At 71.3% G+C, this 55,031-nt stretch carries 46 protein-coding genes; 16 read left to right on the forward strand and 30 right to left on the reverse strand.

What is annotated here, in order from left to right:
- On the reverse strand, positions 1-1,377 hold a 1,377-nt coding region (locus EAO72_RS42135; RefSeq protein ID WP_459112833.1), incomplete at its 3' end, for an MSCRAMM family adhesin.
- 164 nt (positions 1,378-1,541) lie between these two features.
- Between EAO72_RS42135 and EAO72_RS23260 the strand changes: the two genes are divergently transcribed.
- From EAO72_RS23260 to EAO72_RS23270, 3 genes are all read left to right on the forward strand, one after another.
- Positions 1,542-2,264: a GOLPH3/VPS74 family protein gene (locus EAO72_RS23260; protein ID WP_148019213.1), complete on the forward strand. Its 723-nt coding sequence runs from the start codon at positions 1,542-1,544 to the stop codon at positions 2,262-2,264.
- Between the two features lie 277 nt (positions 2,265-2,541).
- Positions 2,542-3,411: a helix-turn-helix domain-containing protein gene (locus EAO72_RS23265; RefSeq protein ID WP_148019214.1), complete on the forward strand. Its 870-nt coding sequence runs from the start codon at positions 2,542-2,544 to the stop codon at positions 3,409-3,411.
- A gap of 242 nt (positions 3,412-3,653) precedes the next feature.
- Positions 3,654-3,860, forward strand: coding sequence for a DUF397 domain-containing protein (locus tag EAO72_RS23270; protein ID WP_148019215.1), 207 nt, complete (start codon positions 3,654-3,656; stop codon positions 3,858-3,860).
- Between the two features lie 176 nt (positions 3,861-4,036).
- Here the strand turns inward: EAO72_RS23270 and EAO72_RS23275 are convergent, their stop codons facing one another.
- Complete coding sequence (locus EAO72_RS23275; protein ID WP_187285184.1) at positions 4,037-4,906, reverse strand: hypothetical protein; 870 nt, start codon at positions 4,904-4,906, stop codon at positions 4,037-4,039.
- A gap of 79 nt (positions 4,907-4,985) precedes the next feature.
- On the opposite strand from EAO72_RS23275, the gene EAO72_RS23280 reads away from it, so the two are divergent.
- Entirely contained in the window at positions 4,986-5,768 is a 783-nt protein-coding gene (locus EAO72_RS23280; RefSeq protein WP_148019216.1) for an SDR family oxidoreductase, read from the forward strand.
- A gap of 388 nt (positions 5,769-6,156) precedes the next feature.
- Positions 6,157-7,740, forward strand: a complete 1,584-nt coding sequence (locus EAO72_RS23285) for a sodium:solute symporter family protein (protein ID WP_148019217.1) — start codon at positions 6,157-6,159, stop codon at positions 7,738-7,740.
- Positions 7,741-7,868: 128 nt separating this feature from the next.
- Here the strand turns inward: EAO72_RS23285 and EAO72_RS23290 are convergent, their stop codons facing one another.
- The gene (locus tag EAO72_RS23290; protein ID WP_148019218.1) at positions 7,869-8,984 is read right to left on the reverse strand and encodes an ADP-ribosylglycohydrolase family protein; all 1,116 of its coding nucleotides are present in this window, start codon (positions 8,982-8,984) and stop codon (positions 7,869-7,871) included.
- Between the two features lie 225 nt (positions 8,985-9,209).
- On the opposite strand from EAO72_RS23290, the gene EAO72_RS43235 reads away from it, so the two are divergent.
- Complete coding sequence (locus tag EAO72_RS43235; protein WP_261991609.1) at positions 9,210-9,362, forward strand: DUF397 domain-containing protein; 153 nt, start codon at positions 9,210-9,212, stop codon at positions 9,360-9,362.
- Between the two features lie 27 nt (positions 9,363-9,389).
- On the opposite strand, the gene EAO72_RS23300 is transcribed toward EAO72_RS43235, so the two are convergent.
- On the reverse strand, positions 9,390-10,418 hold the full coding sequence (locus EAO72_RS23300) for a S66 family peptidase (protein ID WP_148019220.1): 1,029 nt from the start codon (positions 10,416-10,418) through the stop codon (positions 9,390-9,392).
- Between the two features lie 210 nt (positions 10,419-10,628).
- Between EAO72_RS23300 and EAO72_RS23305 the strand changes: the two genes are divergently transcribed.
- The 3 genes from EAO72_RS23305 to EAO72_RS23315 all read left to right on the forward strand — a co-directional run bounded on the left by EAO72_RS23305 (position 10,629) and on the right by EAO72_RS23315 (position 13,704).
- On the forward strand, positions 10,629-11,135 hold the full coding sequence (locus EAO72_RS23305) for a carboxymuconolactone decarboxylase family protein (RefSeq protein ID WP_148019221.1): 507 nt from the start codon (positions 10,629-10,631) through the stop codon (positions 11,133-11,135).
- Between the two features lie 320 nt (positions 11,136-11,455).
- On the forward strand, positions 11,456-12,547 hold the full coding sequence (locus EAO72_RS23310; protein WP_148019222.1) for a tyrosine-protein phosphatase: 1,092 nt from the start codon (positions 11,456-11,458) through the stop codon (positions 12,545-12,547).
- A 206-nt stretch (positions 12,548-12,753) separates the two neighbouring features.
- Positions 12,754-13,704, forward strand: coding sequence for an SDR family oxidoreductase (locus EAO72_RS23315; protein ID WP_148019223.1), 951 nt, complete (start codon positions 12,754-12,756; stop codon positions 13,702-13,704).
- Between the two features lie 21 nt (positions 13,705-13,725).
- Here the strand turns inward: EAO72_RS23315 and EAO72_RS23320 are convergent, their stop codons facing one another.
- Entirely contained in the window at positions 13,726-14,193 is a 468-nt protein-coding gene (locus EAO72_RS23320; RefSeq protein WP_148019224.1) for a hypothetical protein, read from the reverse strand.
- Positions 14,194-14,244: 51 nt separating this feature from the next.
- Entirely contained in the window at positions 14,245-16,827 is a 2,583-nt protein-coding gene (locus EAO72_RS23325) for a bifunctional FO biosynthesis protein CofGH (RefSeq protein WP_148019225.1), read from the reverse strand.
- 116 nt (positions 16,828-16,943) lie between these two features.
- Here EAO72_RS23325 and EAO72_RS23330 point away from each other — a divergent pair, with 116 nt between their 5' ends.
- The gene (locus EAO72_RS23330) at positions 16,944-17,630 is read left to right on the forward strand and encodes an HAD family hydrolase (RefSeq protein ID WP_148021983.1); all 687 of its coding nucleotides are present in this window, start codon (positions 16,944-16,946) and stop codon (positions 17,628-17,630) included.
- Between the two features lie 142 nt (positions 17,631-17,772).
- Here EAO72_RS23330 and iolD read toward each other — a convergent pair whose 3' ends face one another.
- Genes iolD through EAO72_RS23360 form a run of 6 tightly spaced genes read right to left on the reverse strand, consistent with a single transcriptional unit; the run spans position 17,773 to position 24,201 of the window.
- The gene (gene iolD, locus EAO72_RS23335) at positions 17,773-19,629 is read right to left on the reverse strand and encodes a 3D-(3,5/4)-trihydroxycyclohexane-1,2-dione acylhydrolase (decyclizing) (protein WP_148019226.1); all 1,857 of its coding nucleotides are present in this window, start codon (positions 19,627-19,629) and stop codon (positions 17,773-17,775) included.
- Entirely contained in the window at positions 19,626-20,456 is an 831-nt protein-coding gene (iolB, locus tag EAO72_RS23340; RefSeq protein WP_148019227.1) for a 5-deoxy-glucuronate isomerase, read from the reverse strand. Before iolB ends, iolD begins: the two co-directional genes overlap by 4 nt.
- A gap of 11 nt (positions 20,457-20,467) precedes the next feature.
- A complete protein-coding gene (locus EAO72_RS23345; protein ID WP_148019228.1) occupies positions 20,468-21,343 on the reverse strand; it encodes a Cgl0159 family (beta/alpha)8-fold protein in 876 nt (291 codons plus the stop codon).
- Complete coding sequence (iolC, locus tag EAO72_RS23350; RefSeq protein ID WP_148019229.1) at positions 21,336-22,349, reverse strand: 5-dehydro-2-deoxygluconokinase; 1,014 nt, start codon at positions 22,347-22,349, stop codon at positions 21,336-21,338. Before iolC ends, EAO72_RS23345 begins: the two co-directional genes overlap by 8 nt.
- Entirely contained in the window at positions 22,346-23,206 is an 861-nt protein-coding gene (locus EAO72_RS23355; protein ID WP_148019230.1) for a TIM barrel protein, read from the reverse strand. Before EAO72_RS23355 ends, iolC begins: the two co-directional genes overlap by 4 nt.
- On the reverse strand, positions 23,203-24,201 hold the full coding sequence (locus EAO72_RS23360; protein ID WP_148019231.1) for a Gfo/Idh/MocA family protein: 999 nt from the start codon (positions 24,199-24,201) through the stop codon (positions 23,203-23,205). Before EAO72_RS23360 ends, EAO72_RS23355 begins: the two co-directional genes overlap by 4 nt.
- 173 nt (positions 24,202-24,374) lie before the next feature.
- On the opposite strand from EAO72_RS23360, the gene EAO72_RS23365 reads away from it, so the two are divergent.
- Positions 24,375-25,118, forward strand: coding sequence for a GntR family transcriptional regulator (locus tag EAO72_RS23365; RefSeq protein ID WP_148019232.1), 744 nt, complete (start codon positions 24,375-24,377; stop codon positions 25,116-25,118).
- Positions 25,119-25,254: 136 nt separating this feature from the next.
- Here EAO72_RS23365 and EAO72_RS23370 read toward each other — a convergent pair whose 3' ends face one another.
- From EAO72_RS23370 to EAO72_RS23380, 3 genes are all read right to left on the reverse strand, one after another.
- Entirely contained in the window at positions 25,255-25,890 is a 636-nt protein-coding gene (locus EAO72_RS23370) for a DUF47 domain-containing protein (RefSeq protein WP_148019233.1), read from the reverse strand.
- Positions 25,891-25,924: 34 nt separating this feature from the next.
- Positions 25,925-26,902, reverse strand: coding sequence for an inorganic phosphate transporter (locus EAO72_RS23375; RefSeq protein WP_148019234.1), 978 nt, complete (start codon positions 26,900-26,902; stop codon positions 25,925-25,927).
- A 72-nt stretch (positions 26,903-26,974) separates the two neighbouring features.
- Complete coding sequence (locus tag EAO72_RS23380) at positions 26,975-28,282, reverse strand: phytase (protein ID WP_148019235.1); 1,308 nt, start codon at positions 28,280-28,282, stop codon at positions 26,975-26,977.
- Positions 28,283-28,542: 260 nt separating this feature from the next.
- Between EAO72_RS23380 and EAO72_RS23385 the strand changes: the two genes are divergently transcribed.
- From EAO72_RS23385 to EAO72_RS23395, 3 genes are all read left to right on the forward strand, one after another.
- Entirely contained in the window at positions 28,543-29,757 is a 1,215-nt protein-coding gene (locus EAO72_RS23385; protein ID WP_187285185.1) for an ABC transporter substrate-binding protein, read from the forward strand.
- 324 nt (positions 29,758-30,081) lie between these two features.
- Complete coding sequence (locus EAO72_RS23390; protein ID WP_148019236.1) at positions 30,082-30,459, forward strand: hypothetical protein; 378 nt, start codon at positions 30,082-30,084, stop codon at positions 30,457-30,459.
- A 14-nt stretch (positions 30,460-30,473) separates the two neighbouring features.
- Entirely contained in the window at positions 30,474-31,049 is a 576-nt protein-coding gene (locus EAO72_RS23395) for a hypothetical protein (RefSeq protein ID WP_148019237.1), read from the forward strand.
- Positions 31,050-31,059: 10 nt separating this feature from the next.
- On the opposite strand, the gene EAO72_RS23400 is transcribed toward EAO72_RS23395, so the two are convergent.
- Together EAO72_RS23400 and EAO72_RS23405 are read right to left on the reverse strand one after the other, a co-directional pair.
- On the reverse strand, positions 31,060-31,737 hold the full coding sequence (locus tag EAO72_RS23400) for a hypothetical protein (protein WP_148019238.1): 678 nt from the start codon (positions 31,735-31,737) through the stop codon (positions 31,060-31,062).
- Between the two features lie 116 nt (positions 31,738-31,853).
- Positions 31,854-32,300, reverse strand: coding sequence for a hypothetical protein (locus EAO72_RS23405; protein WP_148019239.1), 447 nt, complete (start codon positions 32,298-32,300; stop codon positions 31,854-31,856).
- Between the two features lie 130 nt (positions 32,301-32,430).
- Between EAO72_RS23405 and EAO72_RS23410 the strand changes: the two genes are divergently transcribed.
- The gene (locus EAO72_RS23410; RefSeq protein WP_148019240.1) at positions 32,431-33,108 is read left to right on the forward strand and encodes a hypothetical protein; all 678 of its coding nucleotides are present in this window, start codon (positions 32,431-32,433) and stop codon (positions 33,106-33,108) included.
- A gap of 222 nt (positions 33,109-33,330) precedes the next feature.
- Here the strand turns inward: EAO72_RS23410 and EAO72_RS23415 are convergent, their stop codons facing one another.
- From EAO72_RS23415 to EAO72_RS23435, 5 genes are all read right to left on the reverse strand, one after another.
- A complete protein-coding gene (locus EAO72_RS23415; RefSeq protein ID WP_148019241.1) occupies positions 33,331-36,297 on the reverse strand; it encodes a hypothetical protein in 2,967 nt (988 codons plus the stop codon).
- Positions 36,297-38,903 (reverse strand): S8 family serine peptidase, encoded by a 2,607-nt coding sequence (locus EAO72_RS23420; protein ID WP_148019242.1) that lies wholly within the window; start codon positions 38,901-38,903, stop codon positions 36,297-36,299. Before EAO72_RS23420 ends, EAO72_RS23415 begins: the two co-directional genes overlap by 1 nt.
- 152 nt (positions 38,904-39,055) lie before the next feature.
- The gene (locus EAO72_RS23425) at positions 39,056-39,817 is read right to left on the reverse strand and encodes a MerR family transcriptional regulator (RefSeq protein WP_148021985.1); all 762 of its coding nucleotides are present in this window, start codon (positions 39,815-39,817) and stop codon (positions 39,056-39,058) included.
- Between the two features lie 267 nt (positions 39,818-40,084).
- Positions 40,085-43,564, reverse strand: a complete 3,480-nt coding sequence (locus tag EAO72_RS23430; RefSeq protein ID WP_148019243.1) for a hypothetical protein — start codon at positions 43,562-43,564, stop codon at positions 40,085-40,087.
- A 204-nt stretch (positions 43,565-43,768) separates the two neighbouring features.
- Entirely contained in the window at positions 43,769-44,614 is an 846-nt protein-coding gene (locus tag EAO72_RS23435) for an LLM class F420-dependent oxidoreductase (protein ID WP_148019244.1), read from the reverse strand.
- A 98-nt stretch (positions 44,615-44,712) separates the two neighbouring features.
- On the opposite strand from EAO72_RS23435, the gene EAO72_RS23440 reads away from it, so the two are divergent.
- Positions 44,713-45,066 (forward strand): hypothetical protein, encoded by a 354-nt coding sequence (locus EAO72_RS23440; protein ID WP_148019245.1) that lies wholly within the window; start codon positions 44,713-44,715, stop codon positions 45,064-45,066.
- 92 nt (positions 45,067-45,158) lie between these two features.
- On the opposite strand, the gene EAO72_RS23445 is transcribed toward EAO72_RS23440, so the two are convergent.
- From EAO72_RS23445 to EAO72_RS23480, 8 genes are all read right to left on the reverse strand, one after another.
- Positions 45,159-45,998 carry a hypothetical protein gene (locus EAO72_RS23445; RefSeq protein WP_261991610.1) on the reverse strand — a complete coding sequence of 280 codons (840 nt, stop codon included), beginning with the start codon at positions 45,996-45,998 and terminating at the stop codon, positions 45,159-45,161.
- Positions 45,999-46,106: 108 nt separating this feature from the next.
- Positions 46,107-47,570, reverse strand: coding sequence for an aldehyde dehydrogenase family protein (locus EAO72_RS23450; protein ID WP_148019246.1), 1,464 nt, complete (start codon positions 47,568-47,570; stop codon positions 46,107-46,109).
- A complete protein-coding gene (locus tag EAO72_RS23455) occupies positions 47,567-49,306 on the reverse strand; it encodes an N-acyl-D-amino-acid deacylase family protein (RefSeq protein WP_148019247.1) in 1,740 nt (579 codons plus the stop codon). Before EAO72_RS23455 ends, EAO72_RS23450 begins: the two co-directional genes overlap by 4 nt.
- A 167-nt stretch (positions 49,307-49,473) precedes the next feature.
- The gene (locus EAO72_RS23460) at positions 49,474-50,595 is read right to left on the reverse strand and encodes an LLM class flavin-dependent oxidoreductase (protein WP_148021987.1); all 1,122 of its coding nucleotides are present in this window, start codon (positions 50,593-50,595) and stop codon (positions 49,474-49,476) included.
- Between the two features lie 124 nt (positions 50,596-50,719).
- The gene (locus EAO72_RS23465; RefSeq protein ID WP_148019248.1) at positions 50,720-51,505 is read right to left on the reverse strand and encodes an SDR family NAD(P)-dependent oxidoreductase; all 786 of its coding nucleotides are present in this window, start codon (positions 51,503-51,505) and stop codon (positions 50,720-50,722) included.
- A 10-nt stretch (positions 51,506-51,515) separates the two neighbouring features.
- The gene (locus EAO72_RS23470; protein ID WP_148019249.1) at positions 51,516-52,469 is read right to left on the reverse strand and encodes an LLM class F420-dependent oxidoreductase; all 954 of its coding nucleotides are present in this window, start codon (positions 52,467-52,469) and stop codon (positions 51,516-51,518) included.
- 277 nt (positions 52,470-52,746) lie between these two features.
- A complete protein-coding gene (locus EAO72_RS23475; protein ID WP_148019250.1) occupies positions 52,747-53,319 on the reverse strand; it encodes a hypothetical protein in 573 nt (190 codons plus the stop codon).
- Positions 53,320-53,417: 98 nt separating this feature from the next.
- On the reverse strand, positions 53,418-55,031 hold a 1,614-nt coding region (locus EAO72_RS23480), incomplete at its 5' end, for an AMP-dependent synthetase/ligase (protein WP_148021988.1).

Below are 55,031 nucleotides of genomic sequence, written 5' to 3' on the forward strand. Positions count from 1 at the left end.
GGGATGTCCCCGCGCCGCATGGAGGAGGCATCGGTGGCGGGCGAGTCCCCCGACAAGTCGGAGCAGCAGAAGTCGTCGGGAACGACTCGGAGCGAGACCGATCCGCGTCTTGCCGTGTTCCGTGAACCCGCCTCCCCGGTGGAGTCCGGAGGCGGTACGGACACGGCGACGGCTGTTTTCCGCACGCAGCTTCACGAACTTGCTGGTCCGCTCGGCAGGGGCCTCCGGCCTCGACCCGGTCTCGGGGCCGGGCTTCGGCTTCTGCTCCGCCGGCGGCGGGGTGATCTTCAGCGCGGTCGTCGGCTGGTCGACGCGGGGCAGCCTCGGCGCCTTGAAGACGGCCGTCGCCTGATCGATTCCTCGCGTGTCCGCGGCGGGCTGCGCCTCTTCGTCCGACTCCTCGCGGGTCCGGGGAACGCGCACGTCGGAGGCGGGGGTGCCGGGGGCGTCGTCGGTGTCGGTTTCGGCGGCGCCGGTGTCTGCGCCGGAATCGGAGGTGTCGGCGTTGTCGGCCGGCGCCGTTCCGTCTTCGGACGCCGCGTCTTCAGCGTCCGGCGCCGAAGGCTCCCCGGGCTCCTCAGGCACCTCGGACTCGTCCGGCTCCGCGGCGGCATCGGCGGCCGCGTCCTCGTCCTTGGACACCCACGCGGCCACGGCGGCACGCAGCCGCGCATCGCCCTCCTCGGGCTCGACGGCCTCGGCCGAGGCTTCGTCCGGCTCGCCCTTCGCGGCTTCCGCGGGCCCGACGGACTGGCCCTTCGCGGACTCCTCGGACTCCTCCTCGGACTCGGAAGGCTCCACAGCCTCCACAGGCTCCTCGGACTCCGCCCGCGCCTCCGCAGCGTCCGTACCCGCCTCGGGGGCCTCCACCGGGCTCTCAGCGCCTTCCGCGGCCTCCGTGGCCCCTTCGGCGCCCTCGCCGGCCTCGGACTCCTGCGCAGTCACCGCATCCGACTCCTCGGAGCCGTCCGAAGCGGAGTCGTCCCCGGCGGAGTCGTCCCCGGCGGAGTCGTCCGAACCCGACGCGCCATCGGACGTGTCAGCGGACTCGTCGTCGGCGGTGGCATCACCATCGACGACACCGGCCCCCTCCACATCACCGGCATCACTGACATCACCGGCATCACTGACATCGGCGCCCTCAGCGCCCTCGACGGCACCCGCGCCGTCCCGCTCCTCCGGCTCGGACCGCTGCGTGCGGAAAACAGCCGTCGCCGTGTCCGTACCGCCTCCGGACTCCACCGGGGAGGCGGGTTCACGGAACACGGCAAGACGCGGATCGGTCTCGCTCCGAGTCGTTCCCGACGACTTCTGCTGCTCCGACTTGTCGGGGGACTCGCCCGCCACCGATGCCTCCTCCATGCGGCGCGGGGACATCCCCGCGCTGTCCGAACCATCTACCAGTGTCCCGTGTGAACCCTTGGCCGGGCTGCTAGACGAGAACGACATACCTACTGGTTCCCGTGTAAAGCACCCAGGCACCCTCGACAGACAGATGTGAGAGGGGTCACCCTGTCACTCATCCACGCGGGGAGGCATGGATGGGCAGGAGCCGCAGAACAATTCCGGAGGAGCTTCTGCTGCTCGCTCTGGACCCGACCACGGGTACCACAGCGCAGCCGCAGTCGCTCGACCTCGGCCTGGCCGGGGCACAGCTAGTAGAGCTGGCTCTGGCAGGACGGATAGCCCCTGATGGGGATCGTATCGCCGTGGTGATGCCACGGCCGACAGGAGATCCGACTCTGGACTCCGCACTGGAACTGCTGCGCAGACGCGGCAGCCCGGTCCGGGCCGTCCACTGGATCGGCGGACCCCGGCTGGGGCTCCGCCAGATTTACCTCGCTCATCTGGAGCGGTGCGGCATGGTGCATGCCGTGGCGGGCCAGATGTGCGGAGTGCTGCCGACGACTCGCTACCAGGCGACGGACACGGCGATCAGCCGGGACATCAGAGCCCGGCTGGACAGTGCGATCCGCACCGGCGTACCGCCGGACCCGCGGACCGCGGCGCTCGCCGCACTGGCCCACGCGGTCGGACTCGGCAAGCACCTGTACCCCGGGAACGAGGGGCGCTCGTCGCGCTCCCGGCTCCGGGACCTGATCAGACACGACCCCATGGGCGGTCTCGTGGCGCACGCCGTCATGGACGTCCAGAACGGGGCCGTCGCACAACCGCGCCGCAACCAGGCGGCCGGCGTTCCGTTGCAACAGCAAGTGCAGTCGCAGTCACGCCGCGACAGCATGGCGCACACCGTGGCCCACTAGGGCCGCCCGGGGCGTCGAGGCAGCACCCGCACCACCCGGCGGTACCTGTACCGCCGAGCACCGCCACGCACCACAACGCACGACCGCAACAACCGAATACCGCCGCGCCGTCGTCCCCACAGACCCGGTTCGGGAGCCGCACCAAGCGCGGGGCAGCCGGTACCACCGGCTGCCCCGCGTTGCTGCGTGTGGCCGTTTTCCAGCGCGGCCGGGCCCGCGGGTGGCAATCTGCTGAGCAGTAGATACGCACAGCTACATAGCCGGAGGTGCCGTTTCCGTGCCGTCCAACGTCAATCCCACCGTCAGGCGACGCCGGTTGGGTCAGGAATTGCGCCGACTGCGCGAGATCAAGGGCATGACGGCCGAGGAGGTGGCGGAGCGGCTGCTGGTCTCGCAGTCGAAGATCAGCCGCCTGGAGAACGGCCGCCGCTCCATCAGCCAGCGCGACGTACGCGACCTCTGCGGGGTGTACGAGGTCGAGGACGTCCGGATCGTCGACTCGCTCATGCAGATGGCGAAGGACTCCCGCCAGCAGGGCTGGTGGCATGCCTTCGGCGACATCCCGTACAGCGTCTACATCGGCCTGGAGACCGACGCCGAGTCGCTGCGGGTGTACGAACCCCAGGTGGTCCCCGGCCTGTTGCAGACGCGGCAGTACGCCGAGGCGCTGATCAACGGTGCGTTGCCGGAGGCCCCGCCGTCGGACATCGACAAGCGCGTCAGCGTCCGTTCGCGCCGCCAGGACCGGATCACCGCAGCCGAGCACCCGCTGCGGCTCTGGGCCGTCATCGACGAGTCCGCGCTGCGCCGGCTGGTCGGCGGCAAGCAGGTGATGATCGAGCAGCTGGAGCGACTGGTGGAGCTGTCGCACCTGCCGCATGTGACCGTCCAGGTACTGCCGTTCGACATGGGGGCGCACCCGGGCATCAACGGGCAGTACGCCATTCTGGAATTCCCGGACGCCGCGGATTCCAGCGTCGTCTATATCGAGGGCGTCACCAGCGACCTCTACCTGGAGAAGGCGAACGACGTGCAGCGGTACAGCGTCATGTACGAGCACCTGAGGGCGCAGGCGCTGAACGTGGAGCAGACCCGGGATTTCATCGACCGGATCGCGAAGGAGTACACCCGCGAGAACGCGGGGTGAACTCCGACTGGACGGGCAGGTAAACCAGCCAGCCCACAAAGTCCGCTATGAGAGAAATAAGTGATGTTACGAGTGAGGCGACGGCACGGTACACCGTCGCCACCTCACAGCGGAAGACCTGCATGGTATATACCATCCGGTCGAGTGAACGGCCCCTTCACTCGGGGAGCTTGGCGAGTAGCGTCGATCACGCCACCGGGTAATCCGCTGGCGCTCACACAACTCTCTGAACCGGAGTGAACATGGCCATTCGTCAGGGTGCTACGGAAAACTGGACGAAGTCTTCGTATTCCGGGGGCAACGGCGCCTGCGTCGAAGTCAAGTCCCCTCTCGTGCAGGCGATTGCGGTACGTGACTCGAAGGCCCCCGAGGGCCCTTCACTCACCTTCGTCCCCGGCGCCTGGAACACGTTCGTGCGTGATGTCGCCAAGGGCTCCGTCACCGCCTGACCGATGTTTCCTCACGCCGTACCGTCGCACCGATTCAGGTGCAGCCGGTAGCCCTCTCGTCCGGTTCGCCGTCCTGGCCGAGAGGGCTCCTCGCACGACTGCGGGGAGCCCGGTCTCCGCACGGCACGACCCGCCACACACAGCACCACGACCCGCCGGCGCCGCCCGCCGCCGATTCAGCGCAGCTGATCGACGTACCGGTCCGTTCCCGGCACGGTCGGGATGAACGGCGCCACCAGCTCCACCCGCCCCAGGCCCGACTCCGCAACCGTCGCGTCGAGCCCGGCGAAGTGCTCCGCCCAGCAGGCACGCGGATCCTCCTGGAGGAACCAGAGCAGGGTCAGCCGGGTATCGACGCCCTCGACCTGCTTCACATAGGTCATCCGGTCGCCCGGCAACGGCGTGGGGCGGAACACGGTCACCATCGCCGCGGGCGACCCGCTCAGCCGCTTCGGCAGGTGCCGGGAGCGCAGCCATTCCAGCAACTCCGCCCGCTGCTCCGGCCCTTCGGCGTCGATGACCTCCAGGACCAGTCCGCGGTAGGGGTGGTCCAGGGCGTGGAAGTCCCGGGGCCCCGCGGCCCCGTCCCGGTAGACCGTCGCCTCGTGGTCCTGGAACGCCGTGAAGACGTGGGTGCGGTCCTGGTAGACCCGGCCGTCGCGGTTCAGCCGCTTGTTGATGCCGACGGTCCACTTCATGTGGTCGTCGTAGCGCCCGTCCGTCACCCAGTACGTGGACAGATAGCAGCCGGCGCCGACCGGCTGCGCGATCGCGGACGTGTCCGGGTAGCGCAGCTCCTGGAGCTCCCGGGTGGCCACCCAGCGCCGCCCGGAGAACATCCAGGGCATCGCCATCGCGCCGGCGTAATAATGGTCGTCCTCGTACCATCGGTTGTACGCGAACTCATGGCCCGGGTGCGGTTCCACCATGGTGATCAGCGCGTGGCCGGGATGGACTCCGTACGGCCCCAGCGCGGCCAGTTCGGCGTACGTGTCACTTCGCGTGCCGCCGCCCCGCACTTCCTCGGGCCTCGTTCCCTCACCCATGCCGTTCCCCTTCCGTACTCCGCCGGAGGGACCTACTCTGACGCCCCGTCAGAAGAAGTTCCAGAGTCGGGAGGCGCCGATGTTGCTCGCGGGGAAGACCGTCATCGTGTCCGGGGTGGGCGCCGGGCTGGGGCATCAAATCGCGGCCACGGTCGTGCGCGACGGAGGCAACGCCGTCCTCGGGGCGCGGACCGCGGCCAATCTCGCCAAGTCGGCGGCGGAGATCGATCCGGAGGGTCTGCACACCGCACACCTGGCCACCGACATCACCGACGAGGCGCAGTGCGAGGCGCTCGCGGCGCTGGCCGTCGAGCGGTTCGGGCGGATCGACGCGGTGGTCCATGTCGCCGCCTGGGACAGCTACTTCGGCGGCGTCGAGGACGCCGACCTGGACACCTGGAAGGCGGTCGTCGACGTCAACCTGCTCGGCACCCTGCGGATGACGCGCGCCTGCCTGCCCGCGCTCAAGGAGCGCGGCGGCTCGGTCGTCGTCATCGGCACGCAGTCCGCGGTGGCGGCGCCGTCCCAGGTGCGGCAGGCGGCGTACGCGGCCTCCAAGGGCGCGCTGACCTCGGCGATGTACTCCATGGCCTGGGAGTTCGGACCGCACCGGATCCGGGTGAACACCGTGCTGCCCGGCTGGATGTGGGGGCCGCCGGTGCAGGCCTACGTACAGTTCACGGCGCACACCGAGGCGGTGCCCGAGTCCGAGGTGCTGGGGAGGCTCTCGGAGCGCATGGCGCTGCCCGAGCTGGCGACGGACGGCGATGTGGCGGAGGCCGCGGTCTTCCTGGCCTCCGACCGGGCGCGGGCGATCACCGGGCAGTCCCTGCTCGTCAACGCGGGTGAGCTGATGCGCTGACGGGCGGGCGCGGCCCGCACGCTTCGCAGGAAGTTCGGCAAGGTCAGTTCTCCTCCTTCTCGGCCGCACGGGACCCGCATCCCGTGCGGTCTTTCTGTGCTCTTCGGCGCTCCTGGACCGTTCCTTGTTTCTCTGCACAGCCTGACGAAGTGCCCGCTCATCGTGTGGCCGTCGTCACGTGCACGACAACGCTTTCGTTGGTCAAGAACAAGTAAAATCGTTCGCCTTGCTGATTTGCGTTCACATCTCTGACCGCTGAAGACCTTGACCGAGGTACCGAACAGGCGGTTCAATCCCCGAAGTCCCCGTTCCCGCACGGGGGCGCCGCTGAACGGCCGTACTGACGAAGTGCTACCCCGTTCACAAGGCGGACCCCAGGAGGGGGCACATGAACAGTCTCGACTGGGTCGTGCTCATCGGCTACTTCGGCGTGATGATCGCGATCGGGCTCTGGTCCCACAAGCGTGTCGACAACGTCAGCGACTTCTTCACGGCCGGCGGCAAGATGCCGTGGTGGCTCTCCGGCATCTCGCACCACATGTCCGGCTACAGCGCGGTGATGTTCACCGGCTACGCCGGCATCGCGTACCAGTACGGCGTCACGTCCTTCGTGACGTGGTCGCTTCCCATCGCCATCGGCATCGGGATCGGCGCCAAGCTCTTCGCTCCCCGGCTCAACCGGCTGCGCTCGCGGCTGCACGTCGCCTCGCCGCTCGAATACCTGAAGAACCGCTACAACATCCAGACCCAGCAGGCGCTCGCCTGGTCCGGTCTGCTGCTGAAGATCGTGGACGTCGGCGCCAAGTGGGCGGCCATCGCCACCCTGCTGTCCGTCTTCACCGGCATCACGCTCACCCAGGGCATCTTCATCACCGGCATCATCACCGCCATCTACTGCACGGTCGGCGGCCTGTGGGCCGACGCGCTCACCGAGCTGGGGCAGTTCGTCATCCAGCTGTTCGCCGGTATCGCGATGCTCGTCGCCGCGATGAGCAAGCTCGACGGCATCAGCACCCTGTGGACGGTCTGGGACAAGCTGCCCGAGGGCCACGCCGAGCCGACGGCCGGCCCGTACACCGTGACCTTCCTCCTGGCGTACCTGTTCATCAAGACCTTCGAGTACAACGGCGGCATGTGGAACCAGGCCCAGCGTTACATGGCCACGGACTCCGCCGCCTCCGCGACCCGCTCGGCACGGCTCTCCGCCGTCCTGTGGCTGGTCTGGCCGACGGTCCTGTTCTTCCCGATGTGGTGCGCCCCGCTGCTCGTGGACGCGCAGAAGCCCGACGCCTCGGACAGCTACGCCCTCATGACCGAGCAGCTGCTGCCGCACGGCCTGCTGGGCCTCGTGATCGTGGGCTTCTTCTCGCACACGATGGCGATGTGCTCCTCGGACGCCAACGCCATCGCGGCGGTCTTCACCCGTGACATCGCGCCGGTCTTCTCCAAGGCCGCCCGCAACTGGTCCGACCGGGCGGGGCTGATGGCCGCGCGCCTGTCCACGCTCGGCTTCCTGGGCCTGTCCATGGCGCTGGCGACCCAGATCAACTCGCCTACGTTCAAGGACATCATCTCGGTCGTCATCAAGTGGGTCGCCGGTCTGATGGGTCCGATCGCGATCCCGTTCATGCTGGGTCTGCTGCGCCGGTTCCGTAAGTCGGGACCCACGGCGGCACTCACCAGCTGGGCGGCGGGCCTGCTGGCGTTCTACTTCACCAACTACAACTTCGACGGCTCGGTGAAGACGGACGTCGCCCTCCAGTACCAGGTGGCACTGCCGCTGGCGATCTCGCTGGTGCTCTACATCGTCATCGGCTTCATCAAGCCGGAGGACACCCCGGAGCGCGACGCGATCATCGAGCAGATCAACTCGGACGACGGCGACGGCTCCCTGGCCGGTGCGACCGTGCCCGCCCAGGGCGGCCCCGAGGGCGTGGCAGCCGTTGACGGCGTCAAGGGCGTGAAGGACTGACGCCTGCGGCTGTACGGGGCAGGGGCGGGTGGTACGTACGGACGCGGCGGTTTCCGTACGGACGGCCCGCCCCCTTCCTGTCCGGGGGGCCTGTACGGGAGAGGTCTCGGCCTCCCGTCCCCGCAGGCTCAGCCGCGCGGGTAGCGGGCCAGCCAGCCCGGGGCTGCGGCGGCCGGGCTGTGGAGGGCGGGCCCCTGCGTCATCTCCATGGCGAAGTCGTCGGCGAGTTCGAGGAGCGTGGCGCGCCCCTCCAGCTCGGCCAGCCAGGCGGGCGGCAGCGCGGTCTCGCCGTGCAGCGCGCCGAGCAGCGCCCCGCACAGGGCCCCGGCGGCGGCGGAGGGCCCGCCGTGGTTCACGGCCAGCCGCAGCCCGTGCCGGATGTCCTCGCCGACCAGGGCGCAGTACACGGCCACGGCGAGGACCTCCTCGGCCGAGTCCGTCGCGCCCAGCGACTCGATGAGGGCGGGGCCCGGGATGCCCTGGCGCACGGTGCCGAGGGCCTGCTGGAGCGCCTCGGTGACGGGTTCGTGACCCGGCCGCTCCGCGAGGAGGGCCAGCCCGTGCTGCACTGAGCCGTCCAGCGTCTCGCCGCGCGCCAGCCCGTGCACGATGACGGCGAGGGCGCCGGCGGAGAGCAGGGCGATGGGATGGCCGTGCGTCTGGGCGGCGCACTCGACCGCCAACTGGAACACGAGCTGCGGCTCCCAGCCCACGAGCAGCCCGAACGGGGCGGAGCGGGTGAGCGCGGCCGAGTCGTGCGCGGTGGGGTACTTGGGCCGGTCGAGGGTCCCCATGACGGTGTCGCCGAACCCGCCGAGGCACTCCCGGGTGGGGGCGCGGCGGCTGTAGAGCCACTCCTGCGCGGCGAGCCAGCCGTTATCCTTGCGCCGCTCGTCGGGCCCCCAGTCGTGCTGGGTGGCGGCCCAGCGCAGATGCGCCTGGTGCACATCGGTGGGCGGGTGCCAGGCGCCGGTGTCGCGTCGGACCTGGGCGCGGATCAGCCCGTCGACGGTGAACAGGGTGAGCTGGGTGACGGCGGTGACACAGCCGCGCCCGCCGTGCGCGGCGACGAAGTCGGTGACGCCGTCGACCCCGTGGGCCTCCCGGATCTCCTCCAGCGTGAGCCCGCCGACGCCCGCGCCGAGCGCGTCACCGATGGCGCCGCCGAGCAGTGCGCCGCGCACCCGGCTGCGGAAGTCCTGCTGCTCGGCACGGCCCCAGACAGCTGTGGTCGCTGAGCTCACCGTGCCCCTTCCCGTCGGTCCTCGGCTTCGTTCCCGTGTGCGACTGTGCGGTAACTGCGCAGCACTGTAATCGAACAGGGGCGGGGCCGACGGGGGCGGAACGGTATGTACGGAGTAGCTGGTTCGGTTCAGTTTTGCGCGGCATTCTCCGCAGATTGCCGCTGCATCCGATGCCCCCGGCTGTGCGCGATCCGCAGCAGGTCGCCCAGCGACTCCGTCGCCCGGGTGAGCGCGAACCGCACCGCCCGCTCCCCCACCGCCCGGTCCGCCGGCACGGCCCTCGTCCCGGTCCGCGACAGCAAGGCCCCCACCGGGCCCGCGCTCGTCTTCGGGCCGGACGCCTGGTCAGCGTTCGTGGAGTACGCGGCCAGGCGCTGACACCGGCCGGCCGGTCGGCTCGGGGCGTCAGTCCAGCGTCTGGGTCAGTTCGCTCCGGGCCGGCGTGTGTACGACCCGGCCGCGCGCTCCGTTGACGATCGGCAGATACGGCGGCACATGGCCGCATTCGACGTCGGCGATGATCGGGACGTTCAGCGGGCCCAGCGCGTCGAGCACGGCTTCGTGCTGGGTGAGCGAGGCGGCGTCGGGTGCCGAGGTCCGGCCGACGAGGACGGCGTTCGCCGCGTCGAAGAAGCCGGCCAGCCGCATCCCGTGCAGGTTTCTGCAGATGGTGAGGGCCTCGTCGCCGCCCGCTTCGACATAGACGAGGAGCCCTTCCGGGGCGTGGGCACGCGCGAACGCGGAGACGTCGAGGTAGCCGGTTCCCGTGAGGTTGCAGAGGGTCTCGATACACCCCCCGATCAGACGCCCCTCGACCTCCACCTCACCGTCGGCGTCCAGCCGGGTCCACCTGCCGGGCGTATCGAGCGTGTACTCGCTCACCTCGGGCCGGGCCCGGTAGTCGTCCCAGCCCGTGGCGCGGTGGCGGTCGGGCGGGGACTGCGTGAAGGGGTGCCCCTGCGGAGCGGCGGCGATGTCGAGCCAGGACAGGAGTCCTTCGGGCGCCCTGTAGGGCGTGTCCATCAGGTTGTTGCCGTGCAGGGTCGCTACGCCGGTGAGGAGGGTGAGCGGCGTCATGACGGTCGACATGTCGGAGAAACCGACCAGCCAGGTCGGCTCGGCGGCACGCAGCAGGTCCCAGTCGAGCAGGGGCAGCAGGTCGATCGACATCTCCCCGCCCCAGGGCGGCACCACCGCTCTGACGCCGGGATCCGTCAGCATGGCCATCAACTCGGCGGCGCGGTCGGCCGCAGGAGCACTGACATGACCGGCGCCGTCCATGCACTGGCCGACGACCACCTCGTAGCCCCGCGCCTCCACCTCACGGATGGCCACGTCGAGGCGGGCGCGAAGGGCGTCCGGGACCCCACTCGAAGGGGAGGTGATGCCGACGCGGTCACCGGGACGCAGGGGGTGCGGATATCGAACTGTCATGCGCCGGATCCTGGCACGCCCGGCGCGGTGCTTTCCACGCTGTTTCGGAGCATCTCCGGACGGGTGCCGACACGGCAGATGTTCGGCCACGCGTCGCGCCTGGGCCGGAGGCCGGGGAGCCCCGCTCCGTCGCTTCCGCTCGTCGGTCACACTCCTCTGCCGCGATCCGTCAGGTCAGTGAAAGCAACCTGATGACCGAAGGAGACGGCGATGGAGACACGTTCGATCACGGCAGAGATCCCGATGGTGCCGCGGATGTCCGAGGACCCGGCGGAGCTGGTCCCCGAACTGGCGGAGGTCTCGGCTGCGCTGTTCAAGGTCACCGGCAACGGTTCCGTACCGCGCTCCACGATCGGTCTCGTCCACCTGCGCGCGGGGCAGATCGTCGGCAGCACCTATCTGACCGTTCTGCACACGGGCTTCCTGCGCAAGGGCGGGCAGTCGGAGGAGCGGATCACGTCGGTGGCGTCCTGGCAGGACTCGCCGTACTTCACCGCTGCCGAGCGCGCCGCGCTGGCACTGGTGGAAGCGGTGCTTCAGCCGTCGGCGCGCGGCGAGAGGGTCTCCGACGAGCTGTACGCCCGGGCGGCCGAGCACTATGAGCCCAAGGCGCTCGCCACGCTGATGTTCGCGATCGGCCAGGTCGGCTTCTTCAGCCCCGTGGCACTCATCGCGAAGCCGGTGCCGGGCCGGTCGTTCAGCGATCCCTGGAAGTGAGGCCTCCGGGGGGTGGGGGCGGCATCTTGTTGTGCCGGCGGCATCTTGTCGTGCCGCACGGCCCGTCCGGAGCGATGACTGCCCGCCGGCGTTCCCCCACCCCGGCGGTCGCGCCGGCGTCGACGCGGCGCCCGTGAAGCGCCCGATCGGCCGGCTCGGCGGCGGTGGAGGCGGTGGAGGCGGTGGTGGTCAGCGGCCGTTCGGCCGGCTGCCGGTCCGCCGCGTGCGCTCTGCGCCGCAGAGGCGCTGTTGGGCGTGCCTTCGGTCCCCGTTCACGCGGGGTTGTGTCGCTCCACGTGCGGGCCTTCGAGCATGCACGCATGACGCAGACGACTCGTGTCAGGGCCTCCTCCTTCGCCCTGGCCGCGGCCCTCCTGGCGGGCCTCGCAGTACCGGCGGCCGCGGCCGCCGCCCCGCACGCCCCCGCCGGGCACGACAACGCCTCCTCCCACGGGCGCATCCCGTTCACCGCGGCCACGGTCACGGCCGACGAAGACGGTTCGTACACCGTGGAGTGGAAGGCCCCCGGCACCCGTCGCGTCGCCGTCCGGGCCAACGGCCGTACCGTCGCGTCCGGTGGTTCCGCCGGCAAGGTCACCGTGCGCGGGCTGCCCGCCGCCGACCGCCAGTGGTTCGACCTGGTCCCCGAGCACGGCGGCTCGCTGCACCTCGCCGACCGGCTGATCCAGCTCCAGGGCACCGTCAACTTCCGTGACGCGGGCGGCTACCGCACCACGGACGGCCACTGGGTGAAGATGGGCGAGATCTACCGCTCGGACGCCCTCGACAAGCTGACGTCCGCCGATCTGGCGAAGCTGCGTCGGCTGGCCGTCACCACGGTGTTCGACCTGCGCATGGAGTCGGAGCGCGACGCCGCACCGGACCGGGTCCCCGCCGGTGCGACGCATGTCGTCGCGGACGTGCTGGCAGGGTCACCGACGTTCACGGCCATGCCGGGCACCGCTGCCGAGGCCGAGGCCATGATGGTCGGCGGCGAGAAGTTCATGGTCAGCGGCGCCACCGCCAAGAAGGCCTACCGCACCGTGTTCTCCGGCATCGGCGACGACAGCGCCCGCGCTGTCGTCTTCCACTGCACGGCGGGCAAGGACCGCACGGGCTGGGCGAACGCCGCCCTGCTGACCGCCCTCGGGGTCCCGCGCTCCACCGTGATGGCCGACTACCTCGCCTCCAACGACTACCGTGCCGAGGCGAACGCGGCCGCACTCGCCTCGATGCCGGCCGCGCAGGCCGCGGTGTACAAGCCGCTGCTCGACGTCCGGGCCGCGTACCTGAACTCAGGGTTCCAGGAGGTCTCCGAGACGTTCGGCTCGTTCGGCGCGTACGAGAAGCAGGCACTCGGCCTGGACGCCAAGGACGTGCGCGCGCTGAAGCGGGACCTGCTCGTCGGCTGACGCCACGGAGCTTCCCGCGCCACGCTGCCCCGTACCGGATCTTTCCCGGTGCGGGGCTGCGCCGTACCCGCACGGAAACCGCGTGAGGAACACGAAGAAATAAGACACACCGTGTCCGGATTCGCGTCCAGCATGGGGCCACCGGTCCTCGGCCACGACCCGCGCGGACCAGGGACAACAGTCAGCCACGAACCTCAGGGGGACGCATGTCCGACCCATCGAATCCGGCACCCGCATCGGCACCCGCACCCGCCCTCCGCGGAAAGATCGCCCTCGTCGCCGGGGCCACCCGCGGTGCCGGGCGCGGCATCGCCGTCCAGCTCGGCGCGGCGGGTGCGACCGTCTACGTGACGGGGCGCACGACGCGGGAGCGGCGATCGGAGTACGACCGGCCGGAGACGATCGAGGAGACCGCGGAGCTCGTCACCGCAGCCGGTGGAACCGGTATCGCGGTGCCGGCCGACCACCTCGTGCCCGAGCAGGTCCGGGCGCTGGCCGAGCGCGTCGACGCCGAGCAGGGGCGGCTCGACGTGCTCGTCAACGACATCTGGGGCGGCGAGCGGCTGTTCGCGTTCGACAAGCCGGTGTGGGAGCACGACCTCGACGACGGGCTGCGGCTGCTCCGGCTGGGCGTGGAGACGCACGCGATCACCAGCCACTTCCTGCTGCCGCTGCTGGTGCGGCAGCCGGGTGGGCTGGTGGTCGAGATGACCGACGGGACGGCCGCGTACAACAGCGCGAACTACCGCAACTCCTACTTCTACGACCTGGTGAAGAACAGCGTGCTGCGCATGGCGTTCGTACAGGCCCACGAGTTGAAGCCGCACGGGGGTACGGCGGTGGCGCTCACCCCGGGCTGGCTGCGCTCGGAGATGATGCTCGACGCCTTCGGTGTGGCCGAGGACAACTGGCGCGACGCGCTGAGCACGGTGCCGCACTTCTGCATTTCGGAGAGTCCGGCCTACGTCGGGCGTGCGGTGGCCGCTCTGGCCGGTGACGCCGGCCTCGCCCGCTGGAACGGCCAGTCGCTGTCCAGCGGGCAGCTCGCCCAGGAGTACGGCTTCACCGACCTCGACGGGTCACGCCCGGACTGCTGGCGCTACCTGGTCGAGGTCGACGGCGCGGGGAAGCCGGCCGACGCGGCGGGATACCGGTAACCGCTGGGTCGAAGGGGCTTCCTACTCCTCGGCGAAGACGTCCTCGACAGACCGGGCGGCCGGGGCCCGCAGGAGCCAGCGGTTCAGGGTGTCGAGATCGCCACAGGTGGTGATCCGTTCGCGCGCCTCGTCCGGAACATCGACGCCCGCCCGTGCGAGAAAGAGCAGGATGCCCTGCGCGATGCCCTCGGCACGGCCTTCCGAACGGCCTTCGTCCCGGATCTCCTCGGAGATGGCGGACTTGTAGAAAGAAAGGTCCACGGCCACCAGGTTCCTCCACTGTTGCGCGGCCGGGCGGCTGCCCAGACCCTGTGCGGTGAGTTCGACTAGGGGATCGGCGATGTTTTCCGGTGCGTCCCGCAGAGCGGTGGACAGCGTCTTCAGTATGGCACCGATGTCCGGATCGGCCGCGTGTGTGATGGCGGCCAGCGTGGTCAGCACCCGGTCCTTGCGGGCTTCGGCGACATTGGTGGTGCGCGACGCGAACATGCGCGCGAAGAGGCCGCTTCCGAAGCTCCGGAAGCGGCCTCCGCTCCGGCCCTACCGCGGCAATACCGGCAGCAGTTCCGGCAGATGCCCGTCCGAGGCCGCCGCGGCGGCGATGCGCTCCGGCGGCACCTCCCCGTACAGCGTCGTACGCGGCTTCGCCGGGCGGCCCGCGGCCTCGGCCACGGCGATCAGGTCCTGTACGGACTTGTACGAGCCGTAACTCGACCCGGCCATACGGGAGATGGTCTCCTCCATCAGCGTGCCGCCCAGGTCGTTCGCGCCCGAGCGGAGCATCTCCGCCGCGCCCTCCGTGCCCAGCTTCACCCAGCTGGTCTGGATGTTGGTGATGTGCGGGTGCAGCAACAGGCGGGCCATCGCGGTGACCGCCCGGTTGTCGCGGTCCGTGGGGCCGGGGCGGGCGATGCCGGCCAGGTAGACGGGGGCGTTCGTGTGGATGAAGGGGAGCGTCACGAACTCCGTGAAGCCGCCCGTCTCCTGCTGGAGGCCGGCGAGGGTGCGCAGGTGGCCGAGCCAGTGGCGGGGCTGGTCGACGTGGCCGTACATCATCGTGGACGAGGAGCGCAGGCCCACCTCGTGGGCCGTCCTGATGACCTCCAGCCACTCCGCCGTCGGCAGCTTGCCCTTGGTGAGGATCCAGCGGACCTCGTCGTCGAGGATCTCCGCCGCCGTGCCGGGGATGGAGCCGAGCCCGGCCTCCTTCGCGGCGAGCAGCCAGTCGCGGATGGACATCCCGGTGCGGGTCGCGCCGTTGACGACCTCCATCGGCGAGAAGGCGTGCACGTGCATGCCGGGCACGCGTTCCTTCACCGCCCGCGCGATGTCGAAGTAAGCGGTGCCGGGCAGGTCCGGGTGAATGCCACCTTGCATGCAGACCTCGACCGCGCCGACGTCCCACGCCTGCGCGGCCCGGTCGGCGACCTGGTCCAGGGACAGGGTGTACGCGTCGGCGTCGGTACGCCGCTGGGCGAAGGCGCAGAAGCGGCAGCCGGTGTAGCAGACGTTGGTGAAGTTGATGTTGCGCGTGACGATGTACGTGACGTCGTCGCCGACCACGTCACGGCGCAGGGTGTCCGCGATGCGGCACAGCTCGTCCAGGGCCGGCCCGTCCGCGTGGAGCAGGGTGAGCGCCTGGGCGTCGGTGAGCTTCGTCGGGTCGGCGGCGGCCTGGCTCAGGGCGCCCTTCACGTCGGTGTCGATGCGGGAGGGGACCATGCCGGGTACCGCCGCCTCGCGGAGTGCCTCCCAGTCCCCGTACACCTCGTCGAAGTCGTCGCGGCGGTCGCCGGTGCGGCCCTCGGTGTCGATGGTGCGGTGCAGGTCCGTGCGGCCGGAGGCGTTGAAGCCCTCGTCGGGCTCCTGCCAGGGCAGGCCGGTGGGCAGGACGCCTTCCTTCGCGAGGCCGGTGTCCGGGTCGGCCAGGGCACGGACGTGCGGGAGGAGGCGTGGGTCGAGCCAGGGCTCGCCGCGCTGGATGAACTCGGGGTAGATGGTGAGCCGTTCGCGGAGCTGGAAGCCTACCTCTGCGGTCCGGGCCGCGAGTTCGTCGATGTGCGGCCAGGGGCGTTCGGGGTTCACATGGTCCGGGGTGAGCGGGGAGACGCCGCCCCAGTCGTCGATCCCGGCGCCGACGATCAGCGCGTACTCGGCGTCGACGAGGTTCGGCGGGGCCTGGATGCGGGCCGACGGGCCGAGGATGTGACGGGCCACGGCGATCGCGGCGGCCAGTTCCTCCAGTTCCGCGTCCGGCATGGCGCGCATCGCCGTGTCGGGCTTGGCGCGGAAGTTCTGGACGATGACTTCCTGGATGCCGTGGTAGGCGCGGGCGGTCCTGCGCAGCTCGAAGAGGGAGTCGGCGCGCTCCTCGTACGACTCGCCGATGCCGATGAGGATGCCGGTGGTGAAGGGGACGTTGGACCGTCCGGCGTCTTCGAGTACGCGCAGCCGGACGGCCGGTTCCTTGTCCGGGGAGCCGTGGTGCGGGCCGCCGGGCTCGGACCACAGACGGGTCGCGGTCGTCTCCAGCATCATGCCCATGGACGGGGCGACGGGCTTGAGGCGCTGGAGATCGGTCCAGGTCATCACGCCCGGGTTGAGGTGCGGGAGGAGACCGGTCTCCTCCAGGACGCGGATCGCCATGGCGCGTACGTACGCGAGGGTGTCGTCGTACCCCTCGGCCTCCAGCCACTCCCGGGCCTCGGGCCAGCGGTCCTCGGGCCGGTCGCCGAGCGTGAACAGCGCTTCCTTGCAGCCCATCGCCGCACCCTCGCGGGCGATGGTGAGGACCTCGTCCGGGGAGAGGAACATGCCGTGGCCCTCGCGCCGCAGCTTGCCGGGGACGGTGACGAAGGTGCAGTAGTGGCACTTGTCGCGGCAGAGGCGGGTCAGCGGGATGAAGACCTTGCGGGAGTACGTGATGACACCGGGCCGGCCCGCCGCCTCCAGGCCCGCGTCCCGCACCCGGGCGGCGGAGGCGGCGAGATCCGTCAGATCGTCGCCGCGCGCCTGGAGCAGGACGGCGGCCTCGGCCACGTCGAGGGCGACACCGTCTCTGGCACGCTTGAGGGCACGTCGCATGGAGTTGGTGGTGGGGCGTCCGCGCTGAGGATCGGTCATGACCCGAGCATACGAGCGAGTAGTCGCCCGGTGACCGGCCGGATCTCCCGCAGGTCACGCACGTCCCTGGCGCCTCGGCCGTACAAGGGTCCTCGACCCGTAGGCTCGGCCCGGTGATGGAAACGATCGTCTTCGACATCGGCGAGACACTCGTCCGCGACGACCGCTACTGGGCGTCCTGGGCCAACTGGCTCGGCGTCCCGCCGCACACGCTGAGTGCGCTGGTCGGGGCCGCGGTCGTCCAGGGCCGGGACAGTTCCGACGCGCTGAGCATGCTGCGTCCCGACATGGACGTCGCCGAGGCCTCGCAGGCCCGCGCCGCCGCCGGGCGGGGCGAGCACCTGGACGAGTCGGACCTCTACCCGGACGTCCGCCCGGCGCTGGCGGAACTGCGTTCGCTGGGCGTACGGGTGGTGGTCGCGGGCAACGGGACGGTGCGGGCCGGGGAACTGCTGCGGGCGCTGGACCTGCCCGCGGACCTGGTGGTCACCTCGGACGAGTGGGGCGTCGCCAAACCGGACCCGGACTTCTTCGCCCGAGTCCTGGAGGTGTCCGGTTCCGAGCCGCGGTCGACGCTGTACGTGGGCGACCACCCGGCGGGCGACCTGTTCCCGGCCAAGTCCTCCGGGCTGCGGGCGGCGCACATCCGGCGGGGCGCGTGCGGGTACTGGTGGGCGGACCACCCGGACGTGGTGGAGACCGCGGACTTCCGGATCAACGCGCTGACGGAGCTGCCCGCGCTGCTGAGCAAGGTCCCGGACGCACCGGAGCCCCCGCGTCCGAGGGCGTTGCGGGCACTGTAGGGCGCGCCGTGGCCGCAACCGCCGTACGGACCCGGAGCGTCCGGCCCCGTCGGCAGAGCGACGCGACCGCGCGGCCGTCGCGGGCGCCGTAGCCGCAACCGCCGCACGGGCCTCGGGCGTCCGGCCCCGCCGGCGCGGTCGTTCAGAGGTAGGGCCGCTGCTCCGACTTCGCCTTCTCGTACGCCTCCCGGGCGGCCCTCGTCTCCGGGGCGTCGGAGACCTCCGCGACCGGCACGTCCCACCAGGCGCCGGAGGACGGCGCGGGCACCAGCGGGTCCGTTTCGATGTGGATCACCGTGCACCGGTCGGAGGCCCGGGCCTCGGCAAGCGCCTTGCGGAGTTCCGCGATCGTGGCGACGCGCAGGACGTCCGCGCCCAGGCTCGCCGCGTTGGCCGCCAGATCGACGGGCAGCCGGTCGCCCTCCAGCGCCCCGCTGTCCGCGTCGCGGTAGCGGTACCAGGTGCCGAAGCGGGGTGCCCCGACCGTTTCGGAGAGCGCCCCGATCGAGGCGTAGCCGTGGTTCTGGACCAGGACCACGATGAGCTTGACCCCTTCGGCGACGGCCGTCACCAGTTCCTGCGCCATCATCAGGTAGGAGCCGTCGCCCACCATGACGAAGACCTCGCGCTCCGGGGCGGCGAGTTTCACGCCGAGGCCGCCGGCGATCTCGTAGCCCATGCAGGAGTAGCCGTATTCGACGTGGTACTGCTTCGGATCCGCGGGCCGCCACAGTTTGTGCAGGTCGCCCGGGAGCGATCCGGCCGCGCAGATCACCACACCGTCCTCGCCGGCCGCCTCGTTGACCGCGCCGACCACCTCGGACTGGGCCGGTTTCGGGGTGTGGCCCAGGTGGTAGGCGGCGTCCACCGCCGTGTCCCAGGCGCGGGCCAGGGCCGCGGTCCGCGCGCGGTGCTCCGGCGGCACCTGCCAGTCCGCCAGTGCGGCGGTCAGCGCCTCCAGGGCCTCGCGGGCGTCGGCGACCATCGCGAGGCCGGCGTGCTTGACCGCGTCGAGGCGGGCCACGTTGATGTTGAGGAAGCGGACGCCGGGGCCGGCAAACTGGGTGTGCGAGGCGGTCGTGAAGTCGCTGTAGCGGGTGCCGATGCCGATGACCAGGTCGGCCTCGCGGGCCAGCGTGTCGGCCGCCGTCGTGCCGGTGTGCCCGATGGCGCCCGCCGAGGACGGGTGGCCGTGCCGGAGCGCGCCCTTGCCCGCCTGGGTCTCGGCGACCGGGATACCGGTGGCGCGGGCGAAGGCGTCCAGCGCCTCCGTGGCCCCCGCGTAGACGACGCCCCCGCCGGCCACGACGAGCGGGCGGCGGGCGGACCGGATCATCCGGACGGCGTCGGCCAGGACCCCGTTCTGCGGGGCCGGGCGGTCGATGCGCCACACCCGGCGGGCCAGGAACTCCTCCGGCCAGTCGTACGCCTCCGCCTGGACGTCCTGGGGCAGCGCGAGCGTCACCGCGCCGGTGTCCACCGGGTCGGTGAGCGTGCGTACGGCGGCCAGGGCGGCGCCGATCAGCTGCTCGGGGCGGCCGATGCGGTCGAAGTACCGGGAGACGGGGCGGAAGGCGTCGTTGACGGTCACATCGCCCGCCCACGGCGTCTCCAGCTGCTGGAGCACCGGTTCGGCGACGCGGGTGGCGAAGGTGTCCCCGGGCAGGAGGAGGACGGGCAGCCGGTTGATGGTGGCTCCGGCGGCGGCGGTGATCATGTTGGTGGCGCCGGGGCCGACCGAGGAGGTGCAGGCGAAGGTCGAGAGGCGGTCGGTCATCCGGGCGTACGCGGCGGCGGTGTGCACCATCGCCTGCTCGTTGCGGGCCTGGTAGTACGTCAGGTCGCGGTTCTCCCACAGCGCCTGCCCCAGCCCGGCCACGTTGCCGTGCCCGAAGATGCCGAAACAGCCGGCGAACAGGCGCCGGCTCTCGCCGTCCCGTTCGGTGTGCTGGGCGACCAGGAAGCGCACCAGCGCCTGGGCGACGGTCAGCCGGATCATGATGTCCCTTCCGTGGAGGGTGTGGCCCCGGTGGAGTTCCACGTGTCGCGGATCCAGGCGTGCGCCGGGTCGTCGGTGATCCGCCAGGCGCGCTCGTCGTGCGGGCCGGCCATCACGTTGAGGTAGTACATCGGGTAGCCGGGCAGGGCGGCGGACGGGCCGTGCCAGCCGTCCGGGACCAGCACCACGTCACCGGTGCGGACCTCGGCCGTCTCGCCGGCGGGGCCGGGCGGGCTGCCGCCGAGCCGGTGGTGGCCGAAGCCGCCGCGGCCGATCTCGAAGTAGTAGACCTCCTCCAGCTCCGACTCCGTCGCGGTGTGCTCGTCGTGCTTGTGCGGCGGATAGCTGGACCAGTTCCCGTCCGGCGTGAGGACCTCCACCACGATCAGCCGGTCGCACGGGAAGCCGTCGGCGCTGGCCAGGTTGTGGACCCGGCGCAGGCAGGAGCCCGCGCCGCGGGTCTCCACCGGTACCCCGTCGGCCGGTCCGCGGCGGAACGGCAGGTCCCGCCGGGCCGTTCCGCTCGCCAGCGCGAACCGGCCGCCGCCGGGGCTGCCGATGACGGCGTCGCTGCGCCGGGGGACGTACGCGAAGTCGCTCACGCCCGCGAAGACGCCGGGGCGCCCGGCCAGTTCGAACTCCTCGGTCCCGCAGCGCACGGAGCAGGATCCGGACAGGGGGACCACGATGACCTCGCGTTCCTGCGTACCGAAGGACTGCGAGCCGCCCGGTTCGAGTTCCAGGACCCTGAGTCCCGTGTGCCGCATACCGGTGTCCACGGTCCAGGGGCCGTGTGCGGTGCTGCCCGCGGGCTGATGGCCGTCCATGGCGTCTCCTCTCACAGCAGGCCGACGGCGGTGTCCACCGCTGCGGCCACGTCGTCGTCGGGCGGGTAGAGCAGCGACCGGCCGGCGACCAGGCCGCGCACGGTGGGGAGCCGGAGCGCCTTCTCCCAGGAGGCGTACGTGTCGTCGGGGCTGCCCGGAGGGTCTCCGCCGAGCAGCAGCGCGGGAAGCGTCGACGCCTCCATCACCCTCTCCATGTTGTCGACCACCGGCACCTTGAGCCAGGTGTAGGCGGAGGTGCGGCCCAGCCCCTGGGCGATGGCCAGCGCCCGGATCATGGACGCGGGCCGCAGGTCGTTGGCCGCCCGCCCGTCCGCCAGGCGCTCGACCCAGAAGGGTTCGACCAGGGCCGGAAGTCTGCGGTCGGCCAGCTCGGAGACGGCGCTCGCGCAGCCCGCCAGGGTGGAGGCGGTGGCGGGGTCGGTCGGGTCGATGCGCAACAGCATCTTGCCGGCGTTGAAGCCCATCTCGTCGATCGAGGCCGCGTCGTAGGCGGTGAAGCGGTCGTCGATCTCGAACGCGGTCCCGGGCACGCCGCCGCGGTTCATGGAACCGATGACGACCTTGTCGTCGAGGGCGCCGAGGAGCAGCAGGTCCTCCAGCACGTCGGGGGTGCCGAGCACGCCGTCCACCCCGGGGCGTGCGAGGGCGGTGAGCAGGCGGTCGAGCAGTCCGACGCGGTTCGCCATGGCGTCGGCCCGGCCGCGTACGGCGAGGGCGCCGCGGGCCGGATGGTCGGCGGCGACCAGCATCAGCCGGCCGGACGGCTGGACCATCGGGCGCTTGCGGCGTCGCTGCGCGGCCTCGGCGATCGCCTCCGGCCGCCGGGCCCGGGTCTCCATCAGGGTGTGCAGCACTCCGTCACGCATGCGGTGCCGCTTCCTGGGAGTGGGCGTGTTCCATCATGTCCTCCACCTGGGGGGTAGTCGGCATGTCGGGGGCGCAGAAGAGCCGCCCCGCGACGTAGGCGCCTGCGGCGTTGGCGAAGCGGAGGGTCCGTTCGAGGGGCCAGCCCGCGAGCAGGCCGTGGCACAGGGCGCCGCCGAAGGCGTCGCCCGCTCCGAGGCCGTTGACGACCCGGACGGGGTGGGGGGCGACGACGACCCGTTCGGTGGCGGTGCGGGCCAGCACTCCGGCGGGTCCCTGCTTGACCACGGCGAGTGCGATGCCGGTGGCCAGCAGGGCGTCGGCCGCGGCGTCCGGGTCGCGCTCGCCGACGGCCGCCTCGCACTCGTCGAGGTTGCCGACGGCCACGGTGGCCCCGGCGAGGGCGGCCCGCAGGGCGGGTCCCGCGGCCTGCGGGGAGGGCCAGAGCCCGGGCCGGTAGTCGAGGTCGAGGACGGTGATCCCCGAGCGGTCCCGGGCGGTGAGGGCGGCGAGGTGGGCGGCCGCGCTGGGTTCGGCGGAGAGCCCGGTGCCGGTGATCCAGAGGAGTTGGGCCGCGCGGACCTCGTCCGGGTCCAGTTCCTCGGGGTGGATCCGGAGGTCCGGGGTGCCGGGCGGGCGGTAGAACCAGATGGGGAAGTCGTCGGGAGGGAAGACCTCGCAGAAGGTGACCGGGGTCGGGGGTCCGGCGACGGGACGGACCCGGGCGGCGTCGACCCCGTAACGGCCGAGCTCGGCCCGGAGGTAGTCGCCGAAGGGGTCCTGCCCGGTGCGGCTGATCAGGGCGGTGCGGCGGCCGTGGCGGGCGGCGGCGACCGCGACGTTGGCGGCGCTGCCGCCCAGGTGTTTGCCGAAGGTCTCGACGTCGGCCAGGCCCACGCCCTGCTGGAGCGGGTAGAGGTCCACGCCGAGCCGTCCCATGACGAGCACCTCGGGCGCGGTCGGCGCGGTGGTCACGACGTCACCTTGCGCGGATGGTGCGGCGGTCATGACGTCACCTTGCGCAGATGGGCCAGGGATGTCACGACGTCGGCCAACGGGCCTTGGCCGAGGGCCGGTTCGGCGTCGAGCACGGTGTCCTGTTCGAGGACGTACCAGCCGGTGTAGCCGGCCGCGTCCAGGGCCGCGGTGATCGCGGAGATGTCCACATCACCCTGGCCGAGCGGCTGGTAGAGCCCGGTGCGGACGGCTTCGGTGTACGTGACCTCGCCGCCCCGTACGCGGGCGGCGAGCGCCGCGTCGACGTCCTTGAGGTGGACGTGGGCGATGCGGTCGGCGGCCCGGCGGGCCAGGTCCACGGGGTCGCTGCCGCCGGCCAGCAGATGGCCGGTGTCCAGGCAGAGGGGGACGGTGCTGCCGGCGAGGACGCGCTCGACCTCCTCGGGGCCCTCGACCATCGTGCCGATGTGCGGGTGCAGGGTGGCGGTGATGCCCTCGTGCGCCGCGTGTGCGGCGATCCGGTCGAGGTTGTCCAGCAGCGCCCCCCATTCCCGCGCGGAGAGTTCGGGGCGGGCGTCGTAGCCGTCCGACCCGGTCGCGGCGGCGAGGACCAGCGTCCGGGCGGACCCGAACCCGGCCAGGGCGCGGCGGACTTCGGGCAGCGGGTCGCTGCCGGGGTCGTGCAGTACGACGGGGACGAATCCGCCGACGGCGGTCAGTCCGTGTCCGGCGAGCAGGGCCGTGCGGGCGTCCGGATCCTGTGGCAGGAAGCCGTCGGGTCCGAACTCGGTGGCGGCGAGACCAGCGGCGGCCATCTCCTCCAGCACCCGATCGGGCTCCATCTGGTGTCCCCAGCCCGGAACTTCGCAGACACCCCAGGAAATGGGCGCTCCGGCGACGCGGATCATCGGCCCGCCTCCTCTACTCGTACGGGTCGGCCGGTACGGCACGAAAGGTCGGCCGCCTCGGCGATCAGCAGGGCCGCCAGCGCGTCGTCCCCGGTGCAGGGACTGGGGCGGGTACCCGCGGCCACTTCGGTGAAGGCGGTCAGCTCGGCGATGTACGCGTCGCGGAAGCGGCTGAGGAATCCGTCGTGGGAGACGGCCCCGGGCTGCGGTCCGCCGGCGGTGAAGCGGAGCGGTGCGTGCGGGTCGAGGCCGGTGGCCAGGGTGCCCGTGGAGCCGGCCACTTCCATCCGTACGTCGTATCCGGCGCCGTTGTAGCGGGTGGCAGTGCAGGTCACGAGCGTGCCGTCGTCGAGGGTGAGGACGGTGACGGCGGTGTCGACGTCTCCGGCGGCGGTGAAGCAGGGGTCGCCCCGGTTGGCGCCGGTGGCGCTGACCTCGACGACCTCGCGGCCGGTGACCCAGCGGACGCTGTCGAAGTCGTGCACGGCGCAGTCGCGGAAGATGCCGCCCGACGCGGGCAGGTATCCGGCCGGTGGTGGCGCCGGGTCGGCGGTGCAGGCCCGGACGGTGTGCAGCCAGCCCAGTTCACCGGCGGCGACCGCGTCGCGCAGCTCCGTGTAGCCGGCGTCGAAGCGGCGCTGGAAGCCGACCTGGAGCGGGACGCCGGTGCCGTCCAGCTCGGCCAGCAGGGCGCGGGTCCCTTCGAGGGTGCCGGCGATCGGCTTCTCGCAGAAGACGGGGACTCCGGCGCGGGCGGCGGCCCGTACGAGGTCCGCGTGAAAGGCGGTGGGAGCGGCGATCACGATGCCGTCCGGGCCGGAGCCCAGCAGTCCGTCGAGGTCGGGGGCGTGCTCGGCACCGAGTTTGACGGCCAGTTCGTGTGCCTGGCGTTCCAGAGCGTCGTGGAGGACGACCCGCGTGACGGCGGGGAGTCCGATCAGGGTCTCGGCGTGGAACGTGCCGATCCGGCCGGTACCGATGAGTCCGATGCGCATGCGCGAATGCCTCCGGTTCGAGGAGGAGTGGATTCCTGTCTGATCCCTGCCCCTGATTTGTATCCTCGGCACTCACAACGAGTCAAGCATTTGTTCTGACATATATACGTATAGAGCTTGAGTCGAACCGTGCGGCATACTGAACGCCTGGTTCTACGCGTCGAGGAGTCCCCATGGAATCGATCACCAGGCTGATAAGCATCGACCGCAGCAGTCCCGTACCGCTGTACTTCCAGGTCGCGCAGCAGCTCCAACAGCTCATCGAGTCCGGCACGTTGGCGCCCGGCACCCGGCTGGAGAACGAGATCGCCCTGGCGGACAAGTTCGGCCTCTCCCGCCCGACGATGCGTCAGGCCATGCAGCATCTCGTCGACAAGGGGCTTCTCGCACGCAAGCGCGGCGTGGGCACCCAGGTGGTCAACAACCGGGTGCGCAGGCAGGTCGAGCTGACCAGCCTCTTCGAGGACCTCAAGCGGGACGACCGCCGGCCGCGTACCGAGGTGCTGTCGATGGAGACCCTGCCCGCCGTGGGCAGCGTCGCGGCCGCGCTCGAAGTCGAACCCGGCACGCCCACCGTGTCGCTGCGCAGGCTGAGGTATGCGGACGACGAGCCCATCGCCGTCATGCAGAACCACCTGCCGGCCGACCTGCTGACGCTGACCGAGGACGAACTCACCGAGTACGGGCTCTACGAACTGCTCAAGCGGGCCGGCATCTCCCTGCGCACCGCCCGCCAGAACATCGGGGCGCGCAAGGCGACCGCGGCGGAGGCCCGGCTGCTGGACGAGGGCCGCAACGGCACCCTGCTGACCATGGAGCGCACGGTCCAGGGCGATTCGGGGCGCCCGGTGGAGTTCGGGTCCCACCTCTACCGGGCGTCCCGGTACTCCTTCGAGATGACGCTGACCGCGCACTGAGCGGGGGCGGGCACCGGGCGGGCGGGCTCCGGGCCGCCCGCCCGGTTGCCGCGCGTCCGCGACCGCCCGTTCCTCGCGGGGCCCGTGCCGAGCCGGCCCGCGGCGTCGCGGGGCAACTCGAAACGGGCCCCGGACCTCAGTGGCTGCGCTTCAGCATGGCGTCCGAAAGGGCCGCCACGGACTCCCCCAGGCGCAGCCCCACGACGTCGAGCCGGCGCAGCAGTTCGCGCCGGGTGAGGGTGTCGGTGCCGACCTCCTGGCGCAGCAGTTCGGCCATGGCCAGCTGGTAGTGCCGGCGCACCTGGCCGGCGGCCTTGCGGGCGGCCTCCGTGGCCGCGTCCACCTCCCCCGGCCGGTCGGCCAGCCCTTGGACGGCGCCGCGCAGCATCGCCAGCCCCTCGGCCACTCCGGCCAGCGCGGGCAGGTCCGCGGGCTCGCCCTCGGCGCCGTACAGATCGGTCTCGCGCACCAGGTCGCGGAGGTTGTCCAGGACGTCGTCGACACTGCGGGAGAAGCGGTAGAGGTCCTCCCGGTCGATCGGCGTGGTCAGGGCGACGGCGAGTTCGGCGACGAGCCCGGCCCGGCCGGTGTCGCCCCGGTGCTCGACGTCGACCATGGCCTCGCGGGCCTCGGCGGGTGTGAGCGTGCCCTCGGACATCGCGGACGCCAGCCCCACCCCCTCGATGGCGGCGTCGAGTTGGGCGGCGAGCAGGTCGGTCAGCTGGTGGTGCGAGCGGCCGGTGAGGTCGTCGACGAGTCTGCGGAAGGTCATGCGGTCACTCCGTCATCGACGAGTCTGCGGAAGGTCATGCGGTCACTCCTCGGGCGAGCAGGCCGGCCAGCAGACCGGCCGCGTAGGCGGCGGGCAGGGTCACTCCCCAGGCGGTGACCAGAGGGACGGCGAACTGCCAGCGCACCCGGCGGCCGCCCTCGCTGGCCCCCGCACCCACCAGTCCGCCGATCACCGTCTGCGTCATGCTCACGGGCGCGCCCAGGGCGGCGCTGGAGAGCACCGTGGCGGAGGAGGCCATCTCGGCGGAGGCGACCTGCCAGGGGCGGGCGGCCAGCAGCCGGACCGACGCCCCGCCGGAGACCCTGCGCAGACTGAGGACGGCCCCCGCCGCGAAGACGAGGGCCACCGCGGCGGCCGGTGCGAGGCCGGGCGGGGTGTCCAGGCTGCCGCCGACGTGGCCGGCCGTCGCCACAGCCGCGACGGCGAACATCTTCTGGCCGTCGTTGGCCGCGTAGGCCAGGCACTGGCAGCCGAAGGCGGCGATGTGCGCTCCGTGCACCAGGCGCGGCATCCCGGGCACCGTCGGCATCCGGCGGGCACCGCGGCCGAGCGCGAACCCGGCGGCCGCGCCGATCAGCGGGGCCGCCGCCGCGATCCCGAGCACCAGGCCGAGCCGGGCCCATTGCGGCCGTTCGCCCAGTCCGGAGCCGGCGCCGGCCAGTCCGCCGAGGACGGCCAGCGTGATCGAGGTGGGGATGCCCCGCCAGGTGAGGAGCACGACGAGCAGCAGGGCGGCGGCGGCTCCGCACAGGAAGATGAGCGCGGGGTGCCCGGCGTCGCCGGGGATCAGCCCTTCGGTGAAGGTGCGGGCCACCCGCACCCCGAACAGGGCGGGCCCGAGCGCCACCGCGGCGGTCAGCGCCAGCAGGACGGGAACGGCCGAACCGCTGCTGTGGCGTACGGCCATGGCGAGCAGCGAGGCGCCGTCGTTGGCGCCGCAGACGAGGACGAAGGCCAGGGCGGTGATGATGAGCGCGATGGTGGTGGTCAAGGAAGGTGCTACCTCACGTGGTGGGGGCGGCGCGCACCCGGTGGACCGGTGTGCGCGCCGCCCCGTGGGCCGTCAGTCGTCCAACTCGTCGGCCACGTCGTCCCAGTCGACGAACTTGAAGTTCGTGTTGGTGCGGACCTCTCCGTCCTCCCCGGTCACGTCGGGGGCGTTGAAGCCGTCGTGGACCACGAGCAGACCGTGGGGGTACGCGTCACCCAGCGGGGCGTTGAGCACGGCCGCGCCGTCGCACTCCTCGGAGCCGTCGATCGCGCCGGCGCCGGCCGCGGGGGCGACCCGGAAGTTGCCGACGTAGTCGTTGTCGCCGTCGCGCTCATAGGCGACGAAGGTGTTGTCGCCCTGGCTGGAGGCGAGCAGATAGCCCTCGCCGTCGTCCTCGCGGTAGATCGTCAGGCCCTCGACGTCGGCGGTGATGCGCTCGCCGCCGGCTCCCGGGTCCGCGCCGGCCGTGCACTCGTCGGCCACCGGGTCATACGTGCCCGGAACGCCGAACTCGCGAACCTTGTCGACGATGCGGGGAGTTCCGGTGAGGTCGGCGCGCATCCGCCAGATGCCGACGTCCTCCTGGGCCGCGTAGAGCACGCCCCGCTCGGGGTCCACGACCATGCCCTCGACCTGGGGCGTGCGGCCGGGCTCGTCGCAGGGGGTCCAGCGGGTGCCGTTGCCGAGGTCGAACGAGGAGGGCAGGTCCAGCGTCCGGATGCGGTGGTACGTGACCGTTCCGCCGGCGGTGGCGGTCAGCTCCATCAGCGCCAGGCGCGTGGTGTGACGCTGGCTGGCCAGCGCGTAGTAGCGGCCGTTCGAGGCGTTGCGCCAGGTGGCGAGCCCGTACGCGCTCTGCTGGTCGTCCACGTCGGCCTCGGTGGCGCTGAAGACACGGGGTGCGGCCGGGTCGGTGAGGTCGGTGAGCGGGGCGCCGGGGTGGTGACGGTCGATCCCGTAGACCCGCAGCCGGTCGCGTCCGCGGTCGGAGACGACGGCGATGTCGGTGCGGACGCCCTTGATCTTCAGGCCCGACAGCAGGTCGACGTTGTTGAACCGGCCGGGCTCGTTGTCGGGCCCGGGTGCGGCGGGCGCCGCGATCGACTGGATCTCGTCGCCGCCGAGGTCGTGGACGCGCAGGCCGCCCTGCTTGGCGGTGGCGATGACCAGGCTGGCGTCGGGGTCCGCCGCGTTGAACCAGATCGCCGGGTCGTCCGCGTTGGCGTCGCCGCCGGCCGCGTCGTCGTACAGGGCGGGGGTCTCGCTGACGGCGTACACGGACGGGGTGTCCGAGGCTGCCGCGGGATTGGCCGGCGTCGCCATCAGTGCGGCGGTCGCCGCCGCCAGACAGACCGTGGTGAGACGTCTGGGCAAGTGCATCGTGCCTCCCGGAAGTGGGTTGGGCGGTGCGGGATGGCCAGGACAGTACATAAGTATGTGCTGACATAAAAGACTGCGGACATGAACACCTCGCAGAAGCACCAACCTCCGTGGATTTCCACAGAGTTACATCAGCATGTCTTGACATAGTGAAGAAAGCGGGCGGAAGCTGCTCCCCAAGTCGCCCCGACCCACTCGGGAGAAGGCCGACCCACTCAGGAGCAGCCCGGCTCCGCCGGGCCCACGCAGGAGGTCAGGCATTGTCCAGCAGCACTCGCGGCACCGGTGGCGCACAGCGGCCGGCCCGAAGAATCGCTCTCGCAGCCGCACTTGCCGTACTCGCCGGCGCAGCGGCCTGCGCACCGTCGAGCCAGACCGGTGACGACGCCGCCCCCGGCAGCGCCGCCCCGTCCGCCGTCATCGACTCCGCGGCCGACTTCGACCTGGACGCCCTGGTGGCGGCCGCGAAGAAGGAGGGCTCGATCACCGTCTACGACAGTTCGGGCGACATCACGAAGGTCGCCACGGCCTTCACCGCCAAGTACGGCATCAAGGCGACCGGCGTGAAGAACAAGGTCGGCGACACCCTGGAGAAGATGACCAGGGAGGCCCAGGCCGACAACGTCACCATCGACATGACGCTGTACGAGGACGGCCCCAGCCTCGTCGGCGAGCTGCTGCCGCAGAAGGTCGTCCACACCTGGATACCCGCCGACCTGGCGGACGGGATCCCCGCGGCCAACCGCAGCCCTCTGCTCGTCCTGCAGAAGGCCAACGTCTGGGTGTACAACCCGAAGCTCTTCCCCAAGGGCTGCCCGGTCGACAACATCTGGGACCTGGTCGACCCCGAGTGGAAGGGCAAGGTCGCCCTCCAGGACCCGCTGGGCAAGCCCAACATCGTCGAGTGGTTCAACCAGCTGTCCAACGGCGCCGATCAGGCCCTGCGCGACTCCTACGGCACGGCGAACCCCGGCGAGGAGCTGAAGACCTCGCAGAAGTCGGCCGGCGAGGAGTGGGTCGTCAGGCTGGCGAAGAACTCTCCCGTGCTCACCTCAGCCGACGACGACGTGGCGGCCGCGGTGGCCTCCCCGAACCAGAAGCAGCCGCGCATCGGGCTCGTGTCCAACGCCAAGTTCCGTGACGTCGAGGAGAAGAACTACTCGATGCGGGTCTGCGACACGCTCAAGCCGTGGAGCGGCTACCTCTACCCGAAGTACTCGGCGATCGCCACGAAGAGCAAGCACCCCAACGCCGCCAAGCTCTTCACCCACTTCATCCTCACCGAGGAAGGCATCAGCCACGAGATGGGCGCCGGCGGGATCCCCGGCAGCACGGCGGTCAAGCAGGGCGCGTTCAGCCCGGCCGGTCTGACCGACTGGAACAAGGAGCTGTTCGCCTTCGACCCCAAGTACCTGGCGAAGGACTTCGCGGACACCGAGGCCATGCAGGACCTGTGGCGCATCAGCCACAGCTGACCTCCCCGGCACCGCCCTCGCAGACCTGGGGCCTTTCGTRTGGATCASGCCGGGCTCGCGGGGTCCGGCCTGATCCAAACGACAGACCCCAGCCCTCCTTCCGGCCGGCCCGGCCTCCCCCGACGGGCCGGCCGGACCACGCAACCCCTTACTGGAGAACGCCCATGGCCGTGGCCGACCCCGACTCCGCCCCCGCAGCCGATCCGCCCGCCCGAGCTGTCGTTCTTGAACAGCGCCAGCCAGGCCAGGGCCCCTCTGAGTGCCGGGCAGTGATGAGGGCTGTCGTGTCGGGTTGGCCGTGTGAGCCGATTCTCGGTCTTCGAAGTGAGTACGCGTGCTCATGGGCAGGCCGCCGCGCTCCTCCTCGTAAGGCTCCAGAACCAGGACGGCGAACTCGTCCTGACCGAGGAGCAGATCGACTTCCTCGCTCCCGGGGTCGCCGCCTGGTTCGAGCGGGGCGCCTCGCCCGCCGCCGTACGCAAAGCGCTCACCGAGGACCTGCCCCGGCCCGTACGGTTCCCGGCGCAGCTGATGAGGCACCGGCTCACCGTCTCGCTGCCGTCCGGACGCTCCCTGCCCGCCGCCTACCGGCCCGTACCCATGCAGAACTGTGACGGCTGCGACCGGGCGTTCAGGGCGCCGGAGCCGGGGCACTGCGACGAGTGCAACGAGAACACGTACGCGAATCCGGCGAGCGGCTGAGGTTGAATGAGCCGGTGAACGACACCGCAGCGCTCCTCCTCCGCCAGGCCGTCCACCGCACTCAGGAGGCCACCCGTGAGCGTGCTGCCACGGGACGTGGGCCGGAGGACGCCGACGACGTTGCGGGCACCTTCTCCACGGACGGTGCGCTCGGCTTCGATCCGCTGCCTCTTCTGCGGGCTCTGCATGAGGCCGGCTCCGGCGCGGTGGTCATCGGCCAGGTTGCCGGGATCATGCATGGCTCGGCCGAACTGACGGGCGACCTCGACCTGTTGTGGGACGGCTCGCCCGAAGAAGGGCGCGCCCTGCATGAGGCCTTGGCCGCCACGGGCTGCACGGCCCTGCCCGAGCTGGACCGGCCGCAGGTGGAGTACCAAGCAGCTGGTGCCAGCGGCGACTTGTGTACGCCCGCGCTCCCCTGGGGCGCCATGGATGTCATGCCCTGCCTCGCGCGGGCCGTGAGCACTCTTGACCCGGCGGGATTCGCCATCCGGTACGTCGACCTGGACGACCTGATCCGCATGAGGCGCGCTCTCGGCCGCCCGAAGGATCTCCGTCGTGCGGCCGAGCTCGAAGCCTTGCGCCCCTGAGGAGCGCACCTCACCGTCCCGGGGTGTACCGGACGGCCGCGAGAGGCGCTCCGGGCTGTGCGCCGAACTTGTCCACGACGGTGCCCCGAGCGCCGCGGTGCACCACCTGGAGGGCGACGCGGGTGTCCCATTCGCGCAGGTCCATCCGCACGCGGGGGGCGCCGTTCTCGGGCTTCATGGCGACGATCAACTCGTTCGGGTATCCCGCGCGGTTGAGTGCCGTCCGCACCTCGGCGGCGTTCTCGCCCGTGCCCTTGAGGGCGGTGGTGACGTGTGCGGCGAACTTCTCCGCGTAGCAGACCTCGGGCTCGGTGAGCGGGACCGGCTCCAGGAGGTTCCCGTCGGGCACGGACGCCGCGGGCTCGTCGGTGGCGGGCGGATCGGCGGGCAGGGGAAGGAGGTCGCCGGGCTTGTCCGCGGGCTCGCCGGAAGGGCCTTGGGCCAGGGTGGGGACGTCGCTGGGACCGAGGGGCTTGTCGGTCTTGCTGTCGTCCAGCGGCGGGCAGCCGGCGGTGAGTTCGAGGGACAGCTTCATGAAGTCGATCAACGGTTCGTCGGAGCCCGGGGCCTCGGGCACGGAGGCTGCGCGGTCCGTCTCGAGGGTGGCGGCCCCGGTGTTACCGGAGCAGGCGGTGAGGGCGAGCGCCCCCAGGGCGAGGGCGGCTGCGATGTGCGCTGTTCGAGGCATGTCGTCAACTTAGAGTCGCGCGGCGGCCTGCCCATGAGCACGCGTACTCACTTCGAAGACCGAGAATCGGCTCACACGGCCAACCCGACACGACAGCCCTCATCACTGCCCGGCACTCAGAGGGTGCCGAGCGCGCCCACGGCCGCACAGCTGTGGCCCGGCCCGCCCTCCGACCGCCGGCCGGAGCACCACCAGGAGAGCACTCCGTCCACCTCGCACGCATGCGTGCCCAGGTTGTGTTCGACGCACAGGGGCCACGCCTGCCACAGAAGCTCAGTGACGGTGTCCTGCGCGGCGTCGGCGACGATCGCCAAGGCGTGAGCAGAGTCCTCTGCCGTCTTGGGGTACAGATGGTTGCCGTGCCACTCACCGTTGGCCAGGGCAACGTAGACGTACTCGAGCTCGCCCGCCTCGTAGGAAGGCTGGGCCAGCAGTTGCAGAGGTCCCTGCTCAGTATGAGTCGCGGCCACGTCCTGGTTGAGGACCGCGAGAGCCTCGTCCCACAGGGGGTACTCGCCTCGCGCGACCCGACGGACTTCGGGTTGATCGACATGAGCATGCATAGGGCCATCCTCCGCTACGGATGCCCGGCCTCGCGCGCGCACAACGTCGCAAACCTCGACGACACTTGAACCACCGTTGGACTTCCACACCGCGCACTGACGACTCCGACAACAGGGAGCACTTCCTCCAATGACCGCACCACCCGCACGTCCCGGTCAGGGCGGCCCCGGAGCCGCCTCGGTCACGGGTGTTCCGTCGTTCACGCCCTCTCTCGCCAAGGCGGTGTTCAGGGACGTGACCCCGATGCACGTCTCCCGACAGGCCGCGACAGCCGCCGCCTCCGTGACGCGGACCGTCCTGGCGGAGATCATCGACGGCGCGAGGAGAGCGGCGGCGGAGGAGGCCCGGAAGAAGCTGCTTCCCGAGGACCTGATTCCGGCAATCGACCGGAACGTCGAACTCGAAGTGGCGGGAACGTGGTTCGGCTACAGCTCGACGTTCAAGGAGCGAAGGGGCGTCGTGCGCGACGCCAACGGTGTCATCGAGACCCCTCCCAAGCGCAGCAGAGCGCGCAGGCCGAGTGCTGTGGCCGGCTCCCACCGGTTCGAGGCCGGGGTCAGGAAGCTGCTGCGGAGTCAGAGGGCGACGGCCGTTCCGGCGATGGTCCGGGACCTGGACGGGATCGCGAGCGTATTCCTGACGGACCTCGCCCGGGACGCGGTGATGGTCGCCCGCCAGGGCAGGGTCAGGCGGACCATCGGCCTGGATGACGTCCTGGCCGCCACCGGGATGCGGTTGTTCGTCGGCATCAGGCAGCGCGCCCTCGCCGAGGCACATGAGGCGACGCGAAACACTTCGGCCGGCTGAGCGGCGGCCGGAGATCCCTGCGCCTCGCCCTCTCCGAAATTCCGCCGGTCGGCGGTTCCCCACTACCACCCCAGAGAAGCCGGGCGAGGCGCAGGGATCTCCGGAACCATAGGGCGGGGCCGTTACTGGACCGTTTCAAGGCGGGTCGGGGCCTCCGCGCATGCCTGAGCCGGCGTCCCCGCAGTGGTGCGGGGACGCCGGCTCAGAGGGTGGTGCGGGATATCAGGCCTTGTCGATGGTCAGGGTGATGGCCGAACGGATGGCGGTGTAGGAGCCGGACACCTCGTTGCCGACGAGGCCGGCCGTGCGGTCGGTACCGTACGCGTCGAACGGCAGGGTGAGGATCTCGTCCTTGCCGTCGCCGTCGAGGTCGGCCACGAAGTTCTCGCGGGCGCCCCAGGCGTCGAAGCCGGTGACGGCCAACTGGTGTGGTTCGACGTCGGCCTTCAGGACCTCGGGCTTGTACAGCGCGACGAACGTCTCGCCGCTGCGGACCAGGATGCGGGCGCCGTCGGGGCCCGTGGCGAAGGAACCGCCGCGGATCTCGGCGATGGCACGGGCGTGGCCGTCCACACCGTCGGCGCCGTAGGTGCGGAGCGAGGCGAGGCTGTTCTCGACCAGGCCCTCGGGGCCCGTCGTCCAGTTGGCGAGGGTGGCGTAGCCGCCCGCTGCGGCCTCGTGGAGCAGCTCACCGGTGCGGCCGTCGCGGATCTGCACCATGTTGGTCAGCTGGTTGGGCGGCAGCTGCTCGGAGTTGCCGCGCACCACGTAGGTGAAGACCACCGCGTGGCCGTCGGCGTAGGGGATGCCGGACGAGGCGAACGTGCCGGCCCGCAGCGGCATGCCGAGGACGTCGCCCTGGCTGATGCTGGGTGCCTTCGGGGTGAACGACCAGGCGGCACGGCCGTTCTTTCCGTTCAGCGCGACGCCGCCCACGGCGACGGGCGCCCCGGGGTTCTGGCCGCGGGTCTGGTACTGGGCGTAGACCTTGCCGTCGGCGGCCGACAGGTCGGCGAACGCCGGGGTGCCGATCTCCGCCGGAACCGTGTACTCCCACTTCAGGGAGCCGTTGCCCTCGTAGGCGCGGACCTTGTCGGTCGCCACGGCGACCTCGGCGGCGCCGTCGCCGTCGAGGTCGGAGGCGACGACGTTACGGACGTACTCGCCGGCGCCCGCCTTGATGACGGTCAGGACCTTGCCGGTGCGGGCGTCGACGACCGCGGCCGCCGTGCTCGCGGCGACGATCAGCTCGTCGCGGCCGTCGCCGGTGGTGTCGGCCTTGATGACCTGGACCACGCGGCCGGGCAGCGTCGCCGTCCACAGCCGCTTCGGCCGACCGGCGACCATCGACGTGCCGTCGTAGGCGAACAGGCCGTTGGACGAACCGCCGAGGACGACGTCGTTCTTCTTGTCGCCGTTGACGTCCGTGGCGGCGGCGGTGGTGGGCACGCCTTCCAGCGGCTGGACGGCCTTCTCCGCACCGTTGCCGAGGTTGTAGACGCGTACGTTCTGGTCGGTGTCGGCGGTCCGGATCCGCCACGAGCCGTCCTTGAACGGCTCGGTGTACAGCGGCGATCCGATGACGCCGTTCTTCTCCCACTTCACGGCACCCTTGGTGCCGCTGAGGACGGAGATCCTGGCGTAGTGGGATCCGTAGCGGTTCTCGGCGGCCTGGAGGTCCGTGTCGTCCAGGTAGGAGGCGACGATCTTGCCGTCGACGGCCTTCACGCCCCAGGCGGCGGCGACGTCACCCTCGTCGCCCGCCCGCTTGACCGTGTGCGCCCAAAGCAGGCTCGCGTCGTCGCCGTCGAGCGCGCGGACGCTGTTGGTGTTCATGTCGGGAACCGGGCTGTACTTGGATTCGGCGAGCGTCGACTCGCTGACCGTGTACTCGGGCTTGGAGTTGCCCTGGATGTCGCCGATCTCCAGCGCGAGAGGAAGCGCGTTGATCCGCTCGGTGAGGGTGGTCCGGGTGCCGTCGGCGATGTCGTACGCGGCGATCTCGTACGTCACGCCCGCGGTGTAGTCCGACTGTTCCAGCGCCACGACGCGGTCACGCTTGGCGTCCAGGCGCAGCTGCCGTACGTAGAGGCTGCCGCTCTGCGACCACTTGACGCTGCCGTCCTCGGTGTCGATCACCAGGGTGTGGCCGCTGGGGGCCTGGTCGGTGGCGTAGTTGCGGTTCTGGTTCCAGGAGGCGGCGATCAGCCCGTTCCCGAGGGGCTGGAGCGAGCCCCACTGGACGCCGGCGTAGAGCTCGGCGTCGTGCGTCCAGGTCTGCTTCGGGGTGAGCTTGCCACCGGTGAAGTCGAAGCGGATGCCGGTCAGGGTGGCCTTGGAGCCGGCCGGGGAGTTCATGTTGGAGAACGCGGAGTCCGCGATCACCAGCGTCTTGCCGACCAGTTTGACGTTGTAGGCGGCCGCGTAGAGCTTCGACCACAGCGTCTTGCCCGTGGCGCCGTCCAGGACCGTGACGAAGGTACCGTTGGGCAGCGAGGAGCCCGGTGAGGTGAACGGGCGGTAGGGCAGGACGCCGACCTCGGCGGTGAACACGATGTCGTCCACGCCGTCGCCGGTCAGGTCACCGGTGGTGACACCGTCGTCGCTGGCCATGGCGAACGGGCTGATCGCGTTGAAGCCCATCACCACGGCGGGCGGGTAGGGCTCCTTGCTGCCGCGGGGGGACGGGGTGATCTGCCAGTCCGCGTCCAGGGACGTCGCGTCGCGCGACCAGAGCTGCTTGCCGTCGGCGCCTACGCGCTGGATCGGGCTGAGCCCGTTGACGCTGAAGTAGTCGCCCTTCGAGCCGCCGACCGGGAAGGTGGCGGCCATGCCCTGGGCGCCCTCGATGCCGGACTTCTTGGTCAGCTTCCAGGGGCTGGTGGCGTCGGTCGACGCACCGCTGTCCGTCGTGGAGGCGTCCTGGCCCGCCGTGGTGGCGGCGGTCTTGTCGGCGGTCGCCTTGGCGGCCTCGGCGGTCTGCCGGGCATCGCCCTGGCTCCGCCCGTCGCCGTAGACGTCGGGCATGAGGCGGCCGGCCATCTCCGCGGCCTGGCTGTCGGTCAGCTTCAGGATGCCGTTGCCGCCGCTGCTGTCGTCGGCGTGGACCGCCGGGGCGACGCTCAGGGCGAGGCCGGAGGCAACCAGCATGGAGGCCAGGCGCAGGCCCCGTCGTTGCGGGTTTCTCATCAGATGTCCTTCGGGGAGAAGCGGAGGGCGGTGGCGTCACTCAGGACGGCCTCGTTGAACGAGCTGCCGAGACCGTCGGTGCCGGCCTGGTTCTCGATGCCGGTGGTCGCCGAACCGCCGCGCTGCGACGCGGCGCTGCCGATGCCCTTGTACTGGAGGGTGACGGCGCCGGTGGCCTCGTCGAAGACGGCCTCGAAGGAGACGCGGACCGAGGTGTCGGAGGCGAGGGCGGCGTTGTTCCACACGATGGCGAACTGCCGGGAGCCGGTCTTGCCGGTGACGGCGGTCTGGACGCTCGACTTCTTGTCCAGGGTCAGGTCGTCCCAGAAGGCGGCGACGACGCCGTTGGGCTGGGTGGGCGCCGGCAGCGCGGTGTTGGCGTAGTCGCCCAGGCGCGGCTGGAGGAAGTTGACCAGGCCGTTGGTGGTGACGGAGGCGCTGGTGTAGCTCACGCCGTAGTGGCGCACCGGGAACGGCAGGCTGATCTTCGTGGCGTCCTCGTCACCGGTCAGGGCGATGCTCTTCGAGCCCTTGACCCAGGAGGCGGCGACCGGGGCGCAGGAGTAGGTACCGGCCGCGTCCGTACGGTTGGGGAGCTTGACGTTTGCCGTCTCGTCGCCGTCGACCTTCAGCGCGCCGTTGTAGACGCCGTTGCACACGACCGGAGCGGCCGGGGCGACCGACAGCGTGTAGGCGCCCTCGGCGACCTTCGGCAGGGTGAACAGGCCCTGGCTGTCGGTGGTGACCGCCGCGACGGGCGTGCCCGTCACGGAGACGGTGGCCTTAGCGAGCGGCCGGCCGGTGACGTCGAGGACCTTGCCGGTCACCTGGTGCGCGGGTACGGCGGTGAGCGCGAGGTCCTGTGTCAGGGGCCGGCCCGTGGCCAGCTCGATGCCGGAGACGGAACCGGTCACGTAGCCGTAGGAGCCGGCCGAGAAGCTGTAGGTGCCCGGGAGCAGCGACAGCCGGTAGGAGCCGTCGGTGCCGGTCGTCACCGAGCGGTTCGTGGAGCCGTTCGTGGCCTTGACGGTGACGCCCGACAGCGCGGCGCCGCTCGCCTTGTCCGTGATCTTGCCGGACACCGTCACCGCGGTGTGCGGGGCCTTCTCCACGGAGGCGAGGATGTCGAGCTTGCCCTCGCCCCACACGTTGTTCATGCCGGCGGTGCCGCCGCAGTGCGTGTCCTCGACGTCGCGCGCGCCCTCGTTGAGGAGCGCGCGGGTTCCCTCGATGTCACCGATGAGCGAAGGAGCCGCCGACCACAGCAGCGCGACCGCGCCCGCGACGTGCGGAGTCGCCATCGACGTACCGCTGATGGTGTTGTACTGCGAACCGGGCCAGGTGGCCGTGACGTCGACACCCGGTGCCGCGATGTTCGGCTTCGCGAGGCCGTCGATCGGGGAGGGGCCGAAGCCGGAGAAGTTGGCGATCTTGCCGGCGGAGTCGTACGCGCCCACGCCGTACGAGGAGACCTGCGAGCCCGGCGGATGCGTGGTGGAGCAGGTCACGCCGTCACCGTCGTTGCCGGCCGCGAACGCCTCGAAGATGCCCGCGGAGTTCCAGGCCTCGACGATGTCCTTGTAGAAGGTGTTGTCGTCACCGCCCCAGGAGTTGTTGACGATGTTCGGGGCGAGATCCGGGCGCGGGTTCTGCCCGTTGTGGTCGGTCGGGGCGAGGATCCACTGACCGGCCTTGAGGAGGTAGTCGTCCGTGCACTTGTCGGACTCGCAGCCCTTGGCCGCGATCCACGTGGCGTCGGGGGCGACACCGATGCCGTGCTTGCCGACCATCGTGCCCATGGTGTGGGTGCCGTGGCCGTTGTTGTCGCACGGCGTACCGGACGTGCCGCAGGCCCCGGACGGGTCGTAGAAGTTGTAGTCGTGCGTGAACGAGCCGTCGCCGTTGTTGCCCCGGTACTGCTGCACCAGGTCCGGGTGGTCGTACTGCACACCCGAGTCGACGCTGGCGATGACGATGCCCTCGCCGCGGTTGTCGTACTGCGACCAGACCTGGTCGGCCTTGATGTCCTTGACGCCCCACTCCGGGGTGTCGTCGCCCGTGGCGGAGGAGTCGGTCCCTGCCGAGGCGGTGCGCGAGGCGGCGACCTTCGCGTCGGAGGTCTCGATGTCGTCGAGCTTGTACGTCCGCGCCTTGACGATCCGGGCCACGTCGGACCGCTTCGCCAGCTCGTCCACCAGCGCCTGGTCACCGGTCACCTGGACGGTGTTGGTGATCCAGTAGTCCTGGTGTCCCACCTTCTTCTTGTCGAGGAAGGCGGTGAGCGAACGCTGGCCCTGGTGCGCGGTGTCGCGCAGCGACTTGTAGGCGGCCTGGGCCGCCTGGGCGTGAGTCTTCTTCCGCTTGGCGGCCGTGAGGTCGGCCTGGTCCTTCAGCACGACGAAGAAGCGGGCGTCCGCGCCGCCGCGCACGGCGGACGCGAGCCCGGCATCGACCTTGCCCGATGCCGGGCTCGACGGTGCGGAGCCGGTGGAGCCGGCGGAATCGGCAAAAGCGGGTACGGGGCCGGCCAGCATCGCGGTGGCCGCGCTGAGCGAGGCCACCGCCCACACGGCACGTCTACGCCTGGGCGATCGGGGCAGGTGCATCGAAGCACTCCTCCGGGGGAAGGCAGTCGGGTGCCCGGACCCTAGGAGGCCGCCGTTACTCGGCCATTACAGGCCACGTGATGCGCCCTGCCGGCCCCCACACGGCCCCGCTCCGCCCTCCGCCGGTCCGCAGGGCCCTCTCTGTCCGCCGGTCAGCTCAGGCGGGCCTCGGCGTAGGCCACCATCGCGTCGTGCTGGTACGCCGCCAGGCCGTCGGCGATCCGGTCGAAGTTGGCCCGCATCCGCGGGTCGTCCACATAGGTACGGGCCAGGCCCCTGTACGCCTGCGCGTCCGGCGTCCAGAACCGGCAGACGCCCCGGTAGTGCGCGTCCGTCTCCGCCTGCACGGCGGGGTCGTCGGCCGGGGTGCCCGCCACCATGAACTCCGCGAGGCGGACCATCTGTGCGGTGACCTCGCGCTGCCACGCCTCCTGATCGGCCTCGCTCATCGTCTCCCTGGACCGGCGCGCCTCCTCCCACGCCGCCGGCCAGCGCTCGCGCACCTCGGCGTCCTCCTCGGCCGTGTGCTCAAGGCCCTCGAACAGGTTCTCCGGCCTGTTGATCCTCGCCATGTCGTCGTCCTTTCCTTCCTCCAGTTCGGCGATGGTCCGCTCGACCGTGCGGACGAGCGTGTCCAGCCGGTCACGCTCCTCGCGCAGCCGCCGGTGGTGCTCGCGCAGGGCGCTCACCGGGTCGGTGCGCTCGTCCAGCACGCGCCGGATCTCGCCCAGCCTCAGGCCCAACTCCCGCATCAGCAGGATCCGCTGCAGCCGCAGCAGCCCGGCCTCCTCGTAGTAGCGGTGCCCGTTGCTCCCGAAACCCGCCGGCGGCAGCAGGCCGATCTCGTCGTAGTGCCGCAGCGTCCGGGACGTCACCCCGGACATCCGCGCCACCTCCGCGATCGACCAGGCCATGGCCGCGCCTCCCTTCACCGGGCCGGTTCCTCCGGCCACCCGCATGACCGTAGGAGTTGACGCAACGGAAAGCGCAAGACGGACGCGGCGGGAGCGGTGCCGGGCCGTGGGATCAGCCCGCCGTGCCCCCTGGACAGACAGCCGGGTCCGCCACCCCGGCCGAGCGCCGGCCGGCCGGGGTGGCGCTCAGTCCGGCCGCGCCCCTCGATGTCCTGCCGAGCCGCTTCCGCGCGTGAGTGCCCGGCGTCCAGGCCCTGCGGCGGCCGCTCAGCGAGCGACCGCCTTCGTCGCCCTGCTGACGGCCGCACCACTCGTGTGTCCGGTGCGACGGGCGGTCACCTTCACGGTGATCTTCTTGCCCCGCACGGCCGTCCTCAGCAGCAGCGAGGACTTCGTCGCGCCCTTGATCGCCTTGCCGTTCGCGTACCACTGGTAGGTGTACGAGGTCGGGGCCGGCGACCAGGTGCCGCGCGCCGCCTTGAGCGTGCGGCCCACCTTGGCGGTGCCCGAAACGGTGGGAGCCCGGCTCGCCTTCGGGGCGCTGCCCGCGGCCACCTTCACGGCGGTGGGCGTCGCCGCGCCGCTGGTGTGGCCGGTCCGACGCGCCGTGACCGTGACGGACAGCTTCTTGCCCAGCAGGGAGGCCGTCGGTGTGTACGTGGACGCGGTCGCCCCCTTGACGGCCTTGCCGTCCGCCTTCCACTGGTACGCGTACGACGTGGGGGCGGGGCTCCACGTGCCGTGTGCCACCGTCAGCTTCGTGCCCACCCGCACCGTGCCGGTGATCCTCGGTGCCGTCGTGGCTTTCGGCGCCACGCCCACGGCCACGGTGATCTCGGCCGTGGCACGCGCCACGTCGGGGGTGCCGGACTTGTGGGCCGTGACCTTGGCGCCGAGCTTCCTGCCCAGCAGGGAGGCCGTCGGTGTGTACGTGGACGCGGTGGCCCCGGTGACCGCCTTGCCGTCCGCGTACCACTGGTAGGTGTAGGACGCCGGCGCACCCGACCAGGTGCCGTTGGAGACGGCGAGCCCGGCACCGACCCTGGGAGTACCGCTGATCACCGGCGCGGTCGCGCTGACGAGGGGCGCCGGTGTGACGGTGAACGAGCCGTGCAGGTACTCGATCGGCTGGTGCGTGATGACGGAAAGGCTCCACGTGCCCACGGTGGCGCCGGTCAGGTCGAGCACAGCCGTCAGTGTTCTGCGGTCGGCGGAGACGGCCGTGGTGGTCCCCTCGATGAACTTGCCGGGCAGACCGATCCGTACCTTGTCGCCCTGGTGGAGGGCGGTGCCGGAGAGCGTGACCGTGGCCTTGGTGCCGGAGGCGCCGGTGGCCGGGGTCAGCGCACCGATGGTCACGGCGTCCGGCCCGCAGGGGGCCGACTCGCAGACGAGTTCGGCCGTGAAGTCCGTCCGCGCGGCGGTCTCGGGCAGGGACAGGACCAGGGTGCTCGGGGAGAGACCCGTGGCACCGGTCCGTGCCACCGCGCACTCGTAGCCGGAGGGGGCGGAGAGAACGCAGCCGTTGTTGAGGTTCGTGTCGTAGAGCGCGGGCACGGCGGTGGCGGTTGCCCCGGCCGTGTCGCCGATCTTCATCGGGAACCGGTCCCTGTCGGCGGTGGGCAGCACCGCGCACACCGTGGCGTGCTGCTCGTCGAGGACTCCGGTGAACGGGCCGTAGCCGTAACTGATGTTGGGGACCTTCGTGCACTCCGGCGCAGGGCCGGCCGCGGTCGCGACGCGTACGGCGTCGAAGCGGTACGAGGGGGCCGTCCGGGAGGCCGAGCCGACCGTGACGAGCACCTGGTAGTGGGTGGAGCCGGTGACCGCACAGGATCCGCCGCTGCTGCAGACCGCTTCGCCGGAAGCTCCGTAGACCACGATGCGCGCGGTACCGACGGCGTCGCGGACGTTCACGTGCACGGTGTCGCCGGCCCCGGTGGTCGTGACCTGCCGGCACTGGAGGGTGCCCGGGGCGCCCAGCACCCCGCCCGTGGACGCGCCGCCGGGCTTGGTGGCCGGGTTGGCCGTGCAGCCCTTCGCGGAGGCGGTGACATCGCGGCGGGTCAGGGTGTAGGAACCTGCCGTGTCGCGGCCGGTGAACAGCACGGTGTGGGGGGCACCCGGCGCGAGTGGGCAGGTGGTCCAGGTGGAGAGCGAGGAGTAGACGGAGCAGACCTCGGCGCCGCTCGGGTCGAGGACCGTGAACCCGGCCGTGGAGGTGGTGCCCGGGTCGGCCTTCAGCTGGAGGTTCTCCCATGCGTGGTGGTCGTCGGCCGGAATGGTCAGGCACTGTGCGAACACGCCGTCCCCGGTGGAGATCCGGGCGGCGGGGCTGGTGGCGGTGAAGTCGCCCGCCGGTACGGCCGGGCAGGCGGCGGCCGCGTCCGTGCGGTAGAGCGCGAGGGCGTACGCACCGGTCGGCGGGTCCTGGACGGTGGTGGAGACCAGCGCCCTGAACGGGGCCTTGCCGGTGAGCGCGCACGTACCGGCCGAGAGGGTGCTCCAGTCGCACACCTGCGCGCCGTCGGCGTCGATCACGATGACGTCCGTGCGCGGGCCGTCGGTTCTGAGCGACTTCAGGATCGCCATGCGGGCACCGGCCGGCAGCGGCAGGCTGAGGCAGTCGATCTCGCCGGCCGCGGCGAACGTGGAGGTGTATCCGCCGAGTTCGACCGGAACGCAGCCGGCCGTGGCGGTCCGGTCGAAGATGAGCGTCGCGTCGTCGGTGAGGACGGTGTAGTCACCGGGGGCGGGCAGACTGCACCCGGACCAGGTGGTGCACACGGTCCGGCCCGCCCGGTCGTACACGCCGAGCACGGTGCGGGTGCCGGATCCGACCGCGTACGCGTCGTAGCGTCCGGCGGCCGGTGCGGTGAACGTCTTGCAGCCGGTGGCGGGCTCGACCGCGGTGGGTGCGGAGTCGTACGCGCTGAGCGCGACGTGCGCGCAGCCTTCCGGGTCGGAGAGCCTGCGCACCTTCAGGGTGTACTCGGCGGGGAAGCCGCGCTCCGCGCGACTGACCTGCGACAGCACCCGGTAGGGGCCGTCACCCGGCAGCACGCAGCCCTGGCTGCCGTCCTCGTTGAAGTGCGGGCAGATGCGGGCGCCGGTCCCGTCGGTGATCCAGGACATGCTGTCGCCGTACACGGTCGTGGCGATCTCGTTGGTGATGCGCTCACCGGCCCGCCCGGTGAACGGCCGGCACTGGACGGCCGTCGGGCCGGCGGCGGAGCCGGTGACCGGTGCGGTGTCCCACGCGGTGCCGATCTCCGGCTCGCACCCGTCGAGGGACTCCAGGGGGACGACCGCAACGGTCGGCCGGCGCACGTCGACCCCGGCGTTCAGCAGGGTGAGCGTATGGGTGCCGGCCCGGGTCAGCGGGCACCAGCCGGCGCCCCACTCGGGGTCGTAGCAGTCGAGGGCGGTCTCACCGTCGTAGACCGTGGGATACGTGTCCGTACCGTCGGCGAGGAGAAGGCGGTGCAACCCGGCGCTCTTCGCCGTGAAGGTGAGGCAGGCCGTCGCGTTGCCGGCGATGGTCAACGTCCCCGCCGACGAGGCCGCTTCGCCGAAACGGGACAGCGGGAGCTCGGCGCAGTCCTCGGCCGCGGGCGGTGACGCCGCGCCGACGGAGTACGCCCGGGCGCTGCCCGCCGGCAGCACCAACGACAACAGCACCGTCAACGCGAGCAGCAGAGCCGTGTACGCGGCTCTGCTGACGGACGCGTACGAGTGGTGAGACATTCCGTTCCCCCCGGACCGGGCGCCACGGCCGAGGCGCCGCGCCGGCCGCCGACCGGGTACGGAAGCGGCCGGCCACGGAAACACCGGTGATGTGTGCGACATGTGAAGAGTGAACGAGATGATCGCACACTTGATCGCAGGCGGACTCCACTTTGTCCCGGGCCCGTTCGGCCGTGCGGCCCCGCCGCTCCCGTCCTCGGCTCCCTAGAGGTACTCGGCGTACGCGTCGAGCGTCCGCAGGACCTCCGGCTCGGCGGCGGGCGGCAGTTGGAGCACGACCTCCTCGATGCCCAGGTCCGCGTAGTGCGTCAGCTTGCCCGGACTCGGCAGGACCGCGTACGGGATGACCTGGAGGTCCTTCGGGTCGCGGCCCGCCGACTCCCAGACCGTACGCAGCTTGGGGACGGACTCGCTCAGGCCCCGGCCGCCGATCGGCATCCAGCCGTCCGCGTACTCCGCGATGTGCGCGAACAGCTTCGGACCCGCCGCGCCGCCGACCAGGGTGCGCGGCCCCACCACCGGGCCGCGCGGCTCCTGCACCGGCTTGGGGTAGGCATAGCTCGCCCGCACCGAGCCGAACTCACCCTCGTACGCGGTGGGTTCGGCGGACCACAGCGCGCGCATCAGCGCCATCCGGTCACGGCCGAGCTCCCGGCGCGTCGACCAGTTCACCCCGTGGTCCGCCGCCTCCTCCACATTCCATCCGAAGCCGAGACCCAGCGTGAAGCGCCCGCCCGAGACATGGTCGAGGGTCGCGATCTGCTTGGCCAGATCGATCGGGTCGTGCTGGGCGATGAGGGTGATTCCGGTGCCGAGCTCCAGCCGCTCGGTCACCGCGGCGGCCTGCGCGAGGGCGACGAACGGGTCCAGCGTGCGGCCGTACTCGGGCGGCAGGTCGCCGCCCGCCGGGTAAGGAGTGTCCCGGCTGACCGGGATGTGCGTGTGCTCCGGAAGGTAGAGCCCGGCGAATCCCCGCTGCTCGAGCTGGTGCGCGAGCCGCACCGGTGTGATCGTTTCGTCGGTGAGGAAGATCGTCGTGGCGATCCGCATACGAAATACACCTCCGTCGTTGTCTGGTGGCCGCTCAAACGTATGCCGTACCGTGCGCAAAGCCGAGACTTCGGCGACTTCGGGGGAGGTCATTCACCATGGTCAGCAAGCGCACCCGCGCCGCTCTCACCGCCCTGTTCCTGACGGGCGTGCTCATCGGCGGCGCACCCGCCGCGGCATCCGCCGCCGCGCCGGCGTCCGTGTCCGCCGCTCCTCGTACCGCTTCGGTACAGGCCTCGGGGCACGTGGACGGGGCGGCGTCCGCCCATACCGGTGTGCGCGAGGCCGCGCACACGTACAAGAGCAAGAACAAAAGCAAGAGCAAGAGCAAGAAGCGGCGGAAGCACAGCTCCGGCGGGTTCGGCGGCGGGATGGTCGTGGGGATCGTGCTGGCCGTGATCGTGGTCGGCGTCATCGCGTTCGTCCTCATCGCCCGCGCACGGCGCAACTAGGGCGTGTTCCCCGGTCAGGCCTGACCGGGGCGGAGAGGTCCTGGACGCCGCGCCCCTCGCCGCCCCGGTCGGGCGGCGAGCGGCGCGGTCCCTCACCCGGCCGAGACGTCGCGCAGGGGGAGCTTCGCCGCACTGGAGCGCATGACCAGGGGCCCGAAGGAGACGGTGTCGCCCGCGGACGCGGTCTGCGAGGTGGTGGACGTGCCCGGGTAGTACCAGCGCCAGGTGCCCGAAGCGGGCGCGGTCACCGTCGTGCTGACCTGGCCCGCGCTGTTCGTCCTCACGGTCTTCACCGTCGTGTACGAGGCGGCACCGGTCTTCCTGAACTGCAGCTTCACGCTCTGGCCGCCGTAGCCCCGGTACTTCAGCGCCTCCCAGTCGGCGCGGGCCAGCGCACCGGTGACCCTGACCTGCCTGCTGGTCCCGAACAGGCTGGGCCGCGTCGCGGACACCTTCAGCGTCGCGGCTCGCTTCAACGTGAACGGGGCGAGCGCGTCGAAGATCCAGTAGTCCCCGTCGTTGGCCTGGACGTTGCCGTAGACGCCCCAGTCACCGGCCGCCTCGTTGGCGTTGTGGTCGCTGTAACCGGGAAACCAGGCGGGAACGATGCGGATCGTCGCCGTGCAGTCCGAAGTGGTGCTGCTCAGCTTCTTGCAGGTGATCCCGACGGTCTCGGCCGGGCCGCCGATGGTGCTGTGGGTGCTGCTCGCGTCAGCCCGCTCCACCCTCTTGACACCCGAGTTGTCCTTGACCGTCAGCCTGACCGGGAAGGTCACCACTGCGCCGGTGCCGACGACGACGCTCTTCCCGTTGTTGGCCACCCCCTTGACGACCCGGATGTCGCCCCGCCCCTCGGCCTGCGCCGGTGACGCCCCCAGCACGGCCATGACCACCGAAGCGGCCACCGTGCCCCACAGCACATGTCTTCGCATGTCCCCTCCTCCTCACCGTCGGCGCCGGATCCGGCGCTGACGCGTGGGCACAGAGTAGGGCCGGCCCCGCCGGGGCTCGCATGCGGGACGGGGACGGCGCGGAGGCTCTCAGCCCGGCCAGACGACCGACTGCACTTCGCTGTACGCGTGCAGCGCGTACGAGCCGACGTCCCGCCCGACCCCGCTCCGCTTGAACCCGCCGAACGGGGCCTCCATGTTGCGGCCGATGGTGTTCACACCGACCCCGCCCGCGCGCAGCCGTCGGGCGACGCGGAAGGCGCGGGCGACGTCGCCGGACCAGACGTAGTCGATCAGTCCGTAGTCGCTGTCGTTGGCCAGCGCGATGCCCTCCTCCTCGTCGTCGAAGGGGACGACGACCACGACCGGGCCGAAGATCTCCTCCCGCACCACCCGCATGTCGTTGGTGCAGTCGGCCAGCAGCGTCGGCGCGACGTAGAAGCCGCGGCCGGTCGGGTCCGGGCGTTCGCCGCCCGTGACGACCCGGGCGCCTTCCTTCCGGCCCAGCTCCACGTACGACTCGACGCGGTCGCGGTGAGCCGCCGAGATGACCGGGCCGACGACCGTGCCCTTCGCCGTCGGATCGCCGACCGTCAGATACCCGGCGTACGCGGTGAGCTTCTCGATCAGCGCGTCGTGCACGGCCCGTTGGACCAGGACGCGGGTCGGAGCCGTACAGATCTGTCCGCTGTAGAACGAGAACGTCGTCCCGATGCCCGCGACCGCCGAGTCGAGGTCCGCGTCGTCGAACACGACGGCGGCGCCCTTCCCGCCCAGCTCCATCAGCTGCCGCTTCATGCTCCGGCCGCAGACCTCGGCGATGCGCTGCCCGACGGCCGTGGAGCCGGTGAAGCTGACCATGTCGACGTCGGGCGAGTCGACGGCGGCCTCGCCCACTCCGGGGGCCGAACCGCTGACGACGTTGACGACCCCGGCCGGTACGCCCGCCTCCGCGAGGGCCTCGGCCATCCGGTAGACGGAGAGCGGGTCCTGCGGGGCCGGCTTCACGACGACCGTGTTGCCCATGGCGAGCGCGGGCGCGATCTTGCCGGCCGGGTTGGCCCAGGGGTTGTTGTACGAGGTGACGCAGGTGACGACGCCGACCGGCTGGCGGACGGCGAGCGCCCCGAAGATCCCGGCCCGGCCCATCGGGCCCGCCTCGTTGATCTGCGGCGGGATCGCCTCCTCGACCGGTTCCAGCGCGCCCTTCGCATACCGCCGGAAGCGCGCCGCGCCCACGGCGACCTGCATGCCGCGGGCCGTGCCGGTCGTGGCGCCGCTCTCCGCCTGGGCGAGGGCGGCGTTGGCGAGGAAGTCGCGCTGCATCACGTCGGCGGCGCGGTCGAGGATCGCGGCGCGCTCCTCGGGGCGGGTGCGGGACCATGCGGCGAAGGCGTCACGGGCCGCGGAAGCCGCCTCGTACACCTGGGCGCGGCTCGCCTCGGGGGCGAGGCCGACGGTCTCCTCGGTGGCCGGGTCGACCACCTCGTAGTGGCCGTCGGCGGGTTCGGTCCACTCGCCGTCGATGAAGAGGCGCTGCGGGGTCGTCGTCATACCGTGCTCACCGTCCGGGTGTCGCGGCCGGAACGGAGCACCGTGCCGGGGACCGCACCGGTCACCTTGTCGTCGCGCAGGGTCTCCACCCCGTTGACGCGGACCGACACGATGCCGAGGGCCTTGGAGTCGAGCCGGGGGCTGTCGCCGGGCAGGTCGTGGACGAGGGTGGCGGGGCCCGCGTCGATGCGTTCGGGGTCGAAGAGCACGAGGTCGGCGTGGAAGCCCTCCTCGACGCGCCCGCGGTCGCGGAGGCCGAAGAGGCGGGCCGGGTCGTCGGTCAGCATCTTCACGGCCTGCTCCAGCGGGACGAGCTTGCGGCCGCGCAGGCAGTCGCCGATGAAGCGTGTCGTGTACGGGGCCCCGCACATCCGGTCCAGGTGGGCGCCCGCGTCGGAGCCGCCGAGCATGACGTCCTCGTGCTCCCAGGTGCGCTGCCGCAGCGCCCAGGAGTCGGGGTCGTTGTCGGTGGGCATCGGCCACAGGACGGTCCGCAGGTCGTCGGCGGCGCAGATCTCGACCAGACAGTGGAAGGCGTCCTGGCCGCGTTCGGCCGCGATGTCCTTGACGACGCGCCCGCTGAGGCCTTCGTTCGCCTCGCTGTACGTGTCGCCGATGACGTACCGGCCGAAGTTCGCGAGGCGGCGGAAGACGCCTGCCTCCTTGCTGTCGGCGCGGCGCAGCATCTCGGCGCGGGTGTCGGCGTCCCTCAGCCGCTCGATGCGTTCGGGTACGGGGAGGGCGAGGATGTCGCCCCAGCCGGGGATCAGGTTGAGGGCGCAGAACGTGCCGAGCGACATGTTCATCGGGGTGAGGATCGGCATCGTCAGCGCCACGATGCGGCCGCCCGCGCGACGGGCGCGTTCGCTGGGGATCAGCTGGCGCGGTACGCGTTCGGGCACGGCGGCGTCGATGGTGAGGACGTTCCAGTTGAGCGGGCGGCCCGCGGCGGCCGTCATGTCGACGAACAGCTCGATCTCGTCGTCGGAGAACTGGTCGAGGCAGCCGGCGACGATCGCCTCGATCTGTGTGCCCTCGTGCTCGCCGACGGCCCGGGACAGCGCGAGGAGTTCTTCGGGGAGGGCGTGCCGGGAGGCGACGGGCTGTCCGTCGCCGTCGGAGTGGGTGGAGGACTGGGTGGTGGACAGGCCCCATGCACCGGCGTCCATCGCGTCGTGGAACAGGGCGAGCATGGCGTCGAGTTGGCCGGGCGTGGGCTGGCCGCCGACCGCGTCGGCGCCCATCACGTGGCGGCGCAGGGCGCAGTGGCCGACCATGAAGCCCGCGTTCACGGCGATCCGTCCGTCGAGCGCGTCGAGGTACTCGCGGAAGCTGGACCAGCTCCAGTCGACGCCCTCCTCCAGGGCCTTGAGGGCCATGCCCTCGACCCGCGACATCATGCGCCGGGTGTAGTCGGCGTCCTCGGGCCGGTCCGGGTGGAGCGGGGCGAGGGTGAAGCCGCAGTTGCCGCCGGCGACGGTGGTGACGCCGTGGTTCATCGACGGGGTGGCGTACGGGTCCCAGAAGAGCTGGGCGTCGTAGTGGGTGTGCGGGTCGACGAAGCCGGGCGCGAGGACGAGACCGGTGGCGTCCTCGGAGGTCACGGCCTCCTCCGCGACGGTCCCGGGCTCCGCGACGACGGCGATGCGGCCGGCCCGGATGCCGACGTCCGCGCGGTAGGAGGGCCCGCCGGTGCCGTCCACGACGGTCGCTCCGCGGATGAGGTGGTCGAGCATGACGGGATCCCTTCCGTGGTGTCCAAACGTGGATGTGCGCCGGGGTGCGTACGGCCGCGGTACGCACCCCGGCTCGCGGAGCGACGGTCCGGGAAGACGCCGCCCGTGTGTGGCCGGGGGCGCTGCCCCCGGACCCCCCGCTCCTCAATCGCCGGAGGGGCTGGGTTTCACGCCGCGTCGCGGAACCGCGTCGTCCGGTGGACCGGATCCGTGTCGATCTTCGGGATCACGTGCTCACCGATCAGCTTGATCGAGTTCAGCGTGTCCTCGGGACTGAGCCCGATCGGCAGCCCGAAGCTCAGCTGGTCCGCTCCCGCCTGCTCCCAGCGACGGCACTGCCCCAGCACCTCGTCCGGGTCGCCGCAGATCATCAGCTCCTCGGCGATCAGGAGTTCGATGATCTCCTCGGAGTACTCCGGGAGCAGCTCGGGCCACTCCGGGATGCCCTCCGGCCGGGGGAACGTGTCGTGGTAGCGGAACAGCAGCGACTGGAGGTAGTTCAGCCCGCCGCCCACCGCGATCTCGACGGCCTTCTTGTGGGTCTCGGCGCAGATCGCGGTCGAGGTCACCATGACGTTGTCGTTGACGAAGTCACCGACCGGTTCGGCGTCCTTGACGGCGTTCTTGTAGGACTCGACGACCCACTCCATGTCGGAGACCTTCTGCACGCTGAACCCCAGCACGCCGAGGCCCTTCTTCCCGGCCATCGCGTACGAGGGCGGGGAGCCGGCCGCGTACCACATCGCCGGGTGCGACTTCCCGTACGGCTTGGGCAGGATCTTGCGCGGCGGCAGCGACCAGTGCTTGCCCTGGAAGCCGACGTACTCGTCCTGGAGCCACATCTTGGGGAACTCGGCGATGGTCTCTTCCCAGAGTTCCTTGGTGTGGTTCATGTCGGTGATGCCCGGCATGAACCCGAGGATCTCGTGGGTGCCCGCCCCGCGGCCGGAGCCGAACTCGAACCGGCCCTCCGAGAGGTGGTCCATCATGGCGACCTTCTCGGCCACCTTGACCGGGTGGTTGACCGGGGCCAGCGGGTTGAAGATGCCGGATCCGAGGTGGATGCGGTCCGTGGCGTGTGCGAGATAGCCCAGGTACACGTCGTTGGCCGAGAGATGCGAGTACTCCTCCAGGAAGTGGTGCTCGGAGGCCCAGGCGTACTTGAAGCCGGACTTGTCCGCCTGGATGACGTACTCGGTCTCCTCGATCAGCGCCTTGTGCTCTGCCCCGGGGTCGGCCTTGGCCCGCGCGGCGGGCACGTACCCCTGTACAAAGAGCCCGAATTCCAAGGGGGTCACCGTCCTCAATCGTTTCTGACACACCGTCAGATTCTGATGCGTCCGACTGTTCCACCGACACTCCGGCCCGTCAATAGCTGACGCTTCGTCAGACACGCCGGAGTCCGCGCCCCGCTCAGAACAGGCTGACTCCCGCCAGCCACCCGCCGTCGATGACGAACGGCTGACCGGTGATGTACGAGGAGTCGTCCGAGGTCAGGAAGAGCGCGAGCGCCGCCACCTCCTCGGGCCGGCCGATCCGCCCGAGCGGCACGAGCTTCTTGTACAGCGCCCCCACGGCCTCCGCCGTCTCCACGGGATCGGCATCCGGGTCCAGGGCCGCGGGATTGGTCATCGGGGTGTCCACGGCGCCGGGGCACATGGCATTGACCCGGATGCCCTTCGCGGCCAGCTCCACGGCCGCCACCTTGGTCAGCCCCAGCACCGCGTGCTTGGTCGCCGCGTACGCGCCGACGAACGCCATGCCGGTGAGACCGGTGTAGGAGGAGGTGTTGACGATGGTCCCGCCACCGGCCGCCTCGATCTCGGGCGCGACGTTCCTGATCCCCAGGAAGGCCCCCACCTGATTGACCTGCACGATCTGCTGGAACTCCTCCAGCGGCGTGGACACCAGTTCGTTGAAGCGCAGGATCCCCGCGTTGTTGACCAGCCCGTCGATCCTCCCGAACGCGGCCTTGGCGGCGGCGACCGCGGCCTGCCAGTCCTCCTCCCGGCTCACGTCCAGGTGCACGAAGAGCGCGGCATCCTCCCCCAGCTCCTTGGCGAGGGCCTCGCCCTGCTCGTCGAGCACATCGGCGATCACCACCCGCGCACCCTCGGCGACGAAGAGCCGCGCCTCCTGCTCTCCCTGCCCGCGCGCCGCGCCGCTGATCAGTACGGTCCGCCCGTCCAGCTTGCCCATGGCCTGACTCCTACCTGTCGAGGTTGTCGAGGTGAGGTGCGACTTCGGCGGCGAACGCCGCCATCTGATCCGTCAGTTCACTTCTGCTGCGGCTGCGGAAGCGCACCTGGATCTGGTGCACCCCCATCGCGCCGTACTCCCGCAGCGACTCGGCGAGGGCCTCCGGCTTCCCGCTGAGCGTGCGCCGCCCCACGGACCAGTCCGGCTCCCCCACGTACAGCGGCTCGGTGATGGCCCCCACGACGATCGGCTCGGCCACCCCCGCCGCCTCCCGCAGGGCGTGCAGCCGGCCGATCTGCGCGGGCAGCTTCTCCCGCGGATCGCCCTGCGGCAGCCAGCCGTCCCCCCGCACGGCGGCCCGGCGCACCGCGGCGGGCGAGGAGCCGCCCACCCAGACCGGCACCCGTTCCTGGGCGGGCCGGGGGAGCTGCCCGAGCCCGCCGAAGGAGAACCGCTCCCCCGCGAACTCCGGGTACTCCTCGGGCCCGAGCGCGGCCTTGAGCGCGTCGACGCACTCGTCGAGCACCCCGCCCCGCCCGTCGAAGTCCGCCCCGAGCGCCTCGAACTCCTCCCGCACATGCCCGGCCCCGACCCCGAGGATCAGCCGGCCGCCGCTGAGGTGGTCGAGGGTGGCGTACTGCTTGGCGGTGGCCAGCGGGTGCCGCAGCCCGACGACGGCGACATGGCTCATCAGCAGCACGCGCTCGGTGATCCCCGCGAGGAACGAGAGCGTGGCGACGGGGTCGTACCAGACGGTGCTCATCGCCCCCGCGAGCCTGCGGGGGATGGCGACATGGTCACAGCTCGCCAGATAGGTGAAGCCGGCCCGGTCGGCGGTGCGGGCGATCTCGGCGAGGTCGGCCGGGGTGGCCCCGGCCTCCCACGGCTCCGCGTACATGGCGCTCTGCGACTGGATCGGGAGCTGCATCCCGTACGACAGCGGCCCGGCGGGCAGTATCGGCACCGAACGGCCTCCTTCCCCTGGATGACCCACACACGGATCTGACGGCTCGTCATATAACGAGCGGGGTCATCGTCGTACCTGACGGCTCATCAGACAAGGGGTGGCAGGGGAGAAGGAGCTCAGGGGATCGTCAGCGGCGCGCGAATTTCCGCGCCCGAGCCCGGCTCGGTGACGAGATCCGCGGCCGGCGAGGGGGCGTAACGGTCCGCGCACCGGCCGACGAGACCGCGAGGAACCCCTCCGGATGCCGGAGGCCCGTACGGGGGCGCCGGAGCTCTCAGTCCAGGGCGGACTTCAGCGCCGGAACCGCGACGCCGGAGTCGCTCGCGGGGATCTTCCAGCGGAAGGCGGTGCCGTCGCCGTCGACGTAGACGAGGGTGCCGCCCCGCTCCGCTGCGGCGATGTCGAAGACCGCCACGTCCTGGTGACCCACCTCGGGGGGAAGGGCAGGCCCGCCTTCGCTGAACCCGACGGGAGCCACGTCGGTCGCGACCTTGCTGTTCCCGTCCGCGACGGTGCGCCCGTCCGCGGCCTTCCAACGCCAGCCGCCCTGTCCGGCCGTCGTCGTCACACGCGACGTGGTCCTGTTCTCCGACTGGTAGGTGACGACGGCGAAGAGGCCGTGCTCCGGGGCGCCGAAGCCGGTGCGGTCGGCGTAGACGACCGTGTCCGGGGTGATCCGGGCAGCCCCCCGGCCACCCGCACCGGCGGTATCCGCGCTCTGCCCCAGCCTGAGCGTGGGGTGCGGGCTCGGCCGGGGGGCGCTCCTCCGGTCGTCACTGCCCGAGCAGGCCGCGAGGCTCGGACAGCAGACGACCACGAGCAGGGCAGCGGTGACAAGGCGGCGCATGATCCTCCCAGCAGGGACAGGCAAAGGAGGCAAAGTGTGCCACAGCCGACCCGCCATCCGAGGCCCAACTCCCCTCTTCGCTACCGGCGTCGACCGCCCTACTTCTTCCGGTACAGCTCTTCGATCTCCGCCTTGAAGTCCCGCGCCACCGCATCCCGTTTCAGCTTCAGCGATGGCGTCAGATGACCGGCCTCCTCCGTGAAGTCCACCGGCAGGACCGTGAACTTGCGGATCGACTCGGCGCGCGAGACAAGGCGGTTGGCCTCGTCCACCGCGCGTTGCAGCGCCGCGCGCAGCTCCTCGTCGTGGACGAGGTCGCGCATCGGGACGTCCTGCTTCTTCTTCATCTGCCGCCAGTGGGACAGGCCGTCCGGCTCCAGGGTGATCAGGGCGGTGATGAACGAGCGGTTGTCGCCGACCACCATGCACTGGCTGACCAGCGGATGCGCGCGCAGCCAGTCCTCCAGCGGGGCCGGGGTGACGTTCTTGCCGCCCGACGTGATGATGATGTCCTTCTTGCGGCCGGTGATCGTGAGGTAGCCGTCCTCGTCGAGCGCGCCCAGGTCGCCGGTGGCGAACCAGCCGCCGTCCAGGGCCGGGACGGCCTCGCCGCGTTCGGTGTCCCAGTAGCCCTGGAACACCTGGCCGCCGCTGAGCAGCACCTCGCCGTCCTCCGCGATGCGCACGGCGGTGCCCGGCATCGGCCAGCCGACCGTGCCCAGACGGGGTTTGAGCGGCGGGGTGACGGTGGCGGCGGCCGTGGTCTCCGTCAGGCCGTAGCCCTCGAAGATCTCGATGCCCGCGCCCGCGTAGAAGGCGGCGAGCCGGCGGCCCAGCGGGGAGCCGCCGCAGATCGCGTAGCGGACGTGGCCGCCGAGCGCCGCCCGGATGCGGCGGTAGACCAGCGGGTCGTAGAGCGCGCGGGCCGCCCGCAGGCCGAGGCCGGGACCGGGACCCGTGCCGTGTTCTGCGGCCTCGACGGCCTGCCCGTAGCGCTGGGCGATCCGGGCGGCCCGGTCGAAGGACGAGGCGCGGCCCATCTTCTCGGCGGTGGCCCGGCCGGTGTTGTAGACCTTCTCCAGGACATACGGGATCGCCAGCAGGAACGACGGCTTGAAGCCCGCCAGGTCCGCGAGCAGGTCCTCCGTCCGGATCGACGGGGCGTGGCCGAGACGGACCCGGGCGCGCAGACAGCCGATCGCGACCATCCGGCCGAAGACATGCGACAGCGGCAGGAAGAGAAGGGTGGAGGCGGGATACTTGCTGACGGACTTGAAGACCGGGTGCAGCAGCTCGATGGCGTTGTCGACCTCGGCGAAGAAGTTGCCGTGCGTCAGGACACAGCCCTTGGGGCGGCCCGTGGTGCCCGAGGTGTAGATGAGGGTGGCCGGGGTCTCCGGTTCCAGGGTGGCGCGGCGGGCGGCCACGGCGTCGTCGGGGATGTTCCTGCCGAGCTTCTTCAGCCGGCCCAGCGCGCCCGTGTCGAACTGCCAGAGGTGCGTGAGGTCGCCGAGCTGTCTGCGTTCCTGGCTGATGACACGGCCCTGGTCGGCCGTCTCGACCGCGCAGGCGACCGCGCCCGAGTCCTGGAGGATCCAGCGGGCCTGGAACGCGGACGAGGTCGGGTAGATGGGGACGGTGACCAGGCCGGCGGCCCAGGACGCGAAGTCGAGCAGCGTCCACTCGTACGTCGTGCGCGCCATGATCGTCGC

It is taken from the genome of Streptomyces sp. OR43 (assembly GCF_008042275.1).
In the GTDB taxonomy this organism is placed as follows: Bacteria; Actinomycetota; Actinomycetes; order Streptomycetales; family Streptomycetaceae; genus Streptomyces.

Excerpts from the sequence above, each read along its gene's own strand:
- EAO72_RS23440 (WP_148019245.1), top strand. The coding sequence starts at position 44,713 with ATGGTCAGCAAGCGCACCCGCGCCGCTCTCACCGCCCTGTTCCTGACG.
- EAO72_RS23400 (WP_148019238.1), bottom strand. The coding sequence starts at position 31,737 with ATGCCTCGAACAGCGCACATCGCAGCCGCCCTCGCCCTGGGGGCGCTC.
- EAO72_RS23280 (WP_148019216.1), top strand. The coding sequence starts at position 4,986 with ATGTTGCTCGCGGGGAAGACCGTCATCGTGTCCGGGGTGGGCGCCGGG.
- EAO72_RS23300 (WP_148019220.1), bottom strand. The coding sequence starts at position 10,418 with ATGACAGTTCGATATCCGCACCCCCTGCGTCCCGGTGACCGCGTCGGC.
- EAO72_RS23305 (WP_148019221.1), top strand. The coding sequence starts at position 10,629 with ATGGAGACACGTTCGATCACGGCAGAGATCCCGATGGTGCCGCGGATG.
- EAO72_RS23445 (WP_261991610.1), bottom strand. The coding sequence starts at position 45,998 with ATGCGAAGACATGTGCTGTGGGGCACGGTGGCCGCTTCGGTGGTCATG.
- EAO72_RS23275 (WP_187285184.1), bottom strand. The coding sequence starts at position 4,906 with ATGGGTGAGGGAACGAGGCCCGAGGAAGTGCGGGGCGGCGGCACGCGA.
- EAO72_RS23435 (WP_148019244.1), bottom strand. The coding sequence starts at position 44,614 with ATGCGGATCGCCACGACGATCTTCCTCACCGACGAAACGATCACACCG.
- EAO72_RS23360 (WP_148019231.1), bottom strand. The coding sequence starts at position 24,201 with ATGCGCATCGGACTCATCGGTACCGGCCGGATCGGCACGTTCCACGCC.
- EAO72_RS23355 (WP_148019230.1), bottom strand. The coding sequence starts at position 23,206 with ATGATCCGCGTCGCCGGAGCGCCCATTTCCTGGGGTGTCTGCGAAGTT.
- EAO72_RS23345 (WP_148019228.1), bottom strand. The coding sequence starts at position 21,343 with ATGCGTGACGGAGTGCTGCACACCCTGATGGAGACCCGGGCCCGGCGG.
- EAO72_RS23270 (WP_148019215.1), top strand. The coding sequence starts at position 3,654 with ATGGCCATTCGTCAGGGTGCTACGGAAAACTGGACGAAGTCTTCGTAT.
- EAO72_RS23310 (WP_148019222.1), top strand. The coding sequence starts at position 11,456 with ATGACGCAGACGACTCGTGTCAGGGCCTCCTCCTTCGCCCTGGCCGCG.
- EAO72_RS23430 (WP_148019243.1), bottom strand. The coding sequence starts at position 43,564 with ATGTCTCACCACTCGTACGCGTCCGTCAGCAGAGCCGCGTACACGGCT.
- iolD (WP_148019226.1), bottom strand. The coding sequence starts at position 19,629 with ATGATCCGGCTGACCGTCGCCCAGGCGCTGGTGCGCTTCCTGGTCGCC.
- iolC (WP_148019229.1), bottom strand. The coding sequence starts at position 22,349 with ATGACCGCCGCACCATCCGCGCAAGGTGACGTCGTGACCACCGCGCCG.
- EAO72_RS23410 (WP_148019240.1), top strand. The coding sequence starts at position 32,431 with ATGACCGCACCACCCGCACGTCCCGGTCAGGGCGGCCCCGGAGCCGCC.
- EAO72_RS23405 (WP_148019239.1), bottom strand. The coding sequence starts at position 32,300 with ATGCATGCTCATGTCGATCAACCCGAAGTCCGTCGGGTCGCGCGAGGC.
- EAO72_RS23415 (WP_148019241.1), bottom strand. The coding sequence starts at position 36,297 with ATGAGAAACCCGCAACGACGGGGCCTGCGCCTGGCCTCCATGCTGGTT.
- EAO72_RS23315 (WP_148019223.1), top strand. The coding sequence starts at position 12,754 with ATGTCCGACCCATCGAATCCGGCACCCGCATCGGCACCCGCACCCGCC.
- iolB (WP_148019227.1), bottom strand. The coding sequence starts at position 20,456 with ATGGACGGCCATCAGCCCGCGGGCAGCACCGCACACGGCCCCTGGACC.
- EAO72_RS23370 (WP_148019233.1), bottom strand. The coding sequence starts at position 25,890 with ATGACCTTCCGCAGACTCGTCGACGACCTCACCGGCCGCTCGCACCAC.
- EAO72_RS23425 (WP_148021985.1), bottom strand. The coding sequence starts at position 39,817 with ATGGCCTGGTCGATCGCGGAGGTGGCGCGGATGTCCGGGGTGACGTCC.
- EAO72_RS23420 (WP_148019242.1), bottom strand. The coding sequence starts at position 38,903 with ATGCACCTGCCCCGATCGCCCAGGCGTAGACGTGCCGTGTGGGCGGTG.
- EAO72_RS23475 (WP_148019250.1), bottom strand. The coding sequence starts at position 53,319 with ATGCGCCGCCTTGTCACCGCTGCCCTGCTCGTGGTCGTCTGCTGTCCG.
- EAO72_RS23465 (WP_148019248.1), bottom strand. The coding sequence starts at position 51,505 with ATGGGCAAGCTGGACGGGCGGACCGTACTGATCAGCGGCGCGGCGCGC.
- EAO72_RS23450 (WP_148019246.1), bottom strand. The coding sequence starts at position 47,570 with ATGACGACGACCCCGCAGCGCCTCTTCATCGACGGCGAGTGGACCGAA.
- EAO72_RS23455 (WP_148019247.1), bottom strand. The coding sequence starts at position 49,306 with ATGCTCGACCACCTCATCCGCGGAGCGACCGTCGTGGACGGCACCGGC.
- EAO72_RS23260 (WP_148019213.1), top strand. The coding sequence starts at position 1,542 with ATGGGCAGGAGCCGCAGAACAATTCCGGAGGAGCTTCTGCTGCTCGCT.
- EAO72_RS23380 (WP_148019235.1), bottom strand. The coding sequence starts at position 28,282 with ATGCACTTGCCCAGACGTCTCACCACGGTCTGTCTGGCGGCGGCGACC.
- EAO72_RS23330 (WP_148021983.1), top strand. The coding sequence starts at position 16,944 with ATGGAAACGATCGTCTTCGACATCGGCGAGACACTCGTCCGCGACGAC.
- EAO72_RS23285 (WP_148019217.1), top strand. The coding sequence starts at position 6,157 with ATGAACAGTCTCGACTGGGTCGTGCTCATCGGCTACTTCGGCGTGATG.
- EAO72_RS23325 (WP_148019225.1), bottom strand. The coding sequence starts at position 16,827 with ATGACCGATCCTCAGCGCGGACGCCCCACCACCAACTCCATGCGACGT.
- EAO72_RS23320 (WP_148019224.1), bottom strand. The coding sequence starts at position 14,193 with ATGTTCGCGTCGCGCACCACCAATGTCGCCGAAGCCCGCAAGGACCGG.
- EAO72_RS23365 (WP_148019232.1), top strand. The coding sequence starts at position 24,375 with ATGGAATCGATCACCAGGCTGATAAGCATCGACCGCAGCAGTCCCGTA.